Source organism: Streptomyces eurocidicus (genome assembly GCF_002891295.1).
GTDB classification, from domain to species: domain Bacteria; phylum Actinomycetota; class Actinomycetes; order Streptomycetales; family Streptomycetaceae; genus Streptomyces; species Streptomyces eurocidicus.
The window spans coordinates 229,197-286,144 of the sequence record NZ_LGUI01000001.1; the positions used below are offsets into that span (position 1 = coordinate 229,197).

General features: G+C 73.1%; 49 protein-coding genes, 2 pseudogenes and 1 riboswitch (2 of these 52 cut by a window edge). Of the genes and pseudogenes, 22 read left to right on the plus strand and 29 right to left on the minus strand.

Annotated features, from left to right (window positions below):
- The 5 genes from AF335_RS00970 to AF335_RS00990 all read right to left on the minus strand — a co-directional run.
- Positions 1-728, minus strand: the 5' portion of a protein-coding gene (locus AF335_RS00970; protein WP_102916339.1) for an ROK family glucokinase. The gene continues 214 nt to the left of window position 1, outside the view; 728 of the gene's 942 nt are visible here — the first part of the coding sequence; the start codon lies at positions 726-728; its stop codon lies beyond the left edge, outside the window.
- Between the two features lie 121 nt (positions 729-849).
- Positions 850-1,350: a DUF5304 family protein gene (locus AF335_RS00975; protein ID WP_102916340.1), complete on the minus strand. Its 501-nt coding sequence runs from the start codon at positions 1,348-1,350 to the stop codon at positions 850-852.
- A gap of 89 nt (positions 1,351-1,439) precedes the next feature.
- A complete protein-coding gene (locus tag AF335_RS00980) occupies positions 1,440-2,756 on the minus strand; it encodes an ArsA family ATPase (protein ID WP_102916341.1) in 1,317 nt (438 codons plus the stop codon).
- A gap of 147 nt (positions 2,757-2,903) precedes the next feature.
- Positions 2,904-3,359: an SRPBCC family protein gene (locus tag AF335_RS00985; RefSeq protein WP_102916342.1), complete on the minus strand. Its 456-nt coding sequence runs from the start codon at positions 3,357-3,359 to the stop codon at positions 2,904-2,906.
- Positions 3,360-3,464: 105 nt separating this feature from the next.
- A complete protein-coding gene (locus tag AF335_RS00990) occupies positions 3,465-4,238 on the minus strand; it encodes a metallophosphoesterase family protein (RefSeq protein ID WP_102916343.1) in 774 nt (257 codons plus the stop codon).
- Positions 4,239-4,507: 269 nt separating this feature from the next.
- On the opposite strand from AF335_RS00990, the gene AF335_RS00995 reads away from it, so the two are divergent.
- Positions 4,508-6,304 carry an AMP-dependent synthetase/ligase gene (locus AF335_RS00995; protein ID WP_102916344.1) on the plus strand — a complete coding sequence of 599 codons (1,797 nt, stop codon included), beginning with the start codon at positions 4,508-4,510 and terminating at the stop codon, positions 6,302-6,304.
- Positions 6,305-6,439: 135 nt separating this feature from the next.
- On the opposite strand, the gene AF335_RS01000 is transcribed toward AF335_RS00995, so the two are convergent.
- Complete coding sequence (locus AF335_RS01000; RefSeq protein WP_102916345.1) at positions 6,440-7,582, minus strand: glycosyltransferase family 4 protein; 1,143 nt, start codon at positions 7,580-7,582, stop codon at positions 6,440-6,442.
- Between the two features lie 196 nt (positions 7,583-7,778).
- On the opposite strand from AF335_RS01000, the gene AF335_RS01005 reads away from it, so the two are divergent.
- The gene (locus AF335_RS01005; protein ID WP_102916970.1) at positions 7,779-9,041 is read left to right on the plus strand and encodes a glycosyltransferase 87 family protein; all 1,263 of its coding nucleotides are present in this window, start codon (positions 7,779-7,781) and stop codon (positions 9,039-9,041) included.
- Between the two features lie 169 nt (positions 9,042-9,210).
- Here AF335_RS01005 and AF335_RS01010 read toward each other — a convergent pair whose 3' ends face one another.
- From AF335_RS01010 to AF335_RS01030, 5 genes are all read right to left on the minus strand, one after another.
- Complete coding sequence (locus tag AF335_RS01010) at positions 9,211-10,521, minus strand: hypothetical protein (RefSeq protein ID WP_376697799.1); 1,311 nt, start codon at positions 10,519-10,521, stop codon at positions 9,211-9,213.
- A 110-nt stretch (positions 10,522-10,631) separates the two neighbouring features.
- Entirely contained in the window at positions 10,632-11,687 is a 1,056-nt protein-coding gene (locus tag AF335_RS01015) for a C40 family peptidase (RefSeq protein ID WP_102916971.1), read from the minus strand.
- 248 nt (positions 11,688-11,935) lie between these two features.
- Complete coding sequence (locus AF335_RS01020) at positions 11,936-13,015, minus strand: C40 family peptidase (protein WP_102916347.1); 1,080 nt, start codon at positions 13,013-13,015, stop codon at positions 11,936-11,938.
- Between the two features lie 294 nt (positions 13,016-13,309).
- On the minus strand, positions 13,310-14,689 hold the full coding sequence (locus AF335_RS01025) for an NYN domain-containing protein (protein ID WP_102916348.1): 1,380 nt from the start codon (positions 14,687-14,689) through the stop codon (positions 13,310-13,312).
- A 19-nt stretch (positions 14,690-14,708) separates the two neighbouring features.
- Positions 14,709-14,948 carry a hypothetical protein gene (locus AF335_RS01030; protein WP_087928448.1) on the minus strand — a complete coding sequence of 80 codons (240 nt, stop codon included), beginning with the start codon at positions 14,946-14,948 and terminating at the stop codon, positions 14,709-14,711.
- 281 nt (positions 14,949-15,229) lie between these two features.
- On the opposite strand from AF335_RS01030, the gene AF335_RS01035 reads away from it, so the two are divergent.
- Complete coding sequence (locus tag AF335_RS01035) at positions 15,230-16,000, plus strand: rhomboid family intramembrane serine protease (RefSeq protein ID WP_102916349.1); 771 nt, start codon at positions 15,230-15,232, stop codon at positions 15,998-16,000.
- Positions 15,997-16,278 (plus strand): Lrp/AsnC family transcriptional regulator, encoded by a 282-nt coding sequence (locus AF335_RS01040; protein ID WP_102916350.1) that lies wholly within the window; start codon positions 15,997-15,999, stop codon positions 16,276-16,278. Before AF335_RS01035 ends, AF335_RS01040 begins: the two co-directional genes overlap by 4 nt.
- A 203-nt stretch (positions 16,279-16,481) precedes the next feature.
- Here AF335_RS01040 and AF335_RS01045 read toward each other — a convergent pair whose 3' ends face one another.
- From AF335_RS01045 to ctaE, 6 genes are all read right to left on the minus strand, one after another.
- Positions 16,482-17,837, minus strand: a complete 1,356-nt coding sequence (locus AF335_RS01045; protein ID WP_102916351.1) for an aminotransferase class V-fold PLP-dependent enzyme — start codon at positions 17,835-17,837, stop codon at positions 16,482-16,484.
- A gap of 210 nt (positions 17,838-18,047) precedes the next feature.
- Positions 18,048-18,164, minus strand: a riboswitch (SAM riboswitch).
- 80 nt (positions 18,165-18,244) lie between these two features.
- Entirely contained in the window at positions 18,245-19,309 is a 1,065-nt protein-coding gene (gene trpD / locus AF335_RS01050) for an anthranilate phosphoribosyltransferase (protein ID WP_102916352.1), read from the minus strand.
- A 166-nt stretch (positions 19,310-19,475) separates the two neighbouring features.
- Complete coding sequence (gene qcrB, locus AF335_RS01055; RefSeq protein ID WP_102916353.1) at positions 19,476-21,101, minus strand: cytochrome bc1 complex cytochrome b subunit; 1,626 nt, start codon at positions 21,099-21,101, stop codon at positions 19,476-19,478.
- Positions 21,098-22,156 (minus strand): cytochrome bc1 complex Rieske iron-sulfur subunit, encoded by a 1,059-nt coding sequence (gene qcrA, locus AF335_RS01060; protein ID WP_102916354.1) that lies wholly within the window; start codon positions 22,154-22,156, stop codon positions 21,098-21,100. The genes qcrB and qcrA overlap by 4 nt, the downstream gene beginning before the upstream one ends.
- Positions 22,153-22,962 carry a cytochrome bc1 complex diheme cytochrome c subunit gene (gene qcrC, locus AF335_RS01065; RefSeq protein ID WP_102916355.1) on the minus strand — a complete coding sequence of 270 codons (810 nt, stop codon included), beginning with the start codon at positions 22,960-22,962 and terminating at the stop codon, positions 22,153-22,155. The genes qcrA and qcrC overlap by 4 nt, the downstream gene beginning before the upstream one ends.
- Before the next feature lie 73 nt (positions 22,963-23,035).
- Positions 23,036-23,656 carry an aa3-type cytochrome oxidase subunit III gene (ctaE, locus tag AF335_RS01070; protein ID WP_102916356.1) on the minus strand — a complete coding sequence of 207 codons (621 nt, stop codon included), beginning with the start codon at positions 23,654-23,656 and terminating at the stop codon, positions 23,036-23,038.
- A 374-nt stretch (positions 23,657-24,030) separates the two neighbouring features.
- Here ctaE and AF335_RS01075 point away from each other — a divergent pair, with 374 nt between their 5' ends.
- Entirely contained in the window at positions 24,031-24,432 is a 402-nt protein-coding gene (locus AF335_RS01075; protein WP_102916357.1) for a DNA-binding transcriptional response regulator, read from the plus strand.
- Between the two features lie 101 nt (positions 24,433-24,533).
- Here AF335_RS01075 and AF335_RS01080 read toward each other — a convergent pair whose 3' ends face one another.
- From AF335_RS01080 to ctaC, 4 genes are all read right to left on the minus strand, one after another.
- Positions 24,534-25,781, minus strand: a complete 1,248-nt coding sequence (locus tag AF335_RS01080) for a L,D-transpeptidase (RefSeq protein WP_102916358.1) — start codon at positions 25,779-25,781, stop codon at positions 24,534-24,536.
- A 127-nt stretch (positions 25,782-25,908) separates the two neighbouring features.
- A complete protein-coding gene (locus tag AF335_RS01085; protein ID WP_095579058.1) occupies positions 25,909-26,307 on the minus strand; it encodes a cytochrome c oxidase subunit 4 in 399 nt (132 codons plus the stop codon).
- Entirely contained in the window at positions 26,304-28,028 is a 1,725-nt protein-coding gene (gene ctaD, locus AF335_RS01090; protein ID WP_102916359.1) for an aa3-type cytochrome oxidase subunit I, read from the minus strand. The genes AF335_RS01085 and ctaD overlap by 4 nt, the downstream gene beginning before the upstream one ends.
- Complete coding sequence (ctaC, locus tag AF335_RS01095) at positions 28,025-28,996, minus strand: aa3-type cytochrome oxidase subunit II (protein WP_102916360.1); 972 nt, start codon at positions 28,994-28,996, stop codon at positions 28,025-28,027. The genes ctaD and ctaC overlap by 4 nt, the downstream gene beginning before the upstream one ends.
- A gap of 367 nt (positions 28,997-29,363) precedes the next feature.
- On the opposite strand from ctaC, the gene AF335_RS01100 reads away from it, so the two are divergent.
- Entirely contained in the window at positions 29,364-30,770 is a 1,407-nt protein-coding gene (locus AF335_RS01100) for a cysteine desulfurase/sulfurtransferase TusA family protein (RefSeq protein ID WP_102916361.1), read from the plus strand.
- Positions 30,771-30,935: 165 nt separating this feature from the next.
- On the opposite strand, the gene AF335_RS01105 is transcribed toward AF335_RS01100, so the two are convergent.
- Positions 30,936-31,910, minus strand: a complete 975-nt coding sequence (locus AF335_RS01105; protein WP_102916362.1) for a carbohydrate kinase family protein — start codon at positions 31,908-31,910, stop codon at positions 30,936-30,938.
- Between the two features lie 165 nt (positions 31,911-32,075).
- On the opposite strand from AF335_RS01105, the gene AF335_RS01110 reads away from it, so the two are divergent.
- Positions 32,076-32,291, plus strand: coding sequence for a hypothetical protein (locus AF335_RS01110; protein WP_102916363.1), 216 nt, complete (start codon positions 32,076-32,078; stop codon positions 32,289-32,291).
- Between the two features lie 100 nt (positions 32,292-32,391).
- Positions 32,392-33,981: a hypothetical protein gene (locus AF335_RS01115; protein WP_311775570.1), complete on the plus strand. Its 1,590-nt coding sequence runs from the start codon at positions 32,392-32,394 to the stop codon at positions 33,979-33,981.
- Positions 33,982-34,061: 80 nt separating this feature from the next.
- Here AF335_RS01115 and AF335_RS01120 read toward each other — a convergent pair whose 3' ends face one another.
- Positions 34,062-34,418, minus strand: a complete 357-nt coding sequence (locus tag AF335_RS01120; RefSeq protein WP_087928430.1) for a HesB/IscA family protein — start codon at positions 34,416-34,418, stop codon at positions 34,062-34,064.
- A 245-nt stretch (positions 34,419-34,663) separates the two neighbouring features.
- Here AF335_RS01120 and nadA point away from each other — a divergent pair, with 245 nt between their 5' ends.
- Positions 34,664-35,851, plus strand: coding sequence for a quinolinate synthase NadA (nadA, locus tag AF335_RS01125; RefSeq protein ID WP_102916365.1), 1,188 nt, complete (start codon positions 34,664-34,666; stop codon positions 35,849-35,851).
- Positions 35,852-36,015: 164 nt separating this feature from the next.
- Here nadA and AF335_RS01130 read toward each other — a convergent pair whose 3' ends face one another.
- The 4 genes from AF335_RS01130 to AF335_RS01145 form a co-directional block, all read right to left on the minus strand.
- The gene (locus AF335_RS01130) at positions 36,016-36,729 is read right to left on the minus strand and encodes a response regulator (protein WP_102916366.1); all 714 of its coding nucleotides are present in this window, start codon (positions 36,727-36,729) and stop codon (positions 36,016-36,018) included.
- The gene (locus tag AF335_RS01135; RefSeq protein ID WP_102916367.1) at positions 36,726-38,009 is read right to left on the minus strand and encodes a sensor histidine kinase; all 1,284 of its coding nucleotides are present in this window, start codon (positions 38,007-38,009) and stop codon (positions 36,726-36,728) included. Before AF335_RS01135 ends, AF335_RS01130 begins: the two co-directional genes overlap by 4 nt.
- Positions 38,010-38,224: 215 nt before the next feature.
- Positions 38,225-38,503, minus strand: coding sequence for a PspA-associated protein PspAA (gene pspAA, locus AF335_RS01140; protein ID WP_102916368.1), 279 nt, complete (start codon positions 38,501-38,503; stop codon positions 38,225-38,227).
- 161 nt (positions 38,504-38,664) lie between these two features.
- Positions 38,665-39,450: a PspA/IM30 family protein gene (locus AF335_RS01145; protein ID WP_102916369.1), complete on the minus strand. Its 786-nt coding sequence runs from the start codon at positions 39,448-39,450 to the stop codon at positions 38,665-38,667.
- A gap of 286 nt (positions 39,451-39,736) precedes the next feature.
- On the opposite strand from AF335_RS01145, the gene AF335_RS01150 reads away from it, so the two are divergent.
- From AF335_RS01150 to AF335_RS01160, 3 genes are all read left to right on the plus strand, one after another.
- The gene (locus AF335_RS01150) at positions 39,737-40,336 is read left to right on the plus strand and encodes a DUF3043 domain-containing protein (protein ID WP_102916370.1); all 600 of its coding nucleotides are present in this window, start codon (positions 39,737-39,739) and stop codon (positions 40,334-40,336) included.
- A gap of 56 nt (positions 40,337-40,392) precedes the next feature.
- Positions 40,393-41,136, plus strand: a complete 744-nt coding sequence (locus tag AF335_RS01155; protein WP_102916972.1) for a class I SAM-dependent methyltransferase — start codon at positions 40,393-40,395, stop codon at positions 41,134-41,136.
- 108 nt (positions 41,137-41,244) lie between these two features.
- The gene (locus AF335_RS01160) at positions 41,245-42,363 is read left to right on the plus strand and encodes a S1C family serine protease (protein ID WP_102916371.1); all 1,119 of its coding nucleotides are present in this window, start codon (positions 41,245-41,247) and stop codon (positions 42,361-42,363) included.
- A 123-nt stretch (positions 42,364-42,486) separates the two neighbouring features.
- Here AF335_RS01160 and AF335_RS01165 read toward each other — a convergent pair whose 3' ends face one another.
- The gene (locus AF335_RS01165; RefSeq protein WP_102916372.1) at positions 42,487-42,696 is read right to left on the minus strand and encodes a glycosyltransferase family 25 protein; all 210 of its coding nucleotides are present in this window, start codon (positions 42,694-42,696) and stop codon (positions 42,487-42,489) included.
- Between the two features lie 114 nt (positions 42,697-42,810).
- Here AF335_RS01165 and AF335_RS01170 point away from each other — a divergent pair, with 114 nt between their 5' ends.
- The 4 genes from AF335_RS01170 to AF335_RS35010 all read left to right on the plus strand — a co-directional run bounded on the left by AF335_RS01170 (position 42,811) and on the right by AF335_RS35010 (position 48,135).
- Positions 42,811-44,022 carry a bifunctional adenosylcobinamide kinase/adenosylcobinamide-phosphate guanylyltransferase gene (locus tag AF335_RS01170; protein WP_170127553.1) on the plus strand — a complete coding sequence of 404 codons (1,212 nt, stop codon included), beginning with the start codon at positions 42,811-42,813 and terminating at the stop codon, positions 44,020-44,022.
- Between the two features lie 527 nt (positions 44,023-44,549).
- Positions 44,550-45,596, plus strand: coding sequence for a nicotinate-nucleotide--dimethylbenzimidazole phosphoribosyltransferase (gene cobT / locus AF335_RS01175; protein ID WP_102916373.1), 1,047 nt, complete (start codon positions 44,550-44,552; stop codon positions 45,594-45,596).
- A gap of 56 nt (positions 45,597-45,652) precedes the next feature.
- Positions 45,653-47,419 carry a phosphatidylglycerol lysyltransferase domain-containing protein gene (locus AF335_RS01180; RefSeq protein WP_102916374.1) on the plus strand — a complete coding sequence of 589 codons (1,767 nt, stop codon included), beginning with the start codon at positions 45,653-45,655 and terminating at the stop codon, positions 47,417-47,419.
- On the plus strand, positions 47,416-48,135 hold the full coding sequence (locus AF335_RS35010; RefSeq protein ID WP_184743205.1) for a hypothetical protein: 720 nt from the start codon (positions 47,416-47,418) through the stop codon (positions 48,133-48,135). The genes AF335_RS01180 and AF335_RS35010 overlap by 4 nt, the downstream gene beginning before the upstream one ends.
- Here AF335_RS35010 and AF335_RS01190 read toward each other — a convergent pair.
- A complete protein-coding gene (locus AF335_RS01190) occupies positions 48,102-48,839 on the minus strand; it encodes a hypothetical protein (protein WP_102916375.1) in 738 nt (245 codons plus the stop codon). The genes AF335_RS35010 and AF335_RS01190 overlap by 34 nt on opposite strands.
- A gap of 82 nt (positions 48,840-48,921) precedes the next feature.
- Here AF335_RS01190 and AF335_RS01195 point away from each other — a divergent pair.
- The 6 genes and pseudogenes from AF335_RS01195 to AF335_RS01220 all read left to right on the plus strand — a co-directional run.
- Positions 48,922-49,718 (plus strand): annotated as a pseudogene (locus AF335_RS01195) (adenosylcobinamide-GDP ribazoletransferase).
- A 150-nt stretch (positions 49,719-49,868) separates the two neighbouring features.
- Positions 49,869-51,401 carry a leucyl aminopeptidase gene (locus AF335_RS01200; protein ID WP_102916376.1) on the plus strand — a complete coding sequence of 511 codons (1,533 nt, stop codon included), beginning with the start codon at positions 49,869-49,871 and terminating at the stop codon, positions 51,399-51,401.
- A 313-nt stretch (positions 51,402-51,714) separates the two neighbouring features.
- Positions 51,715-53,103, plus strand: a complete 1,389-nt coding sequence (gene lpdA / locus AF335_RS01205) for a dihydrolipoyl dehydrogenase (protein ID WP_170127554.1) — start codon at positions 51,715-51,717, stop codon at positions 53,101-53,103.
- Between the two features lie 48 nt (positions 53,104-53,151).
- A pseudogene (gene sucB, locus AF335_RS01210) lies at positions 53,152-54,909 on the plus strand (2-oxoglutarate dehydrogenase, E2 component, dihydrolipoamide succinyltransferase).
- Positions 54,910-55,080: 171 nt separating this feature from the next.
- Complete coding sequence (locus AF335_RS01215; protein ID WP_102916378.1) at positions 55,081-55,704, plus strand: GntR family transcriptional regulator; 624 nt, start codon at positions 55,081-55,083, stop codon at positions 55,702-55,704.
- A 390-nt stretch (positions 55,705-56,094) separates the two neighbouring features.
- Positions 56,095-56,948, plus strand: partial view of a helix-turn-helix transcriptional regulator gene (locus AF335_RS01220; RefSeq protein ID WP_102916379.1) — the 5' portion only. The gene runs 112 nt beyond the window's last position; the window shows 854 of its 966 coding nt (coding positions 1-854); its start codon is at positions 56,095-56,097; its stop codon lies beyond the right edge, outside the window.

A 56,948-nucleotide genomic window follows, 5' to 3' on the forward strand; every position in this document is an offset into this window, starting at 1 on the left:
CCCGCGCCGGCCCAGCGGGCCAGCTCGCGGAAGGAATCGATGGCGACCGGGTCGCCCTGCCGCGCCGCGGCGCTGATGTGCTTGCCCTCGATGCCCTCGACCGTGCCGTCGCCGAGGCCCAGCAGGATCGCGGCGTTCTCCGGGGTGGCGTTGGCGCGCTGCTTGGCGTAGCGGACGAGCGCGCGCCCGGAGGCGTACTGCTCCCAGCAGCCCTGGCTGCCGCAGCCGCACAGCAGGCCGTCGGGCACCACGCGGATGTGGCCGAACTCGGCGGCCACGCCGAAGCGGCCGCGGCGCAGCTTGTTGCCGATGATGATGCCGCCGCCGAGGCCGGTGCCGAGGGTGATGCAGATGACGTCGTCGTGGCCCTGGCCGGCGCCGAAGCGGTACTCGCCCCAGGCCGCGGCGTTGGCGTCGTTCTCGACGACGACGGGGAGGCCGACGCGCTGCTCGACCTTGTCCTTGAGGGCCTCGTGGCGCCAGTTGATGTTCGGGGCGAAGAGGACCGTGGCCCGCTTGTCGTCCACATAGCCCGCGGCTCCGATGCCGACCGCCTCGACGTCGTGGTCGGCGCTGACCGTGCGCACGGCGTCGGCGATGGCGTCGATGACGCCCTCGGGGGTGGGCGGGGTGGGCACCTTGCACGTCGCGAGGATGTTGCCGTCCTCGTCGACCACGCCGGCCGCGATCTTGGTGCCGCCGATGTCCACGCCGATGGTGAGTCCCATGTGTCCCTCAGTTTTTCGCTCGAACCCCGCCGCGACCCACCGTACCGGAGGTGGGAGGGCCTCCCGCGCCCTTATGGCCCATGGAGGAAGCCGCGGGCGGGCCGTGCGGGGCCGGGGGCGTTCAGTCGAGGTCGATGCGCTCGGAACCGCCCGGCGTCCCGTCGTCGCCCCGGGGCCCTTCGGGGCCGCCGGCGGGACCACCGGTGGGGGCACCGGCGGAATCCGACGGTCCGTCGCCGGAGGCGCCGCGGGTCCAGCGGCCCTCCTGCCCCTGGACGGCGGCGCGGTAGGCGGCGAGCAGCTCGGAGCCGGCGGTCGCCAGGTGGTCGAAGACCTGGGGGTTGCGCTCGATGACGGGCTCGACTACGGCCTTGGCCTGCGCGACGACCTGCTGGACCACGTCCTGGGCGGCCGCGCCCGCGAGCGGCAGCTGGAAGCCGGCGACCTTCTCGGCCACGGCGTCGACGAGCTTGCGGAGCTCCTCGGCGGCGCTGCCGGGCGGCTGCCCGTACCTCTCGCGGCGGCGGGCCCGCTCGGCGGCGAGGTCCTCGGCGCACGCCTGTTCCCAGGCGTCGGACGCGGCCTCCGCGTGCGGTGCGGGGCGCTCGGTGGCATCGCTCATGGCGGACTCCTACGGCCGGAATTTCCTTCGACGTTACCCGAACGGTGGAAAGGCGTTCAGGAAGGGCGGCCCGGGAGGACGGCCGGGGCTCAGGAGGGCCGGGGCCACAGGGCGGGGTCGGGGGTGAAGCGCACGCACAGGGCGCCGTCGCGCAGCCCGGCCCCGGAGACGGTGCAGCGGCGCAGCGCGGACGGCAGGGGCAGCACCCGGCGGAACGGGCCGACGCCGACGATGAGTTCGTCACCCCTGCGTATGAGGTCGAGGGCGTCGCGCCGGGCGCCGGGCAGCGGGAGCCGCCAGACCAGTACGCCGTCGGCGGCCAGCCGGTCCTCCACGGTCCAGGCGTCGGCCTCCGGGCCGCCCGCCCCGGTGTCCCAGCCGTCGAGCTCGTCGGTGAGGCCGCGGCCGGCGACCACTCCGTACCCCGCCCCGTCACCGATGGTGGTGGAGCGGGCCCGGCCGGCCAGCTCGGCGAGGTCGGCGCGACCGCGGGGGGCCCGGCCGAGGTGGGGCAGTTCGCAGACGGTGACGCCGTCCACGAGGAACTCCTCGCGCAGCTCCTTGCGGGCGGTGCGCTGCTCGGCGGCGAGCCCGGCCGTCCAGGGGTCGGCGGCCTCGGCGCAGTGGTCGGGGAGCAGCCGGTTGGCGACGAGGGCGTCGACGCGGCAGCCCTGGAGGGCCAGGGCCGCGCGGGCCAGGCGGAGCTCCTCCACGGCGTGCGGGCCGGGTTCGGCGACCAGCCGCACGGTGGTGCCGGCCGCCTCGATCACGTCCTGGACCGCCGCGAGCTCGGCCTCCCAGCGCCCGGCGGTCTCGTACAGCCGCTGGGCGGGCATGGGGACGCCGGCGAGCTGGGCGAGCATCGGGCGCAGGGCGCGGGCGGCCTGCCGCTCGGGGGGCAGCAGCCGGCGCAGATAGCGCCGGAGCTGCTCGGGCAGGGCGAGCAGGCGCACGGTGTCGTGGACGGGCGGCAGGTCGACGACGAGCAGGTCCCAGTGTTCTTCCTGGGCGTGGGCGGCGCGGAGGGCCGCGAGGACGGCGAGGGGTTCGGCGCCGGGGAGCTCGGTGAGCTCCTCCGGGTCGAGGGGGGTGGCGCCGAGGAGGTCGAAGAGGGAGGCGCCGCGGTCCTGGAGCTCGCGGGCGCGGTCCTCGAAGTGCTCGCCGGTGGCGATGCGGGCGGCCCACAGGCCGGGGGCGACCTCGGCGGGCCCGGCCCAGGGCGCTCCGCCGGGGCCGCCCGTGGCGGGCCGGGGCAGCGCGGTGCCGAGCACCGACTCCGGGGCGGGGCCGCGGTCGCGGGTGAGGAGCAGGGTGCGCCGCCCCTCGCGCGCGGCGGCGAGCGCCGTGGCCGCGGCGGCCGTGGTGCGGCCCGCGCCGCCGGGACCGGTGACGAGGACCGTACGCAAGGTGGAGCCTCCGGCAGTGATACGTGGTTCCGGGGGGCCGTGGCCGTCGGCCGGCGGCCGGTGTGGGGAGGTGCTGACAGCGGTGTGGCGGGTGCGGGCGGGCCGGTGGAGGCCCCGCCTGCCAGGAGCCGGGTCAGGATCCGCGGGTCAGGAGGAGGCCGACGCCTTGCTCTCGACGCGCTGCTTGAGGCCGTCGAGGGCGCGGTCGATGATGACCTTCTCCGCCTTGCGCTTGATCATGCCGAGCATGGGGATCTTGACGTCCACGGTGAGCTGGTACGTCACCTCGGTGTGCTTGCCGCCGGCCGCGGGCTCCAGGCTGTACGAGCCGTCGAGCTGCCGCAGCATCTGGGACTTGACCAGCGACCAGCTGACGACGTTGGGCGCGGGCCAGCTGTAGGCCAGCGTGTGGTCGTCCTTGATGGCGCCGGCGTCGAGGACCAGGCGCACCTGGGCGGCGCGGCCCTCCTCGTCGCGGGCGAGGACCTCGGCCTGCTTGACCTCGCCGGTCCACTCGGCGTAGCGGTCGAAGTCCGCGATCACCGCCATGACCTCCGCGGGGGTCGCCTCGATCGTGATGCTCGAGCTGGTGTGTTCCGCCATCTGCGTGGCTCCTCCGTACCGGTCCCTGTGCCTGCTGTGGCCTGCCGTGCTGCGCCCTGCTCGGTCCTGGAACGACCGCCGCTGAAGGCTATCGTGCGCCGCTCGTCACCACTCCAGCACCCACGGTGTCCCGCTGGAGGCGAAGTGGCCGACGTTGACGCATTCCGTGGCCCCGATCCGCATCCGGCGGGCGAGCGGCTGGTGGACGTGGCCGAAGAGGGCGTAGGCGGGGCGGGTGGCGCGGATCGCGTCGAGGAGGGCCGCGCTGCCGCGCTCGAAGCGGCGGGCGACCGTGTCGTAGCAGAGCTCGGGCACGTCGGGCGGGATGTGCGAGCAGAGCACGTCGACCTCGCCGAGGGCCTCGATCTTCGCGGCGTACTCCTCGTCGTCGATCTCGTAGGGGGTGCGCATGGGCGTCCGCAGGCCGCCGCCGACGAAGCCGAAGACCCGGCCGCCGATCTCGACCCGCTCGCCGTCGAGGACGGTGGTGCCCGCCGCCGCGTACTCGGACCAGAGGTGGGGGATGTCGACGTTGCCGTAGGTGGCGTAGGTGGGGGTGGGGAAGGCCGCGAACAGCTCCGCGTACTGCTTGCGGACGGCGGACTCGATGGCGGCGTTCCGGTCGATGCCCTGCCAGAGGCTGCGGGCCAGGTCGCGGGCCTCCTCGAAGCGGCGGGCGGTGCGCAGCTCGACCAGCCGGTCGGCGTTGGCCTCCCCGAACAGCTCGGGGAAGATGCCGCGCGAATGGTCGTGGTAGTCGAGGAAGAGGACGAGGTCGCCCAGGCAGACGAGCGCGTCGGCGCCGTCTCCCGCCCGGCGCAGGCCCTCGCTGTTGCCGTGTACGTCACTGACCACGTGAACCCTGAAGCCACCTCGCATACCGATCACCCTAGAGTCTGCGACGGGCCCGCCGGAAGGTCCCCGACCTGCGGTTACTTCCGGGTCACCGAACGAAGGGGCTAGGGTTCGCAGAGCAGTCCCGTGGCATGTGACGCAGAGAACATCTCGGCGCGACCCCCTGTTCGAAAGCGATACCGGTGGGTAACGTCCGGGCAGTCCACTACCCCCCTTGCCTGATCATGGACCGCAGCCGACGCAGCGCCCCTCGAAGACGCGGCGGCGCCGGCGCCCGACGAGGAGCAGCAGTCTTGCGCGAGTTCAGCCTTCCGGCCCTCTACGAGGTCCCTGCGGACGGAAACCTGACGGATCTGATCCGCCGCAACGCCGCGCAGCGCCCTGACGTCGCCGTCATAGGGCGCAAGGTCGCCGGCCGCTGGGAGGACGTCACGGCCGTCACCTTCCTGGCCGAGGTGCGCGCGGCGGCGAAGGGGCTGATCGCGTCCGGTGTGCGGCCGGGCGACCGGGTCGGGCTGATGTCCCGCACCCGCTACGAGTGGACGCTGCTGGACTTCGCGATCTGGAGCGCCGGCGGGGTGACCGTGCCGGTGTACGAGACGAGCTCGGCCGAGCAGATCCAGTGGATCCTCGGCGACTCCGGCGCGGTGGCCGTCGTCGTCGAGTCCGCGGCGCACGAGGCGCTCGTCGACTCGGTGCGCGACCGGCTGCCGGCCCTGGAGCACCTCTGGCAGATCGAGGACGCGGGCGTCGAGCGGCTGCGCACGGCCGGCGAGGGCCTGACCGACGAGGAGGTCGACGAGCGCAGCGCGCTGGCCGACGCCGACTCCCCCGCGACGATCGTCTACACCTCGGGCACCACCGGGCGCCCCAAGGGCTGTGTGCTGACCCACCGCGCGTTCTTCGCCGAGTGCGGGAACGCGGTGGAGCGGCTGAAGCCGCTGTTCAACACGGGCGACTCCTCGGTGCTGCTGTTCCTGCCCACGGCGCACGTCTTCGGCCGCCTGGTGGAGATCTCGGCGATGCTCGCCCCGATCAAGCTGGGCTGCGTCCCGGACATCCGTAACCTCACCGAGGAGCTGGCCGCCTTCCGGCCGACGCTGATCCTCGGCGTCCCCCGCGTCTTCGAGAAGGTCTACAACGCCGCGCGGGCCAAGGCCCAGGCCGACGGCAAGGGCAAGATCTTCGACAAGGCCGCCGACACCGCCATCGCCTACAGCCGGGCGAAGGACGACCCGGCCGGCCCCTCGCTGGGCCTGCGGATCAAGCACGCGATCTTCGACCGGCTGGTCTACGGCAAGCTGCGCGGCGTCCTCGGCGGCCGGGCCACGCACGCGATCTCCGGCGGCGCGCCGCTCGGCGAGCGCCTGGGCCACTTCTACCGGGGCATCGGCTTCACGGTCCTGGAGGGCTACGGCCTCACCGAGTCCTGCGCGGCGACGGCCTTCAACCCGTGGGACCGGCAGAAGATCGGCACGGTCGGTCAGCCGCTGCCCGGCTCGGTCGTCCGGATCGCGGACGACGGCGAGGTGCTGCTGCACGGCGAGCACCTCTTCCAGGGCTACTGGAACAACGAGCAGGCCACGAAGGAGGCCCTCTCGGACGCCTGGTTCCACACCGGCGACCTGGGCACCCTCGACGAGGACGGCTACCTCACGATCACCGGCCGGAAGAAGGAGATCATCGTGACGGCGGGCGGCAAGAACGTCGCCCCGGCCGTGATCGAGGACCGCATCCGGGCCCACGCGCTGATCGCCGAGTGCATGGTGGTCGGCGACGCCCGCCCGTTCGTCGGCGCGCTGATCACGCTGGACGAGGACTTCCTGCCTCGCTGGCTGGAGGACAACGGCAAGCGGGCCGGCACGACCCCGGCCGAGCTGGCGGACGACCCGGAGCTGCTGGCCGCCGTGCAGAAGGCCGTCGACGACGGCAACTCCGCGGTGTCGAAGGCGGAGTCGGTCCGTAAGTTCCGTATCCTTCCGGCGCAGTTCACGGAGGAGTCGGGGCATGTCACGCCGTCGCTGAAGCTCAAGCGGAACGTGGTGGCGAAGGACTTCGCGGACGAGATCGAGGCGCTTTACCGCGCGTAGCGCGGTGTGCTCACCGTGACCGGGGTGCGGGACCGTCGCCCGTACCGGTCACGGCTTGTCCTCAAACGCCCGGACGGTCTGGATTTCGCCCGTCCGGGCGTTTGCCTGTGAGCGAGCCCGCCCGGCCCCGCCGTCCTACAGCAGTTCCCGCAAGCGGTCGGCCAAGAGGTCCCAGCGCCAGCGTTCCTCCACCCACGCACGCCCCCGCTCGCCCATGCGGCGCCGCAGCTCCGGGTCGCCCAGCAGGGTGACGACGCGGTCCGCCGTGTCCGCCGGGGAGCCGCCGCGGACGACGTACCCCGTCTCCCCGTCCAGGACGGCGTCGGGCGCGCCGCCGGAGTCCCCGGCGATCACGGGCAGGCCCGTCGCGGACGCCTCCAGATAGACGATGCCGAGCCCCTCGACGTCCAGGCCGCCGCGGCGCGTGCGGCAGGGCATCGCGAAGACGTCACCCGCGCCGTAGTGGGCCGGCAGCTCCTCCCAGGGGACCGGGCCGGTGAAGCGGACCGCGTCGGCGACCCCGGTCTCCTCGGCCAGCTTCCGCAGGTCGTCGCCGTACGGGCCGCCGCCGACGATCAGCAGCACCGCGTCGGGGACCGCGGCCAGGATCCGGGGCATGGCCCGGATGAGGGTGTCCTGCCCCTTGCGCGGCACGAGCCGGGAGACGCAGACCACGACCGGGCGGTCGGTGAGGCCCAGGCGGGCCCGGACCCCGGCGCCGCCGGAGCCGGGGTGGAAGGTCTTCTCGTCCACGCCGGGCGGCAGTTGGACCATGCGGGCGGCGGCCCGGTCGGTCAGCGCGCCCGCGATCCGGGACCGGGTGTACTCCCCCAGGTAGGTGAGCGTGTCCGTGCCCTCGCCGATGCGCCGCAGCAGTTGCCGGGCGGCGGGCAGCTGGGCCCACCCGGCCTCGTGGCCGTGGGTCGTGGCGATCAGCTTCCGGGCGCCGGCCCGGCGCAGCGCGGGGGCCATCAGCCCGAGCGGGGCGGCGGCCCCGAACCAGACCGAGGTACAGCCGTGTTCGCGCAGCAGCTCGGTGGCGCGGCGCGTCACCCGGGGCGTCGGCAGCAGCATGGTCGTCCGGTCGCGGACGACCTGGAAGGGCTGTTCGGCGTCGAAGCGCGCGGTGGCCTCGGCGCCCTCCCGGCCGCGCTTCCAGGTGGAGGCGTAGACGACGACCTCGGCGGGGTCCAGGCGCAGGGCCATGTTGTGCAGGAACGCCTGGATGCCGCCGGGGCGGGGCGGGAAGTCATTGGTGACGACGAGGGTCTTGTGCATCGCGTCCCGACAGTACCGGGTGTCCCGGCCCCACGGCCGGGGAGGTGCCGCCGGGGCGACCGCGCCGAGGCCGTGCGGGCGGCAACGGGGGCGGAGTACCGCCACGTCACCGCGCCAGGGCGGTCCGGGCGGGCATCATGCCTTCCAGTAGCGGCGCGCGGACGGCGTGTGAGGACCGTGAAGGGCGAGGTGGATGATGTCGGGCGCTGGTTTGCGGCTCTCGGTCGCGGTGTGGGCCGTCACCCGGGTCGTGCTGCTGTTGTGCGTGTTCCGGGTGTGGGTGCTGCCGGGATCGGACGTCTCCGTCGACATCGAGGTGATCTACCAGGGCTGGTACGGGGTGCTGCGCACCGGCACGTTCCCGTACGACGACGTGACGTGGCAGTACCCGCCGGCCGCCGCGCTCGCCGTGCTCGCCCCCGGGCTGCTGCCGTTCCTGGACTACGCCCCGGCGTTCTTCGTGGTGTGCTTCCTCGCGGACGCGGTGGTCCTCGCCCTGCTGCTGTACACGGTGCGGGGCGGCGGGCGCAGCGCCAAGGGGGTGTGGGTGTGGGTCGTGGGGGTGCCGCTGCTGGGGCCGATCGTCTACGCCCGCTATGACGTGATGGTGACGGCCGTCGCCGTGGCGGGGCTGCTGGCGATCGGCCGGCGGACCAGGGCGGCGGGGGCGCTCGTGGCGCTCGGCGCGCTGCTGAAGGTCTGGCCGGTGCTGCTGCTGGTGGGAACCCCGCGCGGCCGGACCACCCGGTCGGCGTGGACCACCGCGCTGCTCACGGCGGGGGCGCTGGGGCTGCTGTTCGCGGTGACGATGCCGGGGGCGCTGGCGTTCCTGACCTTCCAGCGGGACCGGGGCACGGAGGTGGAGTCCCTGGGGTCGCTGGTCTTCCACCTGGGCCGGCACTTCGGCTGGCACGGGCACGCGCGGCTGAACTACGGCTCGGTGGAGTTCCTCGGCCCCTACGTCCGTACGGTCAGCCGGCTCGCGCTGGGCCTGAGCGTGCTGGCCTTCGGCTGGCTGCTGGTGTGGCGGCTGCGGGCGCGCAGGTTCACGGCCTGCACGCCGTACGACGCGGCGTTCGCGGCCGTGCTCCTGTTCACCACGACGAGCCGGGTGATCAGCCCGCAGTACGTGGTCTGGCTGATCGGTCTGGCGGCGGTGTGTATGACGATGCGGACGACGCGTCAGGGGCTGCCGATCGCGCTGGTCCTGGTGGCCGCGCCGCTGACGCAGCTGGAGTTCCCCCTGTGGTTCTCGCATGTGGTGGCGAGCGACAAGCTGGGCGTGGCGACGCTGACGCTGCGGAACGCCCTGCTGGTGGTGGCGACCCTGATCTCGTGCGCGCGGCTGTGGCGCGGGACGGTGCGCGAGCCGGAGCCGGCGGAGGTCTCCCCGGCCCCGCCCCTGCCCGACCCCGGGGCTCCGCCCCGGACCCCGGTCCTCAAACGCCGGACGGGCTGATTTGTTGCCCGGAACCGAGTGAGGAAGCCACCCTGGCCCAGGGAAAGCCGGCCTCGGACAGGGGCGAAATCCAGCCCGGCCGGCGTTTGAGGCCACCGCGCGTCAGCGCGGAAGGGGGCCCGGGGCGTCAGCCCCGGTTCGGGAAGGGGCGGGCAGGGGAAAGCCCCCCTCACCCCAGCTCCCGCTCCACATACGCCCGCCACTCCGCCGTGAACTCCACCTGCGACACCCCCAGCACCCGCCGCAGCTCGGTCCCCACCGATCCCGACCGCCGCTCGTGCCCGCCCACCCCCCGGTAGAACGCCACGAGCTTCTCCTCGCCCCAGCGCTCCGCGATCATCCGGCAGGCCAGCCACCCCTCCTCGTACGCGCGGGCCAGCCGTCCGGACTCGCCCGCGAAGCCGAAGTCGGCGTCCGTGGGCAGCCCGCGCGGCGCCCGGTCCGCGGCCACGGCGCGGGCCAGTTCGGGCGCGGCCTGGCGGGCGGTGCGGTCGGTGCCCCGGTAGGCCGTCCAGTCGGCGAAGCCCTCCGAGAGCCACAGCGGGGTGGCCGCCGAGGTGAGGGCGCGGGTGGCGACATGGGCGGTCTCATGGGTGAGGACGACCTGGCGGCCGAAGGAGCCGAGCGCCCCGTACGCCTCGGGGTTGACGATTATCCGGTCGGCCGGGGCCTCCCCGGAGCCGCCGACCTCGCCGGTCGTCACGGCCGCGATGCCCCGGTAGTTGGAGACGGGCGAATCCAGGAGCGCGGCCATCCGCTCCACCGAGGCGGGCATCTGCACGACCACCCGGCCGGGCCACGCGCCCGGCCCCGCTCCCCCGCCCGTGCCCGGACCGCCGTCCCGCCACGCGGCCGCCACCGCGGGCACGGCGCGGTCCGCGGTGGCCGCGAGGGCCTCCAGGCGCGCCCGGTTCTGGCCGACCCCGAGGACGAGGCTGCGCTCGCCGCGCACCGCCGTGACCGGGCCCTGCTGCCACAGCTGCCGGCCGCCGCTCGGCGCGTCCTCGGCGGTGACGTACCACCGGCCGGCGCGCTCCACGACGGTCAGCCGGGCCTTGGTGGTGACCGGCGCCGTGTCATAGCCAGCCAGCCGGTAGCGGAGCTCGGTCTCGGCGGCGAGGCGGCGGCCGTCGCCCTGGGCCGGTGCGAAGCCCCCGGTCCGCACCAGGCGGTACTCCCAGGAGGCCAGCGGCACGGCGGCGAGGTTGGCGAACACCCGGCGCTGCTCCGCGCGATACCCCGTGGCGGCCGGGTCCACGGCGGCGAGGAAGGCCCGCTCGTCGCGGTCGCGCAGCGCGCTGGACCACCGGTCCAGCAGGGCGGTCACGGCCTTCCGGTCGCCGTCCGGGACGGCCGGCCCGGAGCCCGGGACGAGCGTCCCGCAGCCGCACAGGGACTGGAGCGCGAACAGCCCGGCGGCGAGCCAGGCGGCCACCCGGCGACATGCCCGGCGGGACGCCCCGGTGGTCGCCCCGCGCACGGCCCCGGGGTCGCCCCCGGGTCCGCTCCCTCGTCCGCTCCACCACCACCGGCCCGTCACGTCCCGCATCGTACGAGCCGTGCGCCCCCGGGCGTACGCTCAGGGCGCGCTCATGGCCGGGTGACGGAGGAAATGGGCATCATGTTGGCCGGGTCGTAGCGCACCCGGGCCCCGGGGTAGGGCGCGTGGACGACCTGGCCGTTGCCCACGTACATCGCCACATGGCTGGCATCGCTGCGGTAGATCACCAGATCGCCGGGCTGGGCCTCCGCCAGGGAGACGTGCCGGCCGGCGTAGCGCTGCGCCTGCGAGGTGCGCGGCAGGCCCACTCCGGCCCGCCCGTAGGCCCACTGCATCAGGCCGGAACAGTCGAAGGCGCTCGGCCCGGTGGCGCCCCAGGCGTAGGGCGAGCCGACGGCCGAGCGGGCCGCCATGGCCGCGGCGGCGCCGCGCGAGGAGGTGACGGCGGTGAGGTCGGGCAGCGCGGCGAGGGGGCTCTCCGTGCGGGCGGCGCCGTCCGAGCGGGAGGCCCGGGCGTAGGCCGCCCGCTCCGGCCGGGGCAGGGAGTTGAGCAGCCGGCGGGCCGTGGCGAGCTTCTTCTCGACCTCGCGCTTGTGGCGCTCGACGGCGCGGCGGCTCTCCTCCAGCCGCCCGAGGACCTCCACCGCCTCCGCCCGCTCCTGGCGCAAGGTGCGCTGGGCCTCCGTGAGCGCCCGGAGCTCCTCGGTCCGGCGGCCGCTCACGCGGTCGAGGGTGGCGGCCCGTTCGAGGTAGCCGTCGGGGTCGGAGGAGAGCAGCAGTTGGAGGGCGGGGGCGACGGCGCCGTTCCGGTACTGCGCGGCGGCGATCATGCCGAGGGCGGCGCGCATCCGGTTGACCTGTTCCTGGCCGCGCGCGACGCGGTCGGTGGCCTGCTCCACCTTCTTCCGCAGGTCGCCGGTGCGCTCGTCGGCCGCGTTGTACTTCTCGGTGGCGCGCTCCGCCTCTTCGTAGAGCTTGTCGACCTGTGCCTTGACGGTGCCGGGAGAGCGGCTGTCGTCGCCCGCGGGACTCGCGCCCGCGGGTGTGCTGAGGGTGGCCGCCGCGGTGGCCACGGCGGCGGACAGGACGGTGGCCCGCACGGTCTGGGTGAGACCTGACTGCGCGGTACGGCGGTGGGACGCCACGGGCGGCCGCACTCCCTTCCTCTGCTTCCGGTGGGTGCGGTCGCTTCGGCCGCCCGGGTGTGCGGACGGTGTGCCGAGGCACCGCGCGCCAGACAGTAGCGGCGTGCTCACCCCGGGTTCAAAGACCGTTCCGCGCCGGAAACTTGACGCCCCGCCGGAGACGCAGGTCACCGGCGGGGCGTGGAGTCAGCGGAGGTCGCCGTGATTCGCCCGATCGGGCGGCGGCTCAGCCATTCGGCGGTATCCGGTCAGCCTATGCGGACACCGAACTGGAAGGGCATGTTCCCCATCGACTCGTAGCGGACGTTGGTGCCCGAGCGGGGGGCGTGCAGGGTCTGGCCGTTGCCCGCGTAGAGGCCGACGTGGTGCTGGTCGCCGTAGAAGATGACCAGGTCACCGGGCTTGAGCTGGCTCTGGTCGTAGATGCGGGTGCCGGCGTTGGCCTGGTCCTGCGAGATGCGCGGCAGGGTGACGCCGGCCTGCGCGTACGCCCAGGAGGTCAGCCCCGAGCAGTCGAAGGAGCCGGGGCCGGTCGCGCCCCAGACGTACGGGGTGCCGATCTTGCTCTGCGCGGCGGAGAGCGCGGCGGCGGCGCGGCCCGAGGTGGGCAGGTCCTTGCCGAGGTCCGGGCGGCTCTCGCCACGGCCGGCGCGCGAGTCGCCGCCGCTCTTGGCGTCGCCCTTGGCACCGTCCTTGCCGCCGTCCTTGGCGTTCTCGCCGGCGATCTCGGCGCGCTCCTTGGCGGTGAGGGTGTTGAGGAGCTTCTGGGCCTCGGCGAGCTTGCCCTGGACCTCCTCCTTCTTCTCCCCGAGGGCCTTACGGGTCTCCCCGAGGTCCTTGAGCTTGCCGGTGGCCTCCTGGCGCTGCTGCTTGAGCGTGCGCTGCTTCTCGGAGATCTGCTTGAGGGTGTCGGCCTGCCGGGCGCTGAGCTGGTTCAGCGTGGACGCCTTCTCCAGGAAGCTGTCCGGGTCGGAGGAGAGCAGCAGCTGGAGGGAGGGGTCGATGGCGCCGCCGCGGTACTGGGCGGTCGCGACCGAACCGAGGCTGTTGCGGAGCTTGTTGAGCTCCTCCTGGCCGCGGGCGACCTTGTCCTGGAGGTCGCCGACCTGCCGGTCGAGCTTCTCCTGCTTCTCCTTGGCCCCGTTGTACTTCTCGGTGGCCTGCTCCGCCTCTTCGTAGAGCTTGTCGACCTTGGACTTCACGTCCGCCTTGCTCGCCTCGTCCGCGCTGGCGGACTGGGCCGAGAGGACGACGGCCGCGGCGGCGGTCACGGTGAGCACGGTCACCCGGGTGCGGCCCGGCTGCTTGGGACGACGGTGGGACGCCACGGAGACGGGCTCCTTCTTCCTCGGCCGCCCGGCGCGCGGGATCCACGGTCGCGGCGGGACCCTCGCCGCCACCCCGAATGGATGATCTACCGCGCGAAGGTTCGAGGCCCGACACTAGTGACCCTCATATGATCCGTTCAAATCCTCAAGCGAAAAATCTCGCCTCATGTGGCGAAGCTTTACCGACAGGACACAGCCGGTAAGCGGAATCTGACGTTCAGGCACCTTGAGCGCCCCGGACCGGCCCGCTCGGACCCGGCCGGGGCCGGTCGAGGTGCCGGCCGGGGCGCCGGTTCAGGTGCGGGCAAGTCGCTTGAGCAGCAGGGCCGATGCCACCGGCCGCGCACCCGCCTTGGCGACCCCGTCGGCCACCTCGCGGTCGGTGGAGACCACCACCACCGGGCGGCCCGGCGGCTCGGCCCGCACCAGCTGGCGGATCAGCTCGTCGGCCGTGACGCCCGGCTTGCTGAACAGCACCCGCACCCCGCGCGGCGGCGCGAGCAGCACCGGCGCGGCCAGCTCGGCGCCGTCGAAGACACAGGTCATCTCCGCGCCGGTCTGCGCGGCCAGCATGGCGAGCCCGCCCAGCAGCCGCAGCCGCTGCTTGTCCAGCGGCATCGTCGGATAGCCGGTCTTGGTGACGTTGTAGCCGTCGACGACCAGATGCGCCTGGGGCAGCGCCAGCAGTTGGTCGAGCAGGGCCGGATCGGTCTCCGACAGCGCGCGGGTCGCGATGTCCTTGGGCGTCATCCGGCCCGGCTCCACCGCGTCGACCGTGTCGGCCGGGTGCACCGACGCCGGCGGCAGGGCCAGCTCCCGGCGGAGCCCCTGGGCCGCGTCCAGGACCGTGTCCAGCAGCAGCCGCAGCCGCATGTCCTCCACACTGCGGCCCTCGCGGGTCGCCCGGCGGCTGGCCTCCAGCGCCGCCTCGGCCTCCGACAGCCGCGCCTTGAGCCGGCGCGCCTCGCCCAGCGCCGCGGCCTTCTCGGCGGCGCCGGCCGTCCGCACGCCCTCCAGCTCGGTCTCCGCCTTGCGCAGCGCGGCCTCGCCGCGCCGCACATCGCTCTGCGCGCTGCGCAGCTTGCGCTGGAGCGCGTCGGTCTCCTTGCGCGCCGCGTCCAGCTCCGCGCGCACGCGCTCGTTCTCCGTGCGCGCCTCGGCGCGGGCCTCGGCCAGCTCCTCGCGCAGCCGCCGCAGCTCGCGCTGCGCCTCCTCGCCGGCCCGCTCGGCGCTCGCCCGCTGGGCCTCCTCGCCGGCGGCCGTGACCAGCTTGACCCAGCCGGCGGGCCGCAGCACATAGGCCATGGCCGCCACGTCCTCCGGGTCCGCGGCGGCGGGCGGCGAACCGGCGTCCAGCGCCTCGGCCAGCTCGGAGCCCGTCTCCCGCAGCCGGGCGGAGATCCGCTGCCGGAACGCCGCGTCGTTCTCCACGGCCGCGGCCATGGCGTTGCCCGCGAACTTGGCGCGGCGGCTCGCGGTGAACCGGGCGTACTGGCGCAGCGCGGCGGGCAGTTCGGCGACCGTCAGGCCCCCGAACGCCTCCGCGACCAGCCCGATGACCCGGCGCCTGACGCCTTCGGGCAGGGGTCGGTCGAGCACCTCGGCGACACCGTCCGGCCCACCGGTGTCCTCGGGTTCACCGGCCGCGTCCGCGCCGCCTGTATGCTCAACCACCGTTCACTGCTCCCGTTCTTCAGGCGCTCGCGCCCGGCCGGTCCACCAGCTCGATCTGGTCGACCGCGTTGCACCACCGGCACCGCACGGACTCGATCGTCTCACTGACCACTTCACGCTCCTCCACCCGAGGCTCTCCGGCCAGGTCGAGGTGCACGTATTCCACAGCCTTGGTCGAGCGCGTCACATCGAACCTGGTCAGATTGCCGCACAGCGTGCAGCGCCAGCGGGTCTCCGCCGTCGGCTGGGGAACGCCCATGGTGTCGCCGTCCGTCCTCGTCTGTCGTCGATCTGTCGTCGGTTCGTGCCGGCCGGCCGTCGTTCGCCGATCCGCCGACCGTCTGCTGACTGTCTGCTCTCCGGCCGGGCGCCGTTCGGGCGTCCCGGCGGGCCGCGGTGCGCCGTCGAACTGCGGGTGTGCTCCCCGTAACCCTACGTCCTGATGGTCATGCGGCGCCCGGATGGCCGCAGTACGGCCCCTCATCCGCGCCCCGGCGAGGCGCTCTGTGCGGTTTGCTGCCGGTACGCCATGATCTGCTCATGATCCGAAAGGCAGCGCGCCCGCGGTCCGCGACGCCCGTGGTCACCTACGCCCTCATCGGCATCTGCTGTGCCGTCTTCGTGCTCGGCCCCACCTCCGGCCTGACGGTCTGGCCCACGCCCCCGGGGGCCGAGAGCTCGGGGCCCGCGCAGCTGGCCGCGCAGAGCGCCTACTTCGCCCACTGGGGCGTGGTGCCGGAGGAGCTCTGGCACGGCCCACCGGGCGAACTGCTCACCCCGCTCACCGCTCTCTTCCTGCACGGCAACTGGCTGCACCTGCTGGGGAACATGCTCTTCCTCCATGTGTTCGGCGCCATGGCCGAGGAGCGCATGGGCCGGGTCGCCTTCGCGCTCTTCTACCTCGCCGCCGGGGTGCTGGCACTGCTCGGCTACGCCGCCGCGCACGCCCACTCCGAGCAGACGCTCGTCGGGGCCTCCGGAGCGATCTCCGGAGTGCTCGGGGCCTTCCTCTACCTCTTCCCCCGGGCCCGGGTCACCAGCCTCTTCCCGTTCCTCTTCTTCCTGCCGCTGCGCTTCCCCGCCTGGGCCGTCCTGCTGTTCTGGTTCGTCCTGCAGTGGCTGGCCGCCCGGACGGCCGACGACCGGCCCGGAGTCGCCTATCTGGCCCATGTCGTGGGCTTCTCGCTCGGCTTCCTCTACGCATGGGCCCGGTACAGGCGTGCGGTTAGAGTGAAAGACGCAGCCGGGCCGCACGAGGGCCCGCGCTCTCCCGGGGGGCAGCCCCCGACCCCCGAGAGGAGCCAGCCATGATCACTTCGATCGTGCTCATCAAGACCGACGTCGACCGCATCCCGGAGATCGCCGAGCAGATCGCCGCGCTGGAGGGCGTCAGCGAGGTGTACTCCGTGACGGGCGCGCACGACCTGATCGCGATGGTGCGGGTGGCGCGGCACGACGATCTGGCGGACGTCATCCCCGGCCGCATCAGCAAGGTCCCGGGGGTGGCCTCGACGGAGACGCACATCGCGTTCCGCACGTACTCGCACCACGACCTGGAGGCGGCGTTCGCGATCGGCCTCGACGCGTAGCGCCGTCCGGCGGGGGCTTTTTCCCCTACCCGCCCCTTCCCGAATGTCCTCAAACGCCGGACGGGCTGAAAATCAGCCCGTCCGGCGCTTGAGGACCGGGGTCCGGGGCGGAGCCCCGGTTCGGGAAGGGGCGGGTAGGGGAAAGGCCCGCCGCAGGCGCACCACCCGCCCTCCGCCACACCCGCACCCACGTACCGCACCCGCTACGCGGGCACGCACCGCCCGCCCACCGTCCGGTACGACCACCGCGCCCCGTCCCGCACCAGCCCCCGCACCGCGGACACGAACCGCGTCACATGCTCGTCCGGCGTCCCCGCCCCGAAGCTCACCCGGATCGCGTTCAGGTTCCCCCCGTCAGGGGCCCCGCACTCGCCCGGGGCGTCCGGGGTGCCGCCGAGCAGCAGGCGTACGAGCGGGTGCGCGCAGAAGAGGCCGTCGCGGACGCCGATGCCGTACTCCGCGGAGAGGGCCGCCGCGAAGTGCGAGCTGTTCCAGCCGTCCACGGTGAAGGCGAGCACGCCGACCCTCGGGGCGTCGTCGCCGAACAGCGAGAGCACCCGGACCTCCGGCACCTCGGCGAGGCCCGCCCGGACGGTCTCGATGAGCCGCCGCTCGCGCTCCACGAGCCCCTCGAAGCCCGCCTCGGTGAGCGCCTTGCAGGCCGAGGCGATGGCGTAGGCGCCGATGACGTTGGGCGAGCCCGCCTCGTGCCGGGCGGCGGTCGCGTGCCAGTCGACGGCGACCCCGCCGGCCGCGTCCCGCGTCACCTGGCGGGTCGCGCCGCCGCCCGCCAGGTAGGGCGCCGCGTCCTGGAGCCAGTCCGGGCGGCCGGCGAGCACCCCGGCGCCGAACGGCGCGTACAGCTTGTGCCCGGAGAAGGCGATCCAGTCGGCGTCCAGCTCCGTGACGTCCACGGGGTGGTGCGGGGCGAGCTGCGCGGCGTCCAGCACGATCCGGGCGCCGTGGGCGTGCGCGGCCGCCGCCAGCTCCCGTACGGGCCACAGCTCGCCCGTCACGTTCGACGCGGCCGTCACGCAGACCAGCGCGGGGCCGTAGGGCTCCCGGTCGGCGAGGGCCCGCTCCAGGGTCTCGACGGCCTCGCGGGGCGAGCGGGGCGCGTCGAGGTAGGTGACCGTGACGTCCGCGCGCCGCTCCCAGGGCAGCAGCGCCGCGTGGTGCTCGGTCTCGAAGACGAACACCCGGCAGCCGGCCGGGACCGCGGCCGCGAGGAGGTTGAGGGAGTCGGTGGTCGAGCGGGTGAAGACGACCTGGTCGTCCGGGCGGCAGCCGAGGAAGGCGGCGACCTCGGCGCGGCTGTTCTCGAACAGGTCGGTGGACAGCTGGGAGAGGTACCCGGCGCCGCGGTGGACGCTGCCGTAGTAGGGCGCGTACGCCGCCACGTCGTCCCAGACCCGCTGGAGCGCGGGGGCGCTGGCCGCGTAGTCGAGGGCCGCGTAGGTCACCTCGCCGCCGGTCACCAGCGGCACCCGGACGTCCCGCCCGAGAACGGGCAGAGGGGGGCAAACCGATCGGTCGGCGGCAAGGGTGGGTACGGACATGGCGAACTCCCGTGGGAAGGCAGGCGAATTCCGCCGCGTGACGAGCGCGGGGGAACTGAAAAGGCGCGAAGGGCGCGTAACGACGCGAGAAGGCGCGTCAGAAAACGGGAAAAGGGGCCCGCGGAGCCCTGGAAAAAGGGCTCGCAGTGCCCTAACGCATTCGCTGAACCACGGAAGGAACTCCCTCGGCAACCAGGATCCCTGGCGAGGGATCCGCGCTTGCCGCAGACCTCTGTGCCTGCGACCCGGTCATCACCCGGGGCACCCCGCCGCAGAAGGAGGGTTGCCGGACAGCGGGCCGGGGCCGTGTCGCTGTCACTCGTGACCTGGCGAGGAGTATGGCACAACTGATCGTCGCGCGAAAAGGGGCGTCCGTATCACGGACGCCCCCACCTCGCCCCGGGGCGTCAGGCGTTGCTGGCCTCGACCCAGCGGTCGAGGGCGCCCTTCGCCGCCCCGGAGTCCAGCGACTCCGCGGCCCGCGCGATCCCCCGGGCGACCTGCTCCGTGAGCGGCGCGTCCGTCGGGTCCAGGGCGACCAGCGCGGCCGCCGCGTTCAGCAGCACCGCGTCCCGTACGGGCCCGGTGGCGCCGTCCAGCAGCCGGCGGGCGACATCGGCGTTGTACGAGGCGTCGGCGCCGCGCAGCGCCTCCACGGGCACCAGCGGGATGCCCACGTCCCGGGGGTCGAAGGGCTCCTCGCGGACCTCGCCGGCCCGGACCACCCAGACCCGGGAGGTCGCGGTCGTGGTCAGCTCGTCCAGCCCGTCGTCCCCGCGGAAGACCAGCGCGGAGGAGCCGCGTTCGGCGAGGACGCCGGCCAGGATCGGGGCCATCCGCGCGTCGGCGACCCCGGTGGCCTGGGCCCGCACCCGGGCGGGGTTGGTCAGCGGGCCGAGCACGTTGAAGGTGGTCCGGATGCCCAGCTCCCGGCGCGCGGGGGCGACATGGCGCAGCGAGGGGTGGAACTTCACGGCGAAGCAGAAGGTGATGCCCGCCTCCTCGGCCACCTCGACCACGCGGCGTGGCGTCAGGTCCAGATTGACGCCGAGCTTCTCCAGGACGTCCGAGGCGCCGCTGGCGGAGGACGCGGCGCGGTTGCCGTGCTTGACGACCTTGGCTCCGGTGCCGGCGACGACGATCGAGGACATGGTGGAGATGTTGACGGTCTTGGCGCCGTCGCCGCCGGTGCCCACGATGTCCACGCTGGGGCCGGGCACCTCGATGAGGTTGGCGTGCGCGTACATGGTGCGGACGAGGCCGGAGATCTCGGCGACGGTCTCGCCCTTGGCGCGCAGCGCGACCGCGAAGCCGGCGATCTGGGCGTCGGTGGCCTCGCCGCGCATGATCCGGTCCATGGCCCAGGCGGTGTCGTCCGCGCTCAGGTCCACGCCGCCGAGCAGGGCCTCCAGGAGACCCGGCCAGGAGGGAGCCACCGCGCTGTCGCCGCCTGCCGGGGTCACAACGTTCATGGTCCACGCTCCTGGTGGTCGGACTGCGAGCCGCCGCCGTCCGGGGCTCTGCCGGCTCCAGCCTATCCAGCCCCGGGAACGGCGAAGAGCCCCGTCCACGCGCTGGACGGGGCTCTCGCTGTGGCGATCAGCGATCAGTGGCCGGTGCGGACCGGCCGGTCGGGGATCAGTGGTGGCCGTGGCCGCTGGTGATCTCCTGGTACTCCTCCGCGGTGGGCTTGGCGATCTGCGTGCCCTCGCCGTAGAAGCCCTTCGAGAGCTTCACCCGGAGCTTCTCCGAGCCGGTGATCTTGCGCTTGACACCGTTCTCGTCGACCTCGGGGCCGAGCTCGAGCGGCCTGGGCTGCTCGTGCGACGTGAGGGTGTGCAGTTCCTCCTGCGACAGCGGCTCGTGGACCTCGACGAACTCACCGTGCGGCAGGCGCTTGATGATGCCCGACTCGCGGCCGTGCAGCACCTTGTCCTTGTCGCGGCGCTGGAGGCCCATGCACATCCGGCGGGTGGCGATGAAGACCAGCGCCGGGATGACGAAGAAGCCGATCCGGACGAACCAGGTGATGGCGTTGATCGAGAGGTGGAAGTGGGTGGCCCACAGGTCGTTTCCACCACCGACCAGCATCACGAAGTACGCGGCGATCCACGCGGCGCCGAAGGCGGTGCGCGTCGGGTGGTTGCGCGGGCGGTCCAGCAGGTGGTGCTCGCGCTTGTCACCGGTGACCCAGGACTCGATGAACGGGTAGACCGCGATCGCGCCCAGGACCAGCGGGAAGATCACCAGCGGGATGAACACGCCCAGGACGAGCGTGTGGCCCCAGAGGTTGATCTCCCAGCCCGGCATGACACGGATCAGACCCTCGGCGAAGCCCATGTACCAGTCGGGCTGGGCGCCGGTGGACACCTGGTCCGGCCGGTACGGGCCGATGGCCCAGATCGGGTTGATCGAGGCGATGGCCGCGATGGCCGCGATGATGCCGAAGACCAGGAAGAAGAAGCCACCGGCCTTGGCCATGTAGACCGGCATCAGCGGCATGCCGACGACGTTCTTCTCGGTCCGGCCGGGGCCGGGGTACTGGGTGTGCTTGTGGTACACGACGAGGATGAGGTGCGCCACGAGCAGACCGAGCATGATGCCCGGCAGCAGCAGGACGTGGATCGAGAAGAAGCGCGGCACGAAGTCCGAGCCCGGGAACTCGCCGCCGAAGAGGAACATCGAGATGTACGTGCCGATGATCGGCACGGACAGGATCGCGCCCTCCATGAAGCGGACACCGGTGCCGGAGAGCAGGTCGTCCGGCAGGGAGTAACCGGTGAAGCCGGTGAACATGCCGAGGACGAACAGCAGGAAGCCGAACAGCCAGTTGACCTCGCGCGGCTTGCGGAAGGCACCCGTGAAGAAGACGCGCATCATGTGCACGAACATCGCCGCGAGGAAGATCAGCGCGGCCCAGTGGTGGATCTGCCGGATGAGCAGACCGCCACGGACGTCGAAGCTGATGTTCAGGGTGGAGGCGAACGCCTCCGACATCCGCATGCCCTGCATGGGCACGTACGGGCCGTGGTAGACGACCTCGTTCATGCTCGGGTGGAAGAACAGCGTCAGATACACACCCGTGAGGATGATGATGATGAAGCTGTAGAGGCAGACCTCGCCCAGCATGAAGGACCAGTGGTCCGGGAAGATCTTGCGCATGTTGGCCTTGGCCAGGGTGTAGATACCCAGCCGGCCGTCGGCCCAGTCGGCTACCCGCTCACCCGCGGGCGCCTTGCGCCGGTTGTCCGTCGTAGTACTCATCCGCGCTCCCAGTAGGCAGGACCGACGGGCTCGGCGAAGTCGCCCATGGCCTCAAGGTAGCCCTTGTCGTTGACCTTGATCCGCAGCTGCGGAAGGGCGTGTCCGGCCGGGCCGAAGATCACGCGCCCGCCGTCGGAGAGGTCGAAGGTGGACTGGTGGCACGGGCACAGCACGTGGTGCGTCTGCTGCTCGTAGAGGCTGATCGGGCAGCCGACGTGCGTGCAGATCTTGGAGAACGCGACGATGCCGTCGACGGACCAGTCCAGCTCGCGCTTGTCCTTGATGTTGTCCGGCTGGAGCCGGACGATCATCAGGGCGGCCTTGGCGATCTCCTTCTGGAAATCGTGGTCCTCCTCCTTCATGCCCTCGGGCATGGCGAAGGTGAGGGAGCCGACCTGGATGTCCTCGGGCCGCAGGGGCTGGAGGGTGTTCTGGTTGACCAGCATCTTGCCCTCGGACCAGGCGGTCTTCCGGAGCTTGGTGCCCGGGAGCGGTCCGAGGTCACGGAGCAGGACCACGCCGGAGAGCGGCAGCAGCGCGAGCGCGCCGAACATGGTGCGGCGGATCAGCGGGCGCCGGCCGATGGCCGACTCCTCGGCGCCTTCCCGGAAGTCGGCCATGACCTTGGCCTTGACCTCGGGCTCGGCCGCGATCGCGTGACGCTCGTCGGCGACCTCCACGTCCGACATCAGCGTGCGGGCCCAGTGGACCGCGCCGGCGCCGATGCAGAACAGCGCCACGCCGAGGGTGAGCCCCAGCGAGAAGTTGAGGGCGCTGATGTGGCCGATCGGGAAGACATAGATGATCTTGTCGACCGGCAGGGTCACGTACGAGGCGATGAACCCGACCGTGGCCAGCATGGACAGCAGGAACAGGAACGCGACCGCGCGCTCGGAGCGCTTCGCGGCCCGCTCGTCGATGTCCTGGATGCGGTGCTCGTGCGGCGGCATGCCCGGGTCGGCGAACGGGTCGGCGACCTTCGTGGTCACGGCTCCGCCGTGCACCTCGTCCTGCGTGCTCGGCAGGTTCTCTTCTGGAATGTCTTGGCTACTCATGACTTCTTGGCCTTTGCGGTCCGGCAGGCGACCCAGATGGCGGCGGCGATCAGCGCACCGAGACCGAAGATCCACGCGAACAGACCCTCACTGACCGGGCCGAGCCCACCCAGTTCGAGGCCGCCGGGGCTCTCCGCCTTGCTGCTGTTGACCGTGTCGAGGTACGCGATGATGTCCTTCTTGTTCTTCTCCGACATCGTCGTGTCGGGGAAGGAAGGCATGTTCTGCGGGCCGGTCTGCATGGCCTCGTAGATGTGCTTGGGGTCGATGTCCTCAAGGGTGGGGGCGTACTTGCCGTTCGAGAGGGCGCCGCCCTTACCGGTGAAGTTGTGGCACTGCGCGCAGTTGGTGCGGAAGAGCTCCCCGCCCTTGGCGATGTCCGCGCCGTCGGGGCTGTACTGCTCCTTCGACGGAACCGACGGACCGGCACCGAGGGAGGCGATGTACGCGGCGAGCTGGTCGATCTCCGCCTGGTCGTAGATCGCCTTCTTCCTCGGCGCCTGGGCGCCCTGCTGCTGCAGCGGCATACGGCCGGTGGCGACCTGGAAGTCGACGGCCGCGGCGCCCACGCCGACGAGGCTCGGGCCGTCGGTGGTGCCCTGACCGCCGGTGCCGTGGCAGCTGGCGCAGCCCACGGAATAGAGCTTTTTGCCCTCCTCGATGGCAAGGGACTGGGCGGTGTCATCGGCCTTGGCCGTGTCCGCCGGCGCGAACGCGGCGTACAGCCCCCCGGTTACCGCCAGCGCGAAGAGTAGGACGACGACCGCCGCCAGCGGATGGCGTCGTCGTGCGGAGAGCTTTTTCACGGATTACCCCGGTGTCAGGATCTTCTGCGTCGATGCGGGACTGATGGTCCGGTGCGGGACCGAAATCTTCGGGTTACTTGATCAAGTAGATCGTGGCGAAGAGGCCGATCCACACCACGTCGACGAAGTGCCAGTAGTAGGACACGACAATGGCCGCCGTCGCCTGGTGGTGCGTAAACCTCTTGGCCGCGTACGTCCTGCCCAGGACCAGCAGGAAGGCGATCAGGCCGCCCGTCACATGCAGGCCGTGGAAGCCGGTCGTCAGGTAGAAGACCGAGCCGTACGGGTCGGAGGACAGGGAGAGCCCGTCCTTCTTGACCAAATCGGTGTACTCGAAGACCTGGCCGCCGATGAAGAAGGCACCCATCACGAACGTGATCACGAACCACAGGCGCAGCTTCTTCACGTCACCGCGCTCGGCGGCGAACACACCGAGCTGGCAGGTCAGTGAGGAGAGCACCAGGATCGTGGTGTTGGTCGCCGAGAACGGAAGGTTCAGCGCGGACGCCATTTCCTTCCAGTGCTCGGCACCCATGACCGATCGCAGGGTGAAGTACATCGCGAAGAGGGCCGCGAAGAACATCAGCTCGGAACTCAGCCAGATGATGGTTCCGACGCTGGTGAGGTTCGGCCGGTTGACCGAGGGGTGCGCGTGCCCGGTATCTACTGCTGTTGCTGTCGCCACGACCGACATTATGTCGGTCGCTTATCTCGCGCTCACTCCGGGGGGTGCCGTTCGGTGTGTCAAGACCGTATGCCCTGCTCGTACGGCCCAAGGCGGGGGTCCCCCAAAGGGGGGAAGCAGACGTTCCGCAGCCCTGCCGGGGACCCGCCGAGGCCCTGGTGGGGGCCTGCCGGAACCCTGCCCGGGCCCCGGTGCGACCGCTGGTGACGGGCCGTCGGGCGGGGCCGCGGACAGATCTTTCGGGGGTGCCGGACCCTCCTCGGGCGCGGCGCGCGCGGAGTAGCATCCGCGCAGGCGGTGCCTCGGCGCACGCCTGCGCGGTCGCCCCCGCGCGCGCCGTGCCCGTGCCACAGCCGTGCCCGTCCACTCAGCCTGGAGGAACGATGCAGCCGACCGCCACGGTGCTGGTCTACAGCGACGACGCGGGCACCCGCGAGCAGGTGCGGCTGGCCGCGGGCCGCCGCCCGGCGGCCGATGTGCCCGCCGTGGAGTACCTGGAGTGCGCGACGCTCCCCGCCGTCCTGGCGGCCCTGGAGGAGCGCCGGGTCGACGTGTGCGTGCTGGACGGCGAGACGGCGCCCGCGGGCGGCATGGGCGTCTGCAGGCAGCTCAAGGACGAGGTCTACCGCTGCCCGCCGGTGCTGCTGCTCATGGGGCGCCCGCAGGACGCCTGGCTGGCCACCTGGAGCCGCGCCGACGCCGCCGTGACGCACCCGCTGGACCCGGCGGTGTTCGCGGACGCCCTGGCCGGGCTGCTGCGCGGCAAGCGGCCCGTGGAAGCCTGAGCGGGACCCGTCCCCCGGCCCCTGCCGAAACAGGCCCCGGAAGGACGCCGCAGCGGCCCCTGAGGGGCCGCTGCGGCGTCCTGCGGGCCCCCCGGCCGGGGCTACACCTCGGGGCGCAGCCGGGCGGCGTCGGCGGGGTTGCTGCCGTCGCGCTTGCCGGCCGCCAGGGCGCTGCCCTCGCGCCACTGCTTCCAGGGCATGTTCCAGTCCCCGAAGCCGTTGTCGAAGGGCGTCATGGTGGTGCCCGCGCTGTTGACGACCTTGACGAGGTCGCCGAGGTGGATGGTGTCGAAGAACCACTTGGCGTTGTCGGTGCTCATGCCGGTGCAGCCGTGGCTGACGTTCTCGCTGCCCTGCGAGCCCTCGGACCACGGCGCGGCGTGCACGTACTCGCCGCTCCAGGTCACCCGGGTGGCCCAGCGGACCGGCAGGTCGTAGGAGTCCTCGCTGCCCTCGGCGATGCCGATGCTGGTGCCGCGCATGCGTACGAAGGATTCCCTGCCGAGGACCACCTTGACCCCGTTGCGGGTCGCGTAGCCCGGCTTGCCCGTGGTGACCGGGATGGAGCGGATCTCCTTGCCGTTCCGCAGCACCGTCATGCTGTGCGCGGCGGCGTCCGTGACGGCCTCGATGCGGTCGCCGATGGTGAGCCTCACGGGCTTGGAGGAGCCGCCGTAGAGGCCGCCGGCGACCTTTATGCCGTCCAGGCCGGAGCGGACCTCGACGGTGGTGCGGGCGGGCCAGTAGTCCTTGGGCCGGTAGTGCAGGGTCCGGTTGTCCACCCAGTGCCAGGCGCCGTCCACGGCGGGCCGGGTGTCGACCTTCAGGGCCCGCTCGACGACGGCACGCGCGGCGGGGTCCTGGACGGGGGCGCTGAGCTCGGCCGTGACGGGCTGTCCGACACCGTAGGTGCCGCTCTGCGGGCCGAAGGCGACCCGGAGCAGCCGGTCGGCCGCGCTGGTGTCGAAGCCGACCGTGCGGCGCCCCTGGAAGCCGTCCTCGTCCTCCGTGCTGACGCGGACGGTGTAGTGCGCGCCGGCCGCGAGCGCGCCGGTGCTGTGCCAGCGGCGGCCGTCGGCGTCGAGCTCGCCCTTCACAAAGCGGCCGGCGGCGTCCGTCGCGGTCACGTCGGTGATCCGGTCCGTGCCGTCGGCGGTCACCTCCAGCGGCTTGCTGGGGTCGGCCTTGCGCCCGTCCTCGGCGCCGGTGAGCGCGACCTGCCCGGTGGCGTCGTAGGGCGCGTCGGCGAGCGGGTTCGACGAGCCGCCGCACGCGGTGGCCCCCAGCGCCACGGAGGACACCAGCATGGCGCAGAGGTGCACCACACGGCGTCGAGGAGAGTGACTCATGGTCACACCGTAGGAAGGATCGGGGCCCTCGGCCTGCGGGGTGACTCCGAACGGGTGGCGGCCCCGGCAACGCGCCGGGCCCCGCACACCGGAGGGTGTGCGGGGCCCGGACGGAGCGGTGCGGAACCTACTGGTTCTGGTTCTCACCGCGGTAGAACTCGAACACCCAGCCGAAGAGGCCGACGGCGATGACCGGGGCGGAGAAGTACATCAGCCACCAGCCGAAGCAGATGCTCATGAAGGCGAGCGCGCCACCGATGGCCAGGGACAGCGGCTGCCAGCTGTGCGGGGCGAAGAAGCCCAGCTCGCCGGCGTCGTCGGCGACGTCCGCGTCCTTGTTGTCCTGAGCGCCCGCGTCCACCCGGCGCGCGGTGAACGCCAGGTAGTAGCCGACCATGATGCACAGACCGAAGGCCAGGAACAGCGCGGTCGTACCCGCCGGCTCCTTCGACCACACGCCGTAGACGATCGCCATGGCGAGGACGAAGACGGCGAGCCAGATGAACATCTTGCCCTGGATCTTCACTTGCCGGCCTCCTTGCCACCCGCGAGGGCCTTGTCGGCGCCGAGGTTCTCCTCGAGCTCCAGCGCCGCGATCTCCGGGTGGTGCAGGTCGAACGCCGGGGATTCGCTACGGATCCGCGGCAGGGTGAGGAAGTTGTGCCGCGGCGGCGGGCAGGAGGTCGCCCACTCCAGCGAGCGGCCGTAGCCCCACGGGTCGTCGACCTCGACCTTCTTGCCGTACTTGGCGGTCTTCCAGACGTTGTACATGAACGGCAGGATCGACAGGCCGAGCAGGAAGGAGCTGATCGTCGAGATCGTGTTCAGCGTGGTGAAGCCGTCGGCGGCGAGGTAGTCCGCGTAACGGCGCGGCATGCCCTCGGCGCCCAGCCAGTGCTGGACCAGGAACGTGCCGTGGAAGCCCACGAACAGCGTCCAGAAGGTGATCTTGCCCAGGCGCTCGTCCAGCATCTTGCCCGTGAACTTCGGCCACCAGAAGTGGAAGCCGGAGAACATCGCGAACACCACGGTGCCGAAGATGACGTAGTGGAAGTGCGCGACCACGAAGTACGAGTCGGAGACGTGGAAGTCCATCGGGGGCGAAGCCAGGATGACGCCGGTCAGACCACCGAAGGTGAAGGTGATCAGGAAGCCGACGGCCCAGAGCATCGGGGTCTCGAAGGACAGCGAGCCCTTCCACATGGTGCCGATCCAGTTGAAGAACTTCACACCGGTCGGGACCGCGATCAGGAAGGTCATGAAGGAGAAGAACGGCAGCAGCACACCGCCCGTGACGTACATGTGGTGCGCCCACACCGTCACGGACAGACCCGCGATCGAGATCGTGGCCGCGATCAGACCCCAGTAGCCGAACATCGGCTTGCGGGAGAAGACCGGGATGACCTCGGAGATGATGCCGAAGAACGGCAGCGCGATGATGTACACCTCTGGGTGGCCGAAGAACCAGAAGAGGTGCTGCCAGAGCAGTGAACCGCCGTTCGCCGCGTTGAAGATCTGGGCGCCGAACTTACGGTCCGCCTCCAGGGCGAACAGCGCGGCGGCCAGCACCGGGAAGGCCAGCAGGACCAGGACACCGGTCAGCAGGACGTTCCAGGTGAAGATCGGCATGCGGAACATCGTCATGCCCGGGGCGCGCATGCAGATGATCGTGGTGATGAAGTTGACCGAACCGAGGATCGTGCCGAAGCCGGAGAAGGCCAGACCCATGATCCACATGTCGGCGCCGACGCCCGGCGAGCGGACCGCGTCCGACAGCGGGGAGTAGGCGAACCAGCCGAAGTCGGCCGCACCCTGCGGGGTGAGGAAGCCGGCCACCGCGATCAGCGAGCCGAAGAGGTAGAGCCAGTAGGCGAACATGTTCAGCCGCGGGAACGCCACGTCGGGCGCGCCGATCTGCAGCGGCATGATCCAGTTCGCGAATCCGGCGAACAGCGGCGTCGCGAACATCAGCAGCATGATCGTGCCGTGCATCGTGAACGCCTGGTTGAACTGCTCGTTCGACATGATCTGCGTGCCGGGACGGGCGAGTTCGGCGCGCATCACGAGCGCCATCAGGCCGCCGATGCAGAAGAACGCGAACGACGTGACCAGATACATCGTGCCGATGGTCTTGTGGTCAGTGGTGGTGAGCCACTTGATCACAGTACTGCCGGGCTGCTTCTGGCGTACGGGCGGTGCTGCCGTGGCTGTCGCGGCGGCACCCTGGGGTTCGTTGAGGATGCTCACTTGTTCTTGGTCTCCGCGTTCTTCGCGTGATCCGTCTGCGCGATACCCGCCGGCTGGTAACCGGTCTGGCCCTTGGCCGCCAGCTCCTTCAGGTGCGCCTTGTACCGCTCGGGAGAGACGACCTTCACGTTGAAGAGCATCCGGGAGTGGTCCTGGCCGCAGAGCTCGGCACACTTGCCCATGAAGGTGCCCTCCTTGTTCGGGGTCACCGTGAAGCTGTTGGTGTGGCCCGGGATGACGTCCTGCTTCATCAGGAACGGAACCACCCAGAAGGAGTGGATGACGTCCCGCGAGGTGAGGACGAACTGGACCGTCTCACCCTTGGGCAGCCACAGCGTGGGGCCCGGGTTGTTGTTCTGCGGGTTCCGGTCACCGGGGACGCCGACCTCGTAGACGCCCTCGGCGCCCTTCGGGGTCTTCTCCAGGAACCGGTCCGGGATCGCGTCGAGCTCCTTGTTCTCCCGGAGCGGCTTCGCCGGGGTCGCGGCGTTGCCGTCGACGTCCTCCATGTAGTTGAAGGCCCAGCTCCACTGGAAGCCCACCACGTTGATGACGTGCTGCGGCTTGTCCGGGTTGGTCAGGAGCTTGTTCTCGTCACGCGCGGTGAAGTAGAAGAGCACCGACACGATGATGATCGGGACCGCGGTGTACAGCGCCTCGATGGGCATGTTGTACCGGGTCTGCGGAGGAACCTCGACCTTGCTCCGGCTGCGCCGGTGGAAGATGACGCTCCAGATGATCAGGCCCCACACCAGGACGCCGACCACGAGGGCGGCGGCCCAAGAGCCCTGCCACAGGGAGAGGATCCGCGGCGCCTCTTCCGTGACGGGAGTGGGCATTCCGAGGCGGGGAAAGTCCTTATATGTGCAACCGGAGGCGGTCGCAAGGACAGCGCCCGCGGCCAGCGCCTGCAGCAGCTTCCGCCGCACCGGGCGCCGCGACGAGCGGTCGGAGCCGTTGGGACTCACGTAGCGCCTTCCCGAGAGTCTCGCCCGTGCGACCGGCTGCGGCCGTCTCACTGGTCGGTCGCCGGCCCGCTGCGGGCAGGGGTTTGGATGTTTATGCGGACCAAACCCTACTGGACGCTATTTGGGGCCGCGCGGGGAGGGTGCCCAACGCGCCGGGCCACTCCCCGAAGGGGTGGAATACAGGGCTCCGGCGGCTATCTGGAGGACCGTCAGTGCAGCGTACGGGGGGTGCGTACGGGTGACGGGCGGAGCCGGGCGGCCCTCCCGGAAAGCACTGGACGATCTTGGGCGCGACGCCCGGCGATCCCACGCCCCGAGAGTCCCCCGGCACCCGCCCCGGCCGCCCCGAGGGCGTTAGCGTGTCGCCGTGCCCTACTTCGACGCCGCGTCCGCCGCCCCGCTGCACCCCGTCGCCCGCCAGGCCCTGCTGGCCTCCCTCGACGAGGGCTGGGCCGACCCCGCCCGGCTCTACCGCGAGGGCCGCCGGGCCCGGCTGCTGCTGGACGCCGCGCGCGAGGCCGCGGCGGAGGCGGTCGGCTGCCGGCCGGACGAGCTGGTGTTCACCCCATCGGGTACCCGCGCGCTGCACGACGGCATCGCGGGCGCGCTGGCCGGCCGCCGCCGGACGGGCCGCCATCTGGTGGTGTCCGCCGTCGAGCACTCGGCCGTCCTCCAGTCGGCCGCGTCGCTGGAGGCGGCCGGCGGCACGGTGACCGAGGTCGCCGTGGACCGTACGGGCCGGGTCGCGCCCGGCTCCTACGCCGCGGCCCTGACCCCCGGTACCGCGCTCGCCGCCCTGCAGTCCGCCAACCACGAGGTGGGCACCGTGCAGCCGGTCGCCGAGGTCGCGGAGGAGTGCCGGGCGGCGGGCGTGCCGCTGCTGGTGGACGCCGCGCAGTCGCTCGGCTGGGGCCCGGTCGAGGGCGGCTGGTCGCTGCTGACCGCGAGCGCCCACAAGTGGGGCGGCCCGGCGGGGGTGGGACTGCTGGCGGTGCGCAAGGGCGTGCGCTTCGCGCCCCAGGGACCCTCGGACGAACGGGAGTCGGGGCGCGCGCCCGGCTTCCCCGACCTGCCCGGGATCGTCGCCGCGGCCGCTTCGCTGCGCGCGGTGCGGGCGGAGGCGGCGGCCGAGGCGGCCCGGCTGCGGGAGCTCGTGGAGCGGGTACGGGCCCGGGTGCCGGAGCTCGTGCCGGACGTGGAGGTGGTCGGCGACCCCGTACGGCGGCTGCCGCACCTGGTCACCTTCTCCTGCCTGTACGTCGACGGCGAGGCGCTGCTGCACGCCCTGGACCGGGCCGGGTTCTCCGTCTCGTCCGGCTCCTCGTGCACCTCCAGCACGCTGATGCCCAGCCATGTGCTGCGGGCGATGGGCGTGCTGTCGGAGGGCAACGTCCGCGTCTCGCTCCCGGCCGGGACGCGGGCCGCGGACGTGGAGGCGTTCCTCGGCGTGCTGCCGGGGGCGGTGGCCTCGGTCCGCGAGCGGCTGGGCGTCCCCCGGGAAGCGGCCGCGGCGGCCCCGTCCCCGACCGGCTCCGGCTCCGGTGCGGCGGCGGAGCTGGTCGTGGACGCGCTCGGCAAGCGGTGCCCGATCCCCGTGATCGAGCTGGCCAAGGTGATCGGGGACGTGCCGGTGGGCGGCCTGGTGACGGTGCTGTCCGACGACGAGGCGGCGCGGCTGGACGTCCCGGCGTGGTGCGGGATGCGCGACCAGGAGTACGTGGGGGAACGCCCGGTGCCGGGCGGGACCGCGTACACGGTGCGGCGCCGCGGGTAGGCGGTGGCCGGGCTGACGCGCGGTGTCTTCAATCGCCGGACGGGCTGATTTCAGCCCGTCCGGCGATTGAGGACCGGGGTCCGGGGCGGAGCCCCGTTCGGGAAGGGGCGGGGTGGGGAAGACCCGCCGGGCGCGCCCGGGCACGTGCGCGGACGCGCGGACGCGTCAGGCCAGGTGGGCCCGGACCTCGGCCGCGGCCTCGTCGCCGTACGCCTTGGTGAAGCGCTCCATGAAGTTCCCGCGCCGCAGCTCGTACTCCTGGGTGCCGAGCGTCTCGATGACGAGCGTGGCGAGCATGCAGCCCAGCTGCGCCGAGCGCTCCAGCGAGAGCTCCCACGTCAGGCCCGCGAGGAAGCCCGCGCGGAAGGCGTCGCCGACGCCGGTCGGGTCGACCTTGGCCTCCTCCTGCGCACAGCCGACCTCGATCGTGGGCAGGCCGGCCCGCTCGATGCGCACGCCGCGGGCGCCCAGCGTGGTGACGCGGGTGCCGACCTTGGCCAGGATCTCCTCCGCCGACCAGCCGGTCTTGGACTCGATGAGGGCCTTCTCGTACTCGTTGGTGAAGAGGTACGCGGCACCGTCGACGAGGACGCGGATGTCGTCGCCGTCCATGCGGGCGAGCTGCTGGGAGGGGTCGGCGGCGAACGCGACGCCCCGCGAGCGGCACTCCTCGGTGTGGCGGATCATCGCCTCGGGGTCGTCCGCGCCGATCAGGACCAGGTCGAGGCCGCCCACGCGGTCGGCGACCGGCTTCAGCTCGATCTGGCGGGCCTCGCTCATCGCCCCGGTGTAGAAGGACGCGATCTGGTTGTGGTCGGTGTCCGTGGTGCAGACGAAGCGCGCGGTGTGCAGCACCTCGGAGATGCGGACGGAGGCGGTGTCGACGCCGTGCCGGTCCAGCCAGGCGCGGTACTCGGCGAAGTCCTGGCCGGCGGCGCCCACCAGGATCGGGTGGAGGCCGAGGACGCCCATGCCGAAGCAGATGTTGGGGGCGACGCCACCGCGGCGCACGTCCAGGTCGTCGACGAGGAACGAGAGCGAGACGGTGTGCAGCTGGTCCGCCACAAGCTGATCGGCGAAACGGCCGGGAAAGGTCATCAGGTGGTCGGTGGCGATGGAGCCGGTGACAGCGATACGCACGGCGGGTCTGCTCCTGCAGGGGCGAGGTGACATGAAGGACAGGAAGAGCCACACCACGCTACCGGGTCCGGAGTCGCACTTGGGTTCGGATCCAGCCATCCAACGGACAAAATTACCTAATAGTAGCCCTTTCTCGGTGTGCCGGGTGATGCGTACGGTGCCGGTATGCCGAACCCTGTGAAGGACGTCACGTTCATCGAATCCGAGCCCGAATCCCTTGAGGAACTGCGTCGCCTGTGCGCCCGGATGGCTCCGCACTGGGCCGGCGCCGGGCCGGTCCCGGCCGTCCCCGCGCCCGTACCGCCCTCGCGCATCCACGGGGTGTCGGTGCCCCCGGCCTCCGCACGGCTGCTGGACGGAATGTCGGAGTACGGCGACTGAGGACTGGTGGAACCGCTCGCTCCTGCGCTCCGTCCAAGCGACGTCCCCCTCCCAGGGGACACCGCAGTACACACATTGAGCGGAGCGAAGGAGCGATGTGGTGAGCACCGAGGGCGGGACGCCGGAGAGCACCCCCGATCGCGCGCCGGGGCGCAAGGAACGGCGCAGGCACCCACGGCTGGCCGTCGCGTCGGTCGCGGCCGCGGTACTGCTGGCCGGTGGCGGCGGCGCCTACTGGGCGTCCACGGCGGCCGACGGCAAGAGCGGCGGCAAGGACGCCGCCGGCTCGCCCGGCCGGGACGGCTCTCCCCCGCCGCTCGCGCTGGACGGCTACCACCGGGGCGGCCCGGGGCAGGACATCGCCGTCGGGGAGCCCGATCCGCACGGGGTGCGCTACCGCGCCGAGGGGAAGCTGCCCACCGGGCCCCGGTCGGCGGCGGTCCGCCTCCCGGCGGACACCGTCACCGAGGACGCGGTGGCCGCGCTGGCGAAGGCGCTGTCGGTATCGGGCGCGCCCCGGCTGGAGCAGGGCGTCTGGCGGGTCGGCGGCGGACCCGGCGCGTCCGAGCCCACGCTCCAGGTGAACGGCAAGGGGCCGGGCAACTGGTCGTTCGCGCGGTACGGGACGCCGGGCGGCCCCGGGTGCGCGGACGGCGGGCGGGACAAGGGGCTGGGCCGGGGCCTCGGCCCGGACCCCGCGTCGGCGTCGGTCCGCTGCCCGCAGTTCCGGGACGGCGCCAAGGGCGCCGAGGGAGGGGCGGGCGGAGAGGTCGGGCCCGTACCCGAGGACAGGGCGAAGAGCGTGGCCGCGCCCGTGCTCAAGGCGCTGGGCCAGCGGAACGCGAAGGTCAGGGCGGACGAGCTGCACGGTGCGGTACGGGCCGTGGTGGCCGACCCCGTGGTCGACGGCGCGGCGACGTACGGCTGGCAGACCCGGCTGGAGGTGGGGTCCGACGGGCAACTGGTCGGGGGCGGCGGGCAGTTGCAGACGCCTCCCAAGGGGGCCGAGTATCCGCTGATCGGCGCGGATCAGGCCCTGGCGGAGCTGAACAAGGGCCGGTCCGGGACCTCGTCCGAGGTCTCCGTCGGGGGCTGCGCCACGGCGGTCCCGCACGGCGAGGAGGCGTCGGCGCCCTGCCCGGGCAAGGAGCGCCCGGCGGCCGAGCCGTCGGTGGTGACCGGGGCGTCCTACGCGCTGGCCTCGCAGTATGTGCGGGGGCGGCAGGCGCTGGTGCCGTCGTGGGTCTTCCAGGTCCGGACGCACAAGGCGCTGGACCGGGGCGACAAGTCGGACGAGGGGGTGACGGTCCCGGTGGTGCAGCCCGCCGTGGACCCGAAGTTCCTGACGGGGTCGGGCGGACCGTCGGCCGAGCCCTCCGGGCCCCCCGCGACCGGCACCCCGAAGTCGACGCCGGTGCACGTGGAGTCGTACAGCCTGGACGGCAAGGACGGCCGGCGGCTGGCGCTGCACTTCTGGGGCGGGGTGTGCAGCGACTACGCGGCGTCGGCCGAGCAGTCCGGCGCGGCGGTGACGGTCAAGGTGACCGGCACCGAGCAGCGGCCCGGCGCGCGGTGCGTGCTGATGGCGAAGGAGTTCACCGAGACGGTGGCGCTGGACGAGCCGCTGGGCGACCGGAAGGTCGTCGACGCGACGACGGGCGAGCCCGTGCCGGAGCAGCAGCGGAAGTAGCCCCGGGCACACCGGGAGCGGACACGGCGAAGGCCGCGACCGTCAGGTCGCGGCCTTCGCCGTCGGCGTCGCGGGACTCTTTAGTTGAAGGAGTCGCCGCAGGCGCAGGAGCCCGTCGCGTTCGGGTTGTCGATCGTGAAGCCCTGCTTCTCGATGGTGTCGACGAAGTCGATGGAGGCGCCGCCCAGGTACGGGGCGCTCATGCGGTCGGTGACGACCTTGACTCCGTCGAAGTCCTTGACGACGTCGCCGTCGAGCGAGCGCTCGTCGAAGAAGAGCTGGTAGCGCAGGCCGGAGCAGCCGCCGGGCTGGACGGCGACGCGCAGGGCCAGGTCCTCGCGGCCCTCCTGCTCCAGCAGGGCCTTGACCTTGGCGGCGGCGGCGTCGGACAGGAGGATGCCGTCGCTCACAGTGGTCTTCTCGTCCTGAACGGACATCTGCTTCACTCCCGGGTTTGTGCGGACTGCTTGCCCTCGGCTGCAACCGCCGGTCTCCCGGATTCATTCCGGGCCTGGCGTAGTACTTCCGCCTTTCATGCTCGCACACCGCTCGGCCGAACGGGAATGTGTCACATCGACGCAATGGCCATCGTCAAACTGACGTGAAGCAGTTATGATAGATAACGTCAACTTGACGACAAGGCCCTTTCCGGCCGTCCGCAGAAACAGAAAGGGTGCGTGACGTGACCACCGCCCAGACCTTGGATTTCCAGGCTCCCTCCCCTTCGCCCCTGGCCCTCCTGCTGCTCGGCCGCGAGGCCGACCCCAGGAGTGAGCGCGGCGTGGAGTGCCCCGGCGACCTGCCGGCGGCCTCCGACCCGGACCTGGTGGAGCGCGCCCGCGCGGCCAAGGCGAAGCTCGGCGACAAGGTCTTCGTGCTCGGCCACCACTACCAGCGCGACGAGGTCATCGAGTTCGCGGATGTCACCGGGGACTCCTTCAAGCTCGCCCGTGACGCGGCCGCCCGGCCCGACGCCGAGTACATCGTCTTCTGCGGCGTCCACTTCATGGCCGAGTCCGCGGACATCCTGACCACCGCCGACCAGCAGGTCGTCCTGCCGGACCTGGCCGCGGGCTGCTCGATGGCCGACATGGCCACCGCCGAGCAGGTCGCCGAGTGCTGGGACGTCCTCACCGAGGCGGGCGTCGCCGGGGTGACCGTCCCCGTCTCGTATATGAACTCCTCCGCCGACATCAAGGCGTTCACGGGCAAGCACGGCGGCACGATCTGCACCTCATCCAACGCCGAGCGCGCGCTGAACTGGGCGTTCGAGCAGGGCGAGAAGGTCCTCTTCCTCCCCGACCAGCACCTCGGCCGCAACACGGCCGTCCGTGACATGGGGATGTCCCTGGACGACTGCGTGCTCTACAACCCGCATAAGCCGGGCGGCGGGCTGACCGCCGAGGAGCTGCGCGGCGCGAAGATGATCCTGTGGCGCGGCCACTGCTCGGTGCACGGCCGTTTCTCGCTCGACTCCGTGAACGACGTGCGCGAGCGCATCCCGGGCGTCAATGTCCTGGTGCACCCCGAGTGCCGGCACGAGGTCGTGGCGGCGGCGGACTACGTCGGCTCCACCGAGTACATCATCAAGACCCTGGAAGCCGCCCCGGCCGGCTCCAAGTGGGCCATCGGCACCGAGCTGAACCTGGTCCGTCGTCTGGCGAATCGATTCGCCGGTGAGGGCAAGGAGATCGTCTTCCTCGACAAGACGGTCTGCTTCTGCTCGACGATGAACCGGATCGACCTGCCGCACCTGGTGTGGGCCCTGGAGTCGCTGGCGGAGGGCAAGGTCGTCAACCGCATCGAGGTCGACCCGGAGGTGGCGAGCTTCTCGAAGCTGGCCCTGGAGCGGATGCTGGCGCTGCCGTAGCCGGTGGTCCGGGGCCCGGCCCCGGACCCCGCGCCCTCGGAAGCCGGGCGGGCCGACGCGGCCCGCCCGGCTTCCGAGGACACCGCGTGTCAGCGGCATGTCAGCCCGGAAGAGGGCCCGGGCGCCCGCCCCGCCACGCGGCGGACAGCGGCGGGCCGGAAGGGTCACTCCGCCCGCGGCCGCACCAGCCCCGACTCGTACGCGATCACCACGAGCTGCGCCCGGTCCCGCGCCCCGAGCTTGGCCATCGCCCGGTTCACATGCGTCTTCACCGTCAGCGGGCTGACGGTGAGCCGCTCGCCGATCTCGTCGTTCGACAGCCCGCCCGCCACCTGCACCAGCACCTCCCGCTCCCGGCCGGTCAGCGCCGCGAGCCGGCCGGCGCCCCGCTCCGCGCCGTCGGGGGCCGGGTCCGGCTCGCCCTGGGCGAGGAAGCGGGCGATCAGTCCCTTCGTGGCCGCGGGCGACAGCAGCGACTCGCCGGCCCGCGTGACCCGTATCGCGTTGAGCAGCTCGTCCGGCTCCGCGCCCTTGCCCAGGAAGCCGGAGGCGCCCGCGCGCAGCGACTCCACCACGTACTCGTCGACCTCGAAGGTCGTCAGCATCACCACCCGCACCTGGGAGAGCGCGGGGTCGGCGCAGATGGCACGGGTCGCGGCCAGACCGTCCGTGCCGGGCATCCGGATGTCCATCAGCACCACGTCCGGGACGAGCCGGCGGGTGAGCTCGACGGCCTGCGCGCCGTCCGCGGCCTCGCCCACCACGGTCATGTCCGGCTCCGAGTCCACCAGCACCCGGAACGCGCTGCGCAGCAGTGCCTGGTCGTCGACGAGGAGCACCCGGGCGGGGCTCACGGGCGGGATCGCGGGATCGCTCATGGGAGCAGCGTAGGCTCCGCCCGCCCCGGCAACGGCAGCGTGACGCGGACCTGGAAGCCCGGGGTGCCGTCGGTGCGCGGGCCCGCCTCGCAGCTGCCGCCGAGAGCCGTGGCGCGCTCGCGCATGCCGGTCAGACCGTGGCCGCCCGGCCGCTCCCCCGCCCCGGGGGGCGCTCCCGCGCCGTCGTCCAGCACGGTCAGCAGCAGCCGGTCCGTGCCGCGCAGCAGGGCGACCTCGGCGCGGGCGCCGGGCCCGGCGTGCTTGTGGACGTTGGTGAGCGCCTCCTGGAGGAGCCGGTAGGCGGTGAGGTCCACGGCGCCGGGCAGCCGGCCGACCACCGCGGCCGCCTCGGCGGGGTCCGTGCCGCCGCCGGGGCCGCCGGGCAGGGTGGAGGCCACGGTGAGCGTGACGTCCAGGCCGACGCGGGCGAACCCGTCGACGAGGTGGCCGAGGACGCCGAGGCCGGGCGCGGGCTCGGTCGGGGCCTCCGGGTCGCCGTACTGGCGCAGCAGGCCGACGGTCGCGCGCAGCTCCGACAGCGCCGAGCGGCTGGCCTCGCGGACGTGCGCGAGGGCCTCCTTGGCCTGGTCGGGGCGGCTGTCCATGATGTGCGAGGCGACCCCGGCCTGGACGTTGACCAGGGCGATGTGGTGGGCCACGACGTCGTGCAGCTCCCGGGCGATGCGCAGCCGCTCCTCGGCGACCCGGCGCCGGGCCTCCTCCTCGCGGGTGCGCTCGGCGCGTACGGCCCGCTCCTCGATCGCGGCGACGTAGGCGCGGCGGCTGCGGACGGCGTCCCCGGCGGCGCCCGCCATGCCGGTCCAGGCCAGCAGGGAGAGGTTCTCCTGGGAGTACCAGGGCGGCGCCCCGAAGACCATGCCCCCGACGGTGAGCACGGCGACGGTGGCCGCGGCGATCCGCCAGGCCATGGGCCGCTCGGTGCGGGAGGCGACGGTGTAGAGGGCCACGACGACGGACATCGCGATCTGGGTGTGCGGGGCGGTCCCCCGGGTGCCGACGATCTCGAAGAGGGTCGCCGCCGAGGTGGCGCACAGGACCGCGCGCGGGGCCCGGCGGCGGAACACCAGGCAGGCGCAGGCGAGGAGCGCGAGCAGGACGAAGCCGGAGCCGGGCGGGTGCCGGTCGGTGTACCGGCTGACCGTGGCGCCGATCAGGACGGTGCCGAAGGTGGCGGCGGCGAGGAAGGCGTCGGCCGCGAGGGGGTGCGCGCGGAGCCAGCGGTGCGGGCGGGCGAGGCCGGTGACAGCGAGGGAGGTCATCGGGGTCCTCGGGGGCGGGGCGGACGAGGCGCGCCGGCCCCCGCCCCTCGGGAGGGACGGGGGCCGGCGGGTGCCGGAGTTCCATGGCAGGCCGGCCGGGCCGGGCGGTCCGTGGGGCGTGCCGAAGGGGGCGATCCGCCGGAGCGCACCGCCGGGACCGCGACGCCCGGGGGCGGTGGCGGTGGGACCGCCGTGCCCATGGCGACCGGGCCGTGTCAGCCGGGGATGAGCCCGTCGTCGCTCAGCATCTGCCTGACCTCGTCGAGGGAGGCGTCGGGCGCGGGCAGGATCAGCTCCGAGGGTTCCAGGGCGTCGTCCGGCAGGGGGGAGCCCAGCCGGCGCACGGCCTCGAGCAGGCTGCCGAGGGTGCGGCGGAAGCCTGCCTCGTCGCCGCCCTCCATCTCGTCCAGCAGCTCGTCGTCCAGCTTGTTGAGCTCGATGAAGTGGCTGTCGGCCAGCTTCCACTGGCCCTCCCCCATGATCCGTACGATCATGACGGTCTCCCTCGGTCCGGTGCCTGTCGGCGCGCTGCTCACCATCGGTGAGTACTGCGTCTGTGGGGACTGCTCACTGCCCTGCCGGAGCCCGCTCCGGCCCGTACGCGGCCGCGGGTCCGTCACCGCGGCCCCCGCACGGTGCCGTCACCGCGGGCCGGTCACTGCTTGTCGAAGCGCGGCTGGTCGTGCGGCTGCGCCTGGCCGGTCTGGCCGGCGGCGCCGCCCTCGATGGCCGGCTTGGCCCCGCCGGTGCCGCCCGCGAGCTCGGCCTTCATCCGCTGGAGCTCCAGCTCCACGTCGGAGCCGCCGGAGAGGCGCTCCAGCTCGGCGGTGATGTCGTCCTTCGCGGTGCCGGTCGGGTCGTCGAGCGCGCCCGAGGCGAGCAGCTCGTCGATGGCGCCGGCGCGCGCCTGCATCTGCTGGGTCTTGTCCTCGGCCCGCTGGATGGCCAGGCCGACGTCGCCCATCTCCTCGGAGATGCCGGAGAACGCCTCGCCGATGCGGGTCTGGGCCTGCGCGGCGGTGTAGGTGGCCTTGATCGTCTCCTTCTTGGTGCGGAAGGCGTCGACCTTGGCTTGGAGGCGCTGCGCGGCGAGGGTGAGCTTCTCCTCCTCGCCCTGGAGCGTGGTGTGCTGCGTCTCCAGGTCGCTGACCTGCTGCTGGAGGGCGGCGCGGCGGGAGAGCGCCTCGCGCGCCAGGTCCTCGCGACCGAGGGCGAGCGCCTTGCGGCCCTGGTCCTCCAGCTTGCTGGACTGCCCCTGGAGCTGGTTGAGCTGGAGCTCCAGGCGCTTGCGGGACGTCGCCACGTCGGCGACCCCGCGGCGTACCTTCTGGAGCAGTTCGAGCTGCTTCTGGTACGAGTAGTCGAGGGTCTCGCGCGGGTCCTCGGCCCGGTCCAGGGCCTTGTTGGCCTTCGCGCGGAAAATCATTCCCATACGCTTCATGACACCGCTCATGGGCCTCGGGCGCCCCCTTCTGACGGACTACGAGCTCCAGCACATCTTGCAGACCCCACAGTAAGGGGCCCGCTTCCATTACCGCACTGTTCGGGCTCCGATGCGCTCCTCCTCCAGGACGATCAGGAGGTCGCCGCCCTCCGGCGCAAGGAGTAGAGGGCCATCAGGGGGCGGGGGTGCGGCGCCCTTCCCGTAAGGGGAACGCGCCGCCGTTGCCGGATCGTTCCCCTTGTCGCCGGTGCCCACCTGCCGTCACCCCGTACCCTTGGGTGTTGTGTTCCGAAGCCGTTCCACCTCCAAGGATGAGCAGGCCGCAGCCACCCAGGTGACCGCGGACCAGCCGAAGCAGCGCGACCCGCAGGCACCCAAGGGCCGCCCCACCCCCAAGCGCAGCGAGGCCAGCTCGCAGCGCCGCAGCCTGGCCGCCACGCCGGCCAACCGCAAGGAGGCCACGAAGCGCGCGCGGGACGCCCGCCGCGTGGACCTGGCCAAGCAGCGCGAGGCGCTGGCCAATGGCGACGAGCGCTTCCTGCCCGCCCGTGACAAGGGCCCGGTCCGCCGCTTCGCGCGCGACTTCGTGGACGCGCGGTACTCGGTGGCGGAGTTCTTCCTGCCGCTCGCCGTCCTCATCCTCGTCCTGAGCATGATCAACCGTGGCGGCTTCCAGTCGTACGTGCTCCTGGCGTGGATGATCGTGATCGTCCTCATCGTGATCAACTCCGTGCTCACGGCCGTCACGCTGAAGCGCGCCCTGAAGAAGCGCTTCCCGGACGAGAACGTCCGCGGCGCCGTGCCGTACGCCCTGATGCGCACGCTCCAGATGCGCCGGCTGCGGCTGCCCAAGCCGAAGGTCAAGCGCGGGGAGAAGCCCTGACCGGTGCCGCCCTCGCGTCCGCCTTCGGCGGGGGCGCGGAGGGCTGGCTCCGGGGCCTGGGCGGCTTACGGAACGCGGTCCGGCAGGAGCTGGTCGCACGCCAGCTCGACGAACAGATAGCGGCCCGCTTCCCGGTGGGCCGCCGGCTGCGGGTCCTCGACGTCGGCCCCGGCCAGGGCACCCAGGCCCTGCGGCTGGCCCGGGCGGGCCACGAGGTGACCGGCCTGGAGGCCGACCCCCGCATGGTGGCCGCCCTGCGCGAGGCGCTGACGGCCGAGCCCGAGGGCATCCGGGAGCGCGTGCGGGTGGTCGAGGGCGACGGCCGGGGCGCGGGCGCGCACTTCCTCCCCGGCTCCTTCGACGTCGTGCTGTGCCACGGCGTGCTGATGTACGTGACGGAGCCGGACCCCATGCTCGCCGGGCTGGCCCGGGTGCTCGCGCCCGGCGGCCTCCTCTCCCTGCTCGTCCGGAACGCCGACGCCCTGGCCATGCGGCCGGGGCTGGCCGGTGACTGGGGGACGGCTCTCGCGGCCTTCGACTCCCCCGCCTACACCAACCGCCTCGGCCTCACGGTCCGCGCGGACCGCAGGGAGACGCTGACGGCGACGCTCGCCGGCATCGGCGCCCCGCTGCACGCCTGGTACGGGGTGCGGGTCTTCACGGACCAGGCGGCCGACGGCCGGGAGCCCCCGGCGGGCGAGGCGCTGGACCGCCTGCTCACCGCCGAGGACCGGGCGGGCCGCACCGACCCGTACCGCGCGGTCGCGGCGCTGCTGCACCTGTGCGGTGTGCGGGGCTGAACCGCGCGGAGCCGGGTCAGAGGCCCGGTTCGCGGTCCCCCGCCCGTACGGCGGCACCCGGCGGCTCTGGCCGGGACAGCGGGCCGGGCCGACGTGATACTCCGATACATGGACGTCTCACCCGCCCGGACGCTCCCGCGCCGGCTCCTGACCCCCGTGGCCGCCGCCGTGTGCGCGGCGGCGGCGCTGGGCGGCTGCTCCGGCGCCCCCGGTTCGTCCCCCGCCGCCTCCGGCTCCGGTGAGCGGACCGCGGCCGCCTCGCCGGCCCCCGCCGCCAGTGCCCCGCCCTCGGGGCGCGGCCCGGCCGGGGACCTCCAGTCCGCCTATCAGCGGGTCGTCAAGGACGTCCTGCCCTCCGTCGTGCAGATCACCGCCGGGGGCAGCCTGGGCTCCGGGGTCGTCTACGACGCCAAGGGCCACGTCGTCACCAACGCGCACGTCGTCGGGGGCGCCAGGACCTTCAAGGTCACCCTGGCCACGGGCGGCGGCACGGTCGGCGCCCGGCTGGTCGCGAGCTATCCCGAGCAGGACCTCGCCGTGGTCGTGCTCGACGACATCCCGCAGAACCTCAAGCCGGCCGCCTTCGGCGACTCCGCCAAGGTCGAGGTCGGGCAGATCGTGCTGGCCATGGGCAACCCGCTCGGCCTGTCCAGCAGCGTCACCCAGGGCATCGTCTCCGCCGTCGGCCGCACGGTCAGCGAGGGCCGGGCGGGCGGCGGCACCGGCGCGACCATCGCCAACATGGTGCAGACCTCGGCGGCCATCAACCCCGGCAACAGCGGCGGCGCGCTGGTCGACCTGTCCGGCCGGGTCATCGGCATCCCCACGCTGGCCGCCGTCGACCCCGAGCTCGGCCAGGGCGCCGCGCCCGGCATCGGCTTCGCGATCCCGGCCGCCACGGTCCGCCGGCTCGCCGACCAGATCGTCAGGAACGGCAAGGTCACCGACTCCGGCCGGGCGGCGCTCGGCATCACCGGGCGGACGATCGTCGGCTCCGACTTCGCCCCGGCCGGCGTCGCGATCGTCGCCGTGGGGGGCGGCGGCGCCGCCGAGAAGGCCGGTCTGCGGCCCGGGGACATCCTCATCCGCCTGAACGGCACCGACCTCACGACGATGCAGTCGCTCACCGAGGCCCTGGCGGCCCTCAAGCCCGGCGACCGGGCGGAGGTGGCCTACGACCGGGACGGCACGGTCCGGACCGTGACGGTCACCCTGGGCACGCTGTGAGGCCGGGGCCCCGGGCCCCTTCCCCGCGCTGCCGCGCGGTGTCCCCGGCCGCCGGGCGGACCGGAATCCGGCCCGCCGGCGGTCGAGGGCATACGGGAAGGGGCGGGGCGGGGAAAGCCCCGCTCACGCCTCCGCGGCCGCCCGCAGGCTCATCACGTAGATCTCGCTGTCGTCCTCGAACAGCGTCACCTGCTCCGCGCCGCCGTCCAGCAGCTCCTTCCAGACCTCGCCGATCCAGGACTCCGCGTCCCCCTGCGTGGTGAACTCCTCCGGCTCCACCGCGGGCGACGTCTCCGTCCCGTCGGCCTTCTCGAACCGCCATGCCCACACCATGTCCGCCTCCTGACGTCCAATCACGTGCCGTGCAGCGCAGCCTAACGGTCCACGGCGGACGAGAAAGGGTGATCCCGGCGCGCCCGCGCCCCCGGGACGCGAGACGATCAGGGCGTGGAAATCACTCTCCTCGGCACCGGAGCCCCCGAAGGGCTGCCGCGCCCCGACTGCCCCTGCGCGTCCTGCGCCACCGCCTCCGGCGACGAGGCGCGGGCCGCGACCGCGCTGCTCGTCGACGGGGCGGTGCTCCTCGACCTCACCCCGGGGCCCGCGTTCGCGGCCGCCCGCGCCGGGCGGTCGATCGCCGGGGTGCGTCAGGTGCTGCTCTCGCACCCGCACGACGGGCCCGCCGTGGAGTTCCCGGCCGGGCTGCCGGCCCCGGTGCGGGTGCCCGACGGGCGCGAGCTGTCGGTGATCAGCGGGCACCGGGTGCGCGCGGTGGCCCTGGACGCGCCGGGCACCGGCTACGAGGTGACGGGCCCCGAGGGGGAACGGCTGCTGTACCTGCCGCCGGGCACGGCGCCGGCCGGGCTGTCCGCCCCGGCCGGCGGGCCGGGCTCCGGCCCGTACGACATGGTCCTGCTCGACGTGCTGGGCCGGCCGGACGCCCTGGCCCGGCTGCGCGGCGCGGGCGCGGTCACCGCGACGACCGATGTGCTCGGCGTCCATGTCGACCACGACGTACCGCCCGGCCCGGAGCTGCACCGGCGGCTGGCGGCGGCCGGGGCGCGGGCCGTGCCGGACGGTACGAGCCTGGTCGTCGGGGACTACCACGCGGTGCCGGACCTGCCGCGGCGCACGCTGGTGCTGGGCGGCGCCCGCTCGGGCAAGTCCGTGGAGGCCGAGCGGCGGCTGGAGTCCTTCCCCGACGTGCTGTACGTCGCCACCGGCGGCACCCGCGAGGGGGACGCGGACTGGGCCGCGCGGGTCGCGCTGCACCGCGAGCGCCGGCCGGGTTCCTGGCGCACGGCCGAGACCTGCGACCTGGTCCCCCTGCTCACGGCGGACGGCCCTCCGCTGCTGATCGACTGCCTGGCGCTGTGGCTGACGGACGCGATGGACTCCGTCGGGGCGTGGTCCGACGCCACCTGGCACGACGGCGGCGAGGAGGCGCTCGCCGCGCGGGTGGCGGAGCTGGTGGCGGCGGTCCGCGGCACCCGCCGCACGGTCGTCGCGGTGAGCAACGAGGTCGGCTCGGGCGTCGTCCCGGCCACGGCCTCCGGCCGGCGCTTCCGGGACGCGCTGGGGCGGCTGAACGTGGCGCTGGGCGCGCAGTGCGAACAGGTGGTGCTGGTGGTGGCCGGGCAGGCACTGCCCCTGCGGTGAGCCGCCCGGGGCGGCTCGGGACGGCCGGGGTCTCGACCGGCGCCGTGGGGCGCGGGGCGCGGCGGGGCCGCCGGGAAAGGTCGGCGCGGGCATGCGTACGGGACGTCCGGAGCGGGCGGCACGGCAGGCCGGGGAGGCGGGAAGCTCCGGCCCGCCCCCGGGCCGGCCCGGGCGGCGCCCTCCCACTCGCAGGAGCCGCCGCGCCGCCGCGCGGTTGCGGTCGCCTGCCCGGCGGGACGACTCGGGCATCCCCGTTCCCGGCGGTGCCGGGTCCCCGCGGGTCGGCGCGCGGTCCGGGCACGTCCCGGATCCCCGACCGGCCGGCCGCCGGTCGGCGCGCGGTCCGGGCACGTCCCGGATCCCCGACCGGCCGGCCGCGGGCCGGGGCCGCGGCACACAGTGACCGGCGGCCCGGCCCCCGTCCGCCTCCCGGCCGTCCCGGGCACGGCCCGCCGGGGTTCCACCCGCCGGTCGGCGCCGGTCGGCGACATCGTGTGCCGTAACCCTCTACGGGTAGTGTTCGACGGATGAGCGGTCTGAATCTTGATGACTTCGCGACACTGATCGAGCGCCCCGACCCCGGCACCCGGCGGGACGCCGAAGCGCGCCGGGAGCGCCTGGTGCCCCGCCCCGGTTCCCTGGGCCGGCTGGACGAGCTGGGCGAGTGGCTGGCCGCCGCCCAGGGGACGGTGCCGGTCAAGCCCGTGGAGCGGGTCACCGCGCTGGTCTTCGCGGGCGACCACGGCATCGCGCGGCTCGGCGTGTCGGGCGGCCCCGAGGCCGGTGCCGTGGCGCTCGTACGGGCCGCGCTCGACGGGGACAGCGCGGGCGCGGTGCTGGCCCGGCGGTTCGGGGCGCGGCTGCGCGTCGTCGACATGTCCGTGGACTGCGACCCGGCCGAGCTGCCCGAGGAGGTCACCCGGCACCGGGTGCGCCGCGGCTCGGGCCGGATCGACGTCGAGGACGCGCTGACCGCCGAGGAGGCGGAGGCCGCGTTCCGCGCGGGCATGGCGATCGCCGACGAGGAGGCCGACTCCGGTACGGACCTGGTGGTCCTCGGCGACCTCAGTGTGGGCGGCACCACGGTCGCGGGCACCCTGATCGGCGCCCTGTGCGGCACCGACGCCTCCGTGGTCACCGGCCGTGGCGGCGCGGGCATCGACGACCTGGCGTGGATGCGCAAGTGCGCGGCGATCCGGGACGCGCTGCGCCGCGCCCGGCCGGTCCTCGGCGACCAGCTGCGGCTGCTGGCCGCGACCGGCGGCGCGGACTTCGCGGCCATGACCGGCTTCCTGCTGCAGAGCGCGGTGCGCCGCACCCCCGTGGTCCTCGACGGGGTGGTCTCCGCGGCCTGCGCCCTGGTGGGTCAGCGGGTGGCGTTCCGGGCGCCCGACTGGTGGCTGGCCGGCCAGTCCAGCGGCGACCCGGCGCAGGCGAAGGCACTTGACCGGATGGCGCTCAACCCTTTGCTCGATCATGGCGTCACAGTGGGCGAGGGGACAGGGGCGCTGCTGGCTCTGCCGTTGGTACAGGCGGCCGCGGCCCTGGCGGCGGATCTCCCCGAGCGCACCTGACGTCCCGCGTCGAGCGCCGGGCCCGTCGTAGACAGTGCCCCATATGCTCACTTTTCATGGGAGAAGTCCGCTTGACTCCGGATGAAGGCGCGCGGAACGGCCTCCGGCCGCAGCGCGCCGCAGCTTTCGCCGTGTGGTACCTCCGCGTCGTCACGTTCGTCAACCTGCTCAGCGCGGTCTGGCTGTCGTTCGGCGCGGACATCCGGCGGCACAACGCGGACGAGTTCTTCACCCCGTACCTGCTGACGGCCGGCTTCGCGTCGGCGCTGTGGTCGCTGGTCATGGCGGTCACCCTGCGCCGGCGCAAGCGCGCCTCGTGGATCCTCAACCTCGCGCTGTCCGGGCTGCTCCTGCTGGTCCTGGCGTTCGCCATGTGCTTCCGCGAGTTCAACCGGCACGGGCTGAACTGGTTCTCGCTGGTGGCGACGGGCCTCTTCGTGCTGGCCCTGCTGGTGGGCCGCCGGGAGTTCTACGCCAAGGGCGACCGCTCCAACCCGCGGCTCGCCGCGCTGGTCGCGGCCGGCGGCCTGCTGGTGGCCTCGCTGGTCGCCGCCCTGCTGGTGACCGTCGCCAACGAGGCCCACGACGCGCACCGCTCGACGTTCCTGGACCGCTGGGGCTACGGCTTCATGCGCCTGGTGTCGCTGGCCGCCGACGACGGCCGCTACCCCGGCATCTCCACGCCGGGCTGGGTCGACGTCTTCATCAACGTGATGAGCATGTGCCTGCTCCTCCTCGTGGTCTACGCGGCCTTCCGCTCCCGGCGCGCCACGGACCCGCTCACCGCGGAGGACGAGGAGCGGCTGCGGGGCCTGCTGGACCGGCACGGCGACCGCGACTCGCTGGGCTATTTCGCGCTGCGGCGCGAGAAGAGCGTCATCTGGTCCCCGTCCGGCAAGGCCGCCGTCACCTACCGCGTCGTCGGCGGGGTCTCGCTCGCCTCGGGCGACCCGATCGGCGACCCCGAGGCGTGGCCCGGCGCCATCGAGCCCTGGCTGGCCGAGGCCCGCGAGCACGGCTGGATCCCGGCCGTCATGGGCGCGGGCGAGGAGGCCGGCACCATCTACGCCCGGCACGGCCTGGACGCCCTGGAGATCGGCGACGAGGCCATCGTGGACACCGCCGAGTTCACCCTGGACGGGCGCGCGATGCGCACCGTCCGGCAGGCGTTCAACCGGGTGAAGCGGGCCGGCTACACCGTCCGGATCCGGCGCCACGAGGACATCCCCGAGGCGGAGATGGCCGAGCTGCTGCGCCGCGCGGACGACTGGCGGGACGGCGCGACCGAGCGCGGCTTCTCCATGGCCCTCGGCCGGCTCGGCGACCCGGGCGACGGGCGCTGCGTGATGCTGGAGTGCCACGACGGCAAGGGCGAGCTGCGGGCCCTGCTGAGCTTCGTACCGTGGGGCCCCAAGGGTCTGTCGCTGGACCTGATGCGGCGCGACCGCGACTCCGAGAACGGCCTGATGGAGTTCATGGTCATCGAGCTGCTCCAGCAGGCCAGGGCGCTGGGCATCACCCAGGTGTCGCTGAACTTCGCGATGTTCCGGTCCGTCTTCGAGCGCGGCTCCAAGCTGGGCGCGGGCCCGGTGCTGCGGATGTGGCGGTCGCTGCTCAGCTTCTTCTCCCGGTGGTGGCAGATCGAGTCGCTGTACCGAGCAAATGCGAAGTACCGCCCCATCTGGGAACCTCGTTTCATGCTGTTCGAGAAGAGCAGTGACCTGTTGCGGATCGGCATCGCGAGCGCGCGGGCCGAAGGCTTCCTCGAAGCCCCCGGGCTGCCCAAGTGGCTCAACCGCAAGCATCTGGAGAGCCCGCGATGAACCGCGCGGCGCTGCGTCGCGCCGCACGCACCGAGTGGGGCCCGCTGGCCGGGACCATACGTCTGGCGCTCGTGACCAAAGGGCTGCGCGCCCTCCCGATGACCCTGGCGGCGGTGGCCCTGACGGCCACGTTCCAGATCGTCCAGAACCAGCCGTGGGGCTTCGAGCCGGTGCAGCGGCTCGGCTCGGTGCAGGCCCGGCTGCCCTGGTGGCTGGCGCTGTTGCGGACCCCGCTGTCGCTCTTCGTGCCCGCCCTCGACCTGCCGGTGTGGGGCGCGCTGGCGCAGATCCTGCTGGTCTTCGGGATCGCCGAGATCTGCCTGGGCAAGTGGCGCACGCTGGCCATCTCCTACGCCGCCACCCTCGCCGGGACGATGTACGCCCGGCTGGCGGTGCACATCGGGCCGGACTCCGTCCTCGGCCTGCCGTCCGAGGCCGCCAAGGTCGTCGACACCGGCCCGTCGGCGGCCGTGGTGGGCCTCGCCGTGTACGTCTCCTGGCGCTACCGCGCCTGGTTCACCTGCGGGGCCGTGTGCGCCGCCATGGCGGTCGAGGTGATCGTCAAACCCAATCTGGCGGGCAAGGAGCACATCGCGGCCGTCGCAGCGGTGCTGGCGCTCTGCGCCGCCGACGAGCTCCGCAGACGGCGCAAGCCCCGGCGGGACGTCTTCCGCTCCGGCGATCAGCGGTCGGGGGCGCCCGCCAGCAGGTCGTGAAGGCGGTTGCGGACGGCCTCCCAGCGGGCGTCGTGCCGGTAGGCGCGCACCCGTGCCCGGCGACGGGCCCCGGGGCGGTGCCGGTAGAACCGCCGCGCCCACGGCGACCCCGGCCGGGCCAGCCGCACCGCGCCGACGATCGCCACGAACGGCACCACACAGCCGATCACCGCGAGCCGTGGCTTCCCCTTGGCCAGGGCGAACAGCGCGATCAGGAAGTTGATCAGCACATTGACGACCACGACGCCGCGGTCGTGCAGCTCCTCCGGGGTCAGCTCGTTCACCCCGAACGGCAGGAAGCCGGCCAGCATCAGCGTCACCAGTGCCGCCGTCAGCACCACGATCTCGACGCTCTTGCGGCCCTGCTCGGTCCAGTAGACGTCGTCCAGGTGCAGGACGAGCGCGAACTCGTCCAGCACCAGCCCGGCGCCGGTGCCGAACACCACGGCCGCCAGCGCCGCCCCGAAGCCGTGCCGGCCGGACGCCACCGCGGCGAAGCCGCCGATCACCATCAGCACGATGCCGGGCACCACATGGTGGACGTGCAGACCCCCGGGGCTGATGTTGCGGAATGGCCCCTTCCCGGCCCGGATCAGCCGGGTGATCACCCGGGTCACCAGAAAGGTCAGGACAAAGGCGGCCAGTGCCAGCAGCAGGGGCAGCTTCCCCGGCTCGACGATGTTGCGATGCAGCCACTGGCCCATGTGCCCACCCGTTCGCTAGCCCTTCCCATAGCCCTCTCACCTGCAACCTACTGTCCTGACCGGGCGGGATAGGGTGCCCGCGATGACCGACACGACACCGTCCCGCCGCGCGGCGGGCGACGCCCTCCGCTTCGCCTTCGGCACGCTGACCGTGCTGCCCGTGCGCGTCACCCGCTGGGACCGCCCGGCGGCCCGCGGCGGGATGCTCGCGGCGCCCCTGGCGGGGCTGGTGGTGGGCGGCTGCACGGCCGCCGCCGGGTCGGCGCTGCTCCTGCTGGGCGCGAGCCCGGTGCTCGCCGCGGTGGCGTCCGTCGCGGTGCCCGCGGTCCTCACCCGCGCCCTTCACCTGGACGGCCTCGCGGACGTCGCCGACGGCCTGGGCAGCGGGAAGCCCGCCGAGGACGCCCTGCGGATCATGAAGCGGTCGGACATCGGCCCGTTCGGCGTCGTCACCCTGCTGCTGGTCCTGCTCGGCCAGGTCGCGGCCCTCGCCGGGGCCTACGCGGACGGGGCGCCGCGCGGCGCCGCCGCCGCGGCCGTGGCGGCGCTCGCCGCCCGCTGCTCGCTGACGCTGGCCGCCCGCGCCGGAGTGCCGCCGGCCGGCCCGAGGGCCTGGGCGCCGCGGTCGCCGGGGTGCTGTCCGCCCGTTCCGCGCTGCTGGCGGCGGCCCTGGCCACCGCCGTCGCCGCCGCCCTCGGGGCCGCCACGGGCCCGTACGGCGCGGTGCGCGCCGCCCTCGCGGTGCCGCTCGCGCTGGCCGCCGGAGAGCTGCTGCTGCGGCACTGCGTACGGCGCTTCGGCGGGGTCACCGGGGACGTCTTCGGCGCCCTCGCGGAGACCTCGGCCACCGCCGCCCTGGTCGTGCTCGCTCTCGGCTGAGCGCCGGGAACGGGAATCGCCCGGTCGACAGCGCTACGTTGGGGGCCGACCCGAGCCCGGGGGGCCGTGACACCGCGGCATACGATGCCCAGGGTGCGGCCGGCCCACCCATCGGCCGAGGAACTCAACGGAAGTAGGGACCCCACCACCGTGACTGCTCTGACTCTCAGCACTTCCAGTGCGGCGACGCTCCGCGCGGACGCCATCGTCATCGGTGTGGCCAAGGGCCCCAAGGGCCCTGTCGTCGCACCCGGCGCCGAAGCCGTGGACAAGGCGTTCGACGGCAAGCTGGCCGCCGTCCTGGAGACCCTCGGCGCCACCGGCGGCGAGGGGGAGACGACCAAGCTCCCCGCCCCGTCCGGGCTCAAGGCCCCGGTCGTGCTGGCGGTCGGGCTCGGCGACGCCCCGCCCAAGGACGAGGACTTCGACCCGGAGGCGCTGCGCCGCGCCGCGGGCAGCGCGGCCCGCGCCCTGTCGGGCAGCAAGAAGGCCGGCTTCGCCCTGCCGGCGGCGGACGCCGAGTTCGCCGCGGCCGTGGCGGAGGGCGCGCTGCTCGGCGCGTACGCCTACGTCCCCGCCGGTGCGGGCGGCAAGGCCGCCGCCAAGAAGGAGGCCGACCGCGGCACCCCGCTGGCCGAGGTCGCGCTGCTGGGCGCCAAGCCCCGCGACAAGGCGGTCAAGGCCGTGGCCGAGCGCGCGGGCGTGCTGGCCGAGGAGATGAACCGCGCGCGCGACCTGATCAACATGCCGCCGAACGACCTCACCCCGAAGACCTTCACCACCGCGGCCCAGACCGTCGGCAAGGAGTTCGGCCTCAAGGTCGAGGTGCTGGACGAGAAGGCGCTGCTCAAGGGCGGCTTCGGCGGCATGATGGGCGTCGGCCAGGGCTCGGCCAACCCGCCGCGCCTGGTCCGCATCGGCTACACCCACCCCAAGGCGGAGAAGACCCTCGCCTTCGTCGGCAAGGGCATCACCTACGACTCGGGCGGCATCTCGCTCAAGCCGGCCGGCCACAACGAGACCATGAAGTGCGACATGGCCGGCGCCGCCGCCGTGTTCGCCGCGGTCGTGGCCGCCGCCCGGCTGGGCCTGCGCGTCAACGTCACCGGCTGGCTGGCCCTCGCCGAGAACATGCCCTCGGGCACCGCCACCCGCCCGGGCGACGTGCTGCGGATGTACGGCGGCAAGACCGTCGAGGTCCTCAACACCGACGCCGAGGGCCGGCTGGTCCTGGCCGACGCCCTGGTCCGCGCCTCGGAGGAGAACCCCGACGCGATCGTGGACGTCGCCACCCTCACGGGTGCCATGGTCATCGCGCTGGGCAACCGCACGTTCGGTGTACTCGGCAACGACGACGCGTTCCGCACCTCGCTGTACGAGATCGCGGAGGAGGTCGGCGAGCAGGCGTGGCCGATGCCGATCCCGAACGAGCTGCGCAAGAGCATGGACTCCCCCGTCGCGGACTTCGCCAACATCGGCGAGCGGATGGGCAGCGCCCTGCTGGCCGGTCTGTTCCTGCGCGAGTTCGTGGGCGAGGGCATCACCTGGGCGCACCTGGACATCGCGGGCCCGGCCTTCCATGAGAGCGCGCCGTACGGCTACACCCCGAAGGGCGGTACGGGCTCCGCGGTCCGCACGCTCCTCCGGCTGGCCGAGCGCACCGCCGACGGCGACCTGGGCTGAACCCCGCCGCGTACGGGCCCGCCGCGGCCCGTACGTTTTGGGTGACCCCGGGTGTTTCGCCCGGGGTCACCTCGCGGACGTTCGCCCTTAACGAAATCGAGCGCGTCCTACGCGTGAGTAACCCGTGAAGGTGACGCATCAGTCGCCTCTCAGCCCGGCCCGGCGTCCCGTCGTCCGTCAACAAGTGCGAAGATGTTGTCTCGGCAGGACAGGGCCCCACTGACCCAGGGCCGAAGTAACAGCGGCCGAACAACAGCCGCCGCCCGGTCGCCCGCGACCGGGTCCGGCGTATTCCATGCATGGAGGACGTGACGTGGCGAACGACGCCAGCACCGTTTTCGACCTAGTGATCCTCGGAGGCGGTAGCGGCGGTTACGCCGCTGCCCTGCGCGGAGCGCAGCTGGGTCTGGACGTCGCTCTGATCGAGAAGAACAAGCTCGGGGGCACCTGCCTGCACAACGGCTGCATCCCCACCAAGGCGCTGCTGCACGCCGGTGAGATCGCGGACCAGGCGCGCGAGGCCGCCCAGTTCGGTGTCAAGGCCACCTTCGAGGGCATCGACATCGCGGGCGTCCACAAGTACAAGGACGACGTGATCGCCGGCCTGTACAAGGGCCTGCAGGGTCTGGTCGCCTCCCGCAAGGTGACCTACATCGAGGGCGAGGGGCGTCTCTCCTCCCCGACCTCCGTCGATGTGAACGGCCAGCGCATCCAGGGCCGCCACGTCCTGCTGGCGACCGGCTCCGTGCCGAAGTCGCTGCCGGGCCTGGAGATCGACGGCAACCGCATCATCTCCTCGGACCACGCGCTGACGCTCGACCGCGTCCCGAAGTCCGCGATCGTGCTGGGCGGCGGCGTCATCGGCGTCGAGTTCGCCTCCGCCTGGAAGTCCTTCGGGACCGACGTCACCATCGTCGAGGGCCTCAAGCACCTCGTCCCGGTCGAGGACGAGAACAGCTCCAAGCTGCTGGAGCGCGCCTTCCGCAAGCGTGGCATCAAGTTCAACCTCGGCACCTTCTTCCAGAAGGCCGAGTACACCGCCGACGGCGTCAAGGTCACCCTGGCCGACGGCAAGGAGTTCGAGGCCGAGATCCTGCTCGTCGCCATCGGCCGCGGCCCGGTCTCCCAGGGCCTGGGCTACGAGGAGCAGGGCGTCGCGATGGACCGCGGCTATGTCCTGGTCGACGAGTACATGCAGACCAACGTGCCGACCATCTCGGCCGTCGGCGACCTCGTCCCGACCCTCCAGCTCGCGCACGTCGGCTTCGCCGAGGGCATCCTGGTGGCGGAGCGACTGGCCGGCCTCAAGCCCGTGCCGATCGACTACGACGGCGTGCCCCGCGTGACGTACTGCCACCCCGAGGTCGCCTCCGTGGGCATCTCCGAGGCCAAGGCCAAGGAGATCTACGGCGCGGACAAGGTCGTCGCCCTGAAGTACAACCTCGCGGGCAACGGCAAGAGCAAGATTCTCAAGACCGCGGGCGAGATCAAGCTCGTCCAGGTCAAGGACGGTGCCGTCGTCGGCGTCCACATGGTCGGCGACCGTATGGGCGAGCAGGTCGGCGAAGCCCAGCTGGTCTACAACTGGGAGGCGCTGCCGGCCGAGGTCGCGCAGCTGATCCACGCGCACCCCACGCAGAACGAGGCTCTCGGCGAGGCCCACCTGGCCCTGGCCGGCAAGCCGCTGCACGCGCACGACTAGTCCCGAGCGCACCACCATCCGCACTACTCGTAAGGAGCAACCGCAACCATGGCGGTTTCCGTAACACTGCCGGCGCTCGGCGAGAGCGTGTCCGAGGGCACCGTGACCCGTTGGCTCAAGGCCGAGGGTGAGCGTGTCGAGGCCGACGAGCCGCTGCTCGAGGTCTCCACCGACAAGGTCGACACCGAGATCCCGGCCCCCGCGTCCGGCATCCTGGCCTCCATCAAGGTCGCCGAGGACGAGACGGTCGAGGTCGGCGCCGAGCTGGCCATCATCGACGACGGCACCGGCGCCCCGGCCGAGGCCCCGGCCGCCGCCGAGGCCCCCGCCGCGCCGGCCGAGGCCCCGTGGCCGAGGCTCCGGCCGCCGAGGCCCCGCCGCCCCCGTCGCCGAGGCGCCCGCCGCCCCGGCCGGTGAGGCGTCCGGCACCGACGTCGTGCTGCCCGCGCTGGGCGAGTCGGTCACCGAGGGCACCGTGACCCGCTGGCTCAAGGAGGTCGGCGAGTCCGTCGAGGCCGACGAGCCGCTGCTCGAGGTCTCCACCGACAAGGTCGACACCGAGATCCCGGCCCCGGTCTCCGGTGTGCTGCTGCAGATCGTGGTCGGCGAGGACGAGACGGCCGAGGTCGGCGCCAAGCTCGCCGTCATCGGTGCCGCCGGTGCCGCTCCGGCCCCGGCCGCCCCGGCCGCGGCTCCGGCCCCGGTCGCCGCCCCGGCTCCCGCCGCCGCCCGGCCCCGGTTGCTCCGGCTCCGGTCGCCGCTCCGGTCGCCCGGCCCCGGTCGCCACCCCGGCCCGGCTCCGGCCCCGCCGCTGCCCCGGTCGCTCCGGCTCCGGTCGCCGCTCCGGCCCCGGTCGCCCCGGCCGTCGCCGCCGCGAACGACGGCGCGTACGTCACGCCGCTGGTGCGCAAGCTCGCCGCCGAGAACGCCGTGAACCTGGCCACCGTCCAGGGCACCGGCGTGGGTGGCCGCATCCGCAAGCAGGACGTCATCGCCGCCGCCGAGGCCGCCAAGCAGGTCGCGCCGGCCCCGGCCGCCGCGCCCGCCGCCGCCCCGAAGGCCGCCGCCGTCGAGGCGTCGCCGCTGCGCGGTCAGACGGTCAAGATGACCCGCATGCGCAAGGTCATCGGCGACAACATGATGAAGGCCCTGCACGGCCAGGCGCAGCTGACCTCCGTGGTCGAGGTGGACATCACCAAGATCATGCGGATGCGCAACAAGGCCAAGGACGCCTTCGCGCAGCGTGAGGGCGTCAAGCTCTCGCCGATGCCGTTCTTCGTCAAGGCCGCCGTCCAGGCGCTGAAGGCCCACCCGGTCGTCAACGCCCGGATCAACGACGATGAGGGCACCATCACCTACTTCGACTCCGAGAACGTCGGCATCGCCGTCGACTCGGAGAAGGGCCTGATGACCCCGGTCATCAAGGGTGCGGGTGACCTCAACATCGCGGGCATCGCCAAGAAGACCGCGGAGCTGGCCGGCAAGGTCCGCTCCAACAAGATCACGCCGGACGACCTCGCCGGCGCGACCTTCACGATCAGCAACACCGGCTCGCGCGGTGCGCTGTTCGACACGGTCATCGTGCCCCCGAACCAGGTCGGCATCCTGGGCATCGGCGCCACCGTCAAGCGCCCGGTGGTCATCAACCACCCGGAGCTGGGCGAGACCATCGCCATCCGCGACATGACCTACCTGGCCCTGTCGTACGACCACCGTCTGGTGGACGGCGCCGACGCCGCCCGCTACCTGACGACGGTCAAGCAGCTCCTGGAGGCCGCCGAGTTCGAGGCCGAGATCGGTCTCTGAGCTCCGGCTCCCCTCCCGAGCGGCACGCCGTGAAGGGCGCGGCCCCGGTCCCGTATCCGATACGGGCCGGGGCCGCGCCCTTTCGCGCGCCCGCGCCGGTACCGCGGCCGTGGCGGCGGAACGGCCGGGGAATAATGACGTCCGATCCCCGCTGCCCGCTAAGGAGCACCCATGGCCGCACCCGTCGTGCACTCGCTGCGCGAACAGATCCGCGAGCACATCCTGGAGGGGATCGTGGGCGGACGCTGGCAGCCGGGTGAGCGCATCGTGGAGCGGCGGATCGCCGCCGAGCTGGCCGTCAGCCAGACACCGGTCCGGGAGGCGCTGCGCGAGCTGGAGTCGCTGCGGCTGATCGAGTCGGCGCCCAACAAGGGCGTCCGGGTCCGGGAGCTCAGCGCCACCGACCTCAAGGAGAGCTACCCCGTACGGGCGGGCCTGGAGCAGGTGGCCGCCGAGCTGGCGGCGGAGGCCCTGGCCGAGGACGCCTCGGCGCTGGAACCGGAGGTCGCCGCGCTCTACGGGGCCGACCGGGCCGGCGACGGGGAGGCGCAGGTGCGGCACACGGTCGCCTTCCACCGCGAGATCGTCAAGGCCGCCGGCAACTCCGTCCTGCTGCACACCTGGGAGTCGCTGGGCATCGAGGTGTGGACGACGCTGTCGATCCGCTGGCTCAGCCCGGAACCGCGCGCCCACGCGGACGACCACGCGGCGATCGTCGCGGCCTTCCGGCGGCGCGATCCGCACATCGGCGAGCTGCTGAAGACGCACGTGCTGAGCTGCGCCCCACAGGTCTGACGGGGCTCCGGCAGGGGCCGGACGGGGGTCCGGCAGCGGCCTGGCGAGGGCCCGGCCGTGAGGTGACCGGGGAGCGTGACCGGGATGTGACCAGGCGGCGATCCGTCCGATATTGATCGATCATCGATCAGAGGCGTATGGTCTCTCCTGGCCGCACCCACCCGCCCTGTCCTGTGAGGTGTGCGCGGCTCTGAGGATGACAACAGGAATCCGTGCGTCTCCATGCCCTGGCTCGGCGCACGGGTCCTGTCGTCTCCGGACCCGACGCTCCCGGACCGGTCGATCCGGGGCCGCCGGCCGCCCGGGCCGCCCCTTCCCGGGGCACGGCCCGCGCTCTCCCCTGCCCGCACACGGCACTGAACCCCCTGTCGCGGTGGGCATGATGGACCCATGCGCGCAGCCCGGCTGATCACATTGGTGCTGTTGCTCCAGTCGCGGTCCTCCATGACGGGGTCCGAACTGGCGCGGCAGCTGGAAGTCTCCGAGCGCACGGTCGCCCGGGACGTCCTCGCCCTCTCCGAAGCGGGCATCCCCGTCTACGCCGACCGCGGCCGCTCCGGCGGCTACCGCCTGGTCGGCGGCTACCGCACCCGGCTGACCGGGCTGGGCCGTACCGAGGCCGAGGCCCTCTTCCTCTCGGGCGTGCCCACCGCCCTGCGCGCGATGGGCCTGGCCGACGCCGCCTCCGCCGCCCGGCTCAAGGTCTCCGCCGCCCTCCTGCCCGAGCTGGGCGACGCCTCCGCGAGCGCCGCGCAGCGCTTCCATCTGGACGCCCCCGGCTGGTGGCAGCCCGCCGACCCGCCCGAGCTGCTCCCCTCCGTCGCCGACGCCGTCTGGGACGACCGGCGGCTCACGGCTCGCTACGCCCGCCGGGACACGGAGGTGGAACGGGACCTGGAGCCGTACGGGCTGGTCCTGAAGGGCGGCGTCTGGTACCTCGCGGCCCGCACCGACAGGACCTTCCGGGTCTACCGGGTGGACCGCTTCACGGCGGTGACCGTACGGGCGGACCGTTTCGCCCGCTCGGAGGAGTTCGACCTGCCGGCCTTCTGGGAACGCCGCGCCGCGGAGTTCGCCCGGTCGATCCTCCGGGAGCGGACCGTCCTGCGCCTGACCCCGGCGGGCGTCCGGCGACTGCCGCACGTCACGGACCGCACGGCGGCCCACGAGGCGGTGGCGGCGGCGGGCCCGCCGGACGCCCGGGGGTGGATCACCGTCACCCTGCCGGTGGAGACCTTGGAGGT

Bases quoted from the DNA above. Each gene is read 5' to 3' on its own strand.
- AF335_RS01160 (WP_102916371.1), top strand. From the start codon at position 41,245: ATGGACGTCTCACCCGCCCGGACGCTCCCGCGCCGGCTCCTGACCCCC.
- AF335_RS01190 (WP_102916375.1), bottom strand. From the start codon at position 48,839: ATGGGCCAGTGGCTGCATCGCAACATCGTCGAGCCGGGGAAGCTGCCC.
- AF335_RS01110 (WP_102916363.1), top strand. From the start codon at position 32,076: ATGCCGAACCCTGTGAAGGACGTCACGTTCATCGAATCCGAGCCCGAA.
- pspAA (WP_102916368.1), bottom strand. From the start codon at position 38,503: ATGATCGTACGGATCATGGGGGAGGGCCAGTGGAAGCTGGCCGACAGC.
- AF335_RS01145 (WP_102916369.1), bottom strand. From the start codon at position 39,450: ATGAAGCGTATGGGAATGATTTTCCGCGCGAAGGCCAACAAGGCCCTG.
- AF335_RS00985 (WP_102916342.1), bottom strand. From the start codon at position 3,359: ATGGCGGAACACACCAGCTCGAGCATCACGATCGAGGCGACCCCCGCG.
- AF335_RS01130 (WP_102916366.1), bottom strand. From the start codon at position 36,729: ATGAGCGATCCCGCGATCCCGCCCGTGAGCCCCGCCCGGGTGCTCCTC.
- qcrA (WP_102916354.1), bottom strand. From the start codon at position 22,156: ATGAGTAGCCAAGACATTCCAGAAGAGAACCTGCCGAGCACGCAGGAC.
- AF335_RS01080 (WP_102916358.1), bottom strand. From the start codon at position 25,781: ATGAGTCACTCTCCTCGACGCCGTGTGGTGCACCTCTGCGCCATGCTG.
- AF335_RS01040 (WP_102916350.1), top strand. From the start codon at position 15,997: ATGATCACTTCGATCGTGCTCATCAAGACCGACGTCGACCGCATCCCG.
- AF335_RS01075 (WP_102916357.1), top strand. From the start codon at position 24,031: ATGCAGCCGACCGCCACGGTGCTGGTCTACAGCGACGACGCGGGCACC.
- AF335_RS01215 (WP_102916378.1), top strand. From the start codon at position 55,081: ATGGCCGCACCCGTCGTGCACTCGCTGCGCGAACAGATCCGCGAGCAC.
- AF335_RS35010 (WP_184743205.1), top strand. From the start codon at position 47,416: ATGAACCGCGCGGCGCTGCGTCGCGCCGCACGCACCGAGTGGGGCCCG.
- AF335_RS01180 (WP_102916374.1), top strand. From the start codon at position 45,653: ATGGGAGAAGTCCGCTTGACTCCGGATGAAGGCGCGCGGAACGGCCTC.
- AF335_RS01120 (WP_087928430.1), bottom strand. From the start codon at position 34,418: ATGTCCGTTCAGGACGAGAAGACCACTGTGAGCGACGGCATCCTCCTG.
- trpD (WP_102916352.1), bottom strand. From the start codon at position 19,309: ATGAACGTTGTGACCCCGGCAGGCGGCGACAGCGCGGTGGCTCCCTCC.
- ctaE (WP_102916356.1), bottom strand. From the start codon at position 23,656: ATGTCGGTCGTGGCGACAGCAACAGCAGTAGATACCGGGCACGCGCAC.
- qcrB (WP_102916353.1), bottom strand. From the start codon at position 21,101: ATGAGTACTACGACGGACAACCGGCGCAAGGCGCCCGCGGGTGAGCGG.
- AF335_RS00975 (WP_102916340.1), bottom strand. From the start codon at position 1,350: ATGAGCGATGCCACCGAGCGCCCCGCACCGCACGCGGAGGCCGCGTCC.
- AF335_RS01045 (WP_102916351.1), bottom strand. From the start codon at position 17,837: ATGTCCGTACCCACCCTTGCCGCCGACCGATCGGTTTGCCCCCCTCTG.
- AF335_RS00990 (WP_102916343.1), bottom strand. From the start codon at position 4,238: ATGCGAGGTGGCTTCAGGGTTCACGTGGTCAGTGACGTACACGGCAAC.
- AF335_RS01030 (WP_087928448.1), bottom strand. From the start codon at position 14,948: ATGGGCGTTCCCCAGCCGACGGCGGAGACCCGCTGGCGCTGCACGCTG.
- cobT (WP_102916373.1), top strand. From the start codon at position 44,550: ATGAGCGGTCTGAATCTTGATGACTTCGCGACACTGATCGAGCGCCCC.
- AF335_RS01000 (WP_102916345.1), bottom strand. From the start codon at position 7,582: ATGCACAAGACCCTCGTCGTCACCAATGACTTCCCGCCCCGCCCCGGC.
- AF335_RS01165 (WP_102916372.1), bottom strand. From the start codon at position 42,696: ATGGTGTGGGCATGGCGGTTCGAGAAGGCCGACGGGACGGAGACGTCG.
- AF335_RS01005 (WP_102916970.1), top strand. From the start codon at position 7,779: ATGTCGGGCGCTGGTTTGCGGCTCTCGGTCGCGGTGTGGGCCGTCACC.
- AF335_RS01135 (WP_102916367.1), bottom strand. From the start codon at position 38,009: ATGACCTCCCTCGCTGTCACCGGCCTCGCCCGCCCGCACCGCTGGCTC.
- AF335_RS01035 (WP_102916349.1), top strand. From the start codon at position 15,230: ATGATCCGAAAGGCAGCGCGCCCGCGGTCCGCGACGCCCGTGGTCACC.